A 55,220-nucleotide genomic window follows, 5' to 3' on the forward strand; every position below is an offset into this window, starting at 1 on the left:
GGGCGTGACCAGCGCCTCTGCGCCGCGTGGGGTCAATTGATAGACGCCGCGCGACACCCGTTCGAACCAGCCATAGTGATCGTCGGCCATGATCTGCGTTGCTTTGGCCACGCCGGTGGTCTTGCGGATGTCGCCACATTTCGATGGCCCATGGCTGTTCAGATATTCCGCCAGCCGGATCGCATCCTGACGATAGGCGGTGATCAGCGGCGAATTGCGCGCCGCGCCCCCAGATTTGGATCGCCCTCGCGCCGGGCAAATTCCCGCAGCAACCGGGTTTTGCGCGGCTTGTTCTGGCGCGGTTGATAGGGCGCGGGTCGATATGCACCTCGGTATGATCATCGCTGAGCCGGACCGTGATCAACCCCAGTCCCAGCCGACGGCACAATGCCTTGTTTTCCTTCAGGGCGCGTTGAAACCGTTTGCCGGTCAGACGCGGCACCGCGATATAGACCAAATCCGTAAGCGACTGGCGGGTGATCGCCTGATGAAACAGAAGTCAGGGCAAATCCGGTTTTCAACTCGACAATCACCGGGTCGTCATCGCCTTTGATTGCGACGACATCTGCTGCGCCGATCTCGGCCTTGACCTCATAGCCCTGTGCGACCAACAGCGCCTTCACGGCGGGATAGAGCGCGGTTTCCTTCACCTGTCAGGCCCTCACAGATCGGCCTGAAAATCTTCGATCAGATGGGTCACCACGGCGCGCATCTGTGCTTCGCGGTCTGCGCCTGCGGCCTCTGCGGCCGCGCGCACCGCGCGTTGGCGCATCGAAGACGTGCCGCGATCCAGGATCGTGCGCAGATGGGCGATTTCAGCGGTGCAATCCAGCGCCTCGGCATCCTCTGCCAAAAGCTCTATCAACTCGTCGATCAATTCGACCATTGGCACGATTTCGCCGCGTCCGAAGTCAATCAAACCTTCTTCGACGCCGTATCGCTGGGCCCGCCACCGGTTTTCCGCGATCAGAAACCGATCATAAATCCGCCAGCGTTGGTTGCGGGTGCGCAGACGCCAAAGCATCCGGGTCAGACATTGAATGGTGGCGGCAAGCGCCAGCGTGTCTTCCAGGCGCGGACAGACATCACAGATCCGGGTTTCCAGCGTTGGAAAGCTGTGGCTGGGGCGCAGATCCCACCAGATCTTGGTGCTGTCTTCGATCAGCCCCAAATCCACCAGCGCCTTGACCGAACGCTGGTACTCATCCCAGGAATTGAACTGTGGTGGCAATCCGGTGCGGGGCAGGTTGTCGAAGACGGAAATCCGGTAAGACGCCAGCCCGGTATCTTCGCCCTGCCAAAACGGCGAGGATGCGGAAAGCGCCAGCAGATGTGGCAGAAAATAACTGAGCTGCCCCAAAAGATCGGCGCGCAGGGCATCGTCGTTCAGCCCGACATGCACATGCATCCCACAGATCAGCATCCGCCGCACCCCCCCCAGATCCTGGCGCAATTGGTTGTACCGTTCGCGATCCGTGTGATGCAGGGTCTTCCAATCCGCAAAGGGATGGCAGGAGGCGGCAATCGGGGCGGCATTATATTTTGCCGCGCATGTGGTGATTGTCCGCCGCAGATGGCGCAGATCGGCGCGGGCCTCGGCCACATTGCGGCATACACCGGTGCCGATTTCGATTTGGCATTGCAGGTATTCCGGGCTGACCTGATCGGCCAGCGCGGCCTTGCATTCCGCCATCAGTGTATCTGGCACCTCGACCAACGCAAGACTGTCACAATCCACCAAAAGATATTCTTCTTCGATGCCAATGGTGAAATCCGGATCCGGCATGGCAGTCTCTTTCTTGTGGGTCGTGATGGTGTGGTTCGTGGTCTTGTGGTCCCGGGGGGCAATCAAAAAACCGGACGTCATGGATCATAGCGGCAAAAACGCGATTGCGGCAATGCATCAACCCACAGCGTCCGGGAAATTTACCTGCGCAGAAATTGCAGCGCGGGGTTATTCCACCACAAGCGTGGCTTTCATCGCCGGATGGAATTTGCAGTGATAGTCGAACGCACCGGCGGTGGTCATCTCAAGCGATGCGGTTTCACCTTTGCGGAGGGTGCCGGTGCCAAATGCGCCGTTGTCGGCGGTGGCGGTATGGGGGGCGCTGTCTTCGTTGGTGAACACCACCGTGTCACCGGCCGCCACGGTCAGGCTGGATGGCGAAAATGCGAACCCTTTGATGGAAACGTTATGTGTTGCGGCCTGGGCTGCGCCGGCCAAAGCCACGGGCACAGCTGCCAAACCCAAAAGGGCGGTACGTCTGGTAATCATATTCATTTCAATGCTCCAATAAAGTGCCGGTCAACGATGCACTGGCATTGAAATCCGCGCAAGCGGCGTTGTGAATGCGGTTTGGGGGCAGGGTAACCCGGATCTGTTTCAGGCGCGTTTGGGGTTGGCCCACCCGCCGGGCGGCTAGCCCTGATTGGTGCCGGTGTCCCTGGTTTCAAAGACCTGTGGGTCACAGCCGGAAAATTCCACGGCACTTTCCCAGTCCCGGAAAACCCCGGCGGTCACGCCGGGAAAACGATCTATCAGCGATGAAAACATCCGGGCCATGCCATACGGCAGATCCTGCGGGGCCCAAAACGCCATCTTCATGTCGGTGCATTGTTCGTAAAACGCCGATCGCATCGAAATCGCCTGCATCATCTGGGCAAAGTTCAGGTCGATTTCCGCTAGCTGCGACAGGTCGCACAGAATGTTCAAATCGGGCGTGTATTTCGGATTGCTATCAAATTCCTGACGCATCTTGTCGGACAGGCCAGATCGACCCGATTGAACAGCTCTATGGACACAACGCGCTCTTCTTCAAGTATCAAATAGCGAAACCCCACCGCGCTGCCCCCCATAAAAACCAAAAAATCGTTGATAGGTCAATTAACTTGATAAATCCCGTTTTCGGAAGCAAAAAACAACTCAGGGCCGCAGTTTACGCTGCGGCCCTGGATCACAATCTGGTGATGATCAACCTTGGGTTGGGATTAATCCATGGCTTTGAAATTGAATTCGCCACCGTCCTTGATCCCCGAGAACCAGCGCGCGGTAACGGTTTTGGTCTTGGTATAGAAGCGGAAGGCATCAGGACCATATTGGTTCAAATCGCCAAAGGCCGATTTTTTCCAGCCACCAAAGGTGTGATAGGACAGCGGCACCGGAATGGGGAAGTTGATGCCAACCATACCCACATTCACCCGGTGGGCAAAGTCGCGTGCGGTATCACCATCGGCGGTATAGATTGCGGTGCCATTGCCGTAATCATTGTCAATGACAAGGTTCAGCGCGTCCTCATAGCTATCGGCGCGCACCTGGGACAGAACCGGGCCAAAGATTTCTTCTTTGTAGATGTCCATATCCGGCGTCACATTGTCGAACAGCGACGGGCCACAGAAGAAGCCGTTTTCATATCCCTGAAGCTCGAAACCGCGACCGTCGATCACGAGGTTCGCACCCTGGTCCACGCCGCTGTTGATCAAACCTTCGATCCGCGCCTTGGACTGGGCGGTGATCACAGGGCCATAATCCACGTCGTCGCCCGCAGTATAGGGGCCAACCTTCAGCTTTTCGACCCGGGGCACCAGCTTTTCGATCAGCGCATCGGCGGTTTCCTTGCCCACGGGGACAGCAACCGAAATCGCCATGCAGCGTTCGCCGGCCGCACCATAGCCCGCACCAACCAATGCATCCGCAGCCTTGTCCAGATCGGCGTCCGGCATGATAATCATGTGGTTCTTGGCACCACCGAAACACTGGGCGCGTTTGCCATTGTTGGCGGCGCGGCCATAGATGTATTGGGCGATCGGTGTCGAGCCGACAAATCCAACAGCGGCGATTGTGTCGTTGTCGAGGATGGCATCGACAACCTCTTTGTCCCCGTTCACCACCTGCAACACGCCGTCGGGCAGACCGGCCTCTTTCAGCAGTTCCGCCAGCAGCAATGCGGTCGATGGCACGCGCTCGGACGGTTTCAGGATCATCGCATTGCCGCAGGCCAGCGCCGGCGCCATTTTCCACAGCGGGATCATCGCGGGAAAGTTGAACGGCGTAATACCGGCCACAACACCCAGCGGCTGACGCATGGAGTAAAGGTCAATGCCCGGACCGCCATTGTCGGTGAATTCACCTTTCAGCATGTTGGGCGCGCCCATGCAGACCTCGACAACCTCAAGCCCGCGTTGCACGTCGCCCTTGGCGTCGGGCAGGGTCTTGCCATGTTCACGGCTGACCAGTTCGGCCAGTTTGTCCATGTTTTCATTGATCAAGGCGCCGAACTTCATCATCACCCGCGCGCGACGCTGGGGGTTGGTGGCGCCCCATGCCTTTTGCGCTTCGGCCGCTTTGGCCACCGCATCGTCCAGTTCCGCTTTGCTCGACAGTTTGACCTGCGCCTGCACCTCGCCGGTGGCGGGGTTCATCACATCGGCGGTCCGTGTCGATGTGCTTTCGACAAAACTGCCGTTGATATAGTTCTTGATAACGTCCATCGGGGGCTCCTCGGGTTGAATTGCCCGCAGCATAGTCTTGCAAATTCGCCCAGAAAAGCGACAATGTTCCAAAAGCATTTTGCATTTTTGCAAAGGGGGCGCGGTGCAGTCTTGGGATGACATTCGGGTGTTTCTGGCGGTGGCGCGGCATGAAAGCCTCTCTGCGGCGGGGCGGGTGCTGCGGATTGATCCGGCCACGGTCGGGCGGCGTATCACCCGGCTGGAACAGGACATGGGCCAGCCGCTGTTTGGGAAATCGCCCCAGGGCTATGCGCTGACCGATGCGGGCCAGAGGCTTCTGCCGCATGCGGAACGGGCCGAGCAGGCCACGCAAGGGGCCGCCGAGGCGCTGGCGGGCGAGGCGGGTCGGCTTTCCGGTCAGATCCGCATTGGCGCGCCGGATGGCTGTGCCAATTTCCTGCTGCCGCGGGTCTGTGCCACAATTGCCCGCGACAACCCCGATCTGGAGATTCAGATCCTGTCACAGCCCCGGGTCGTGAACCTGTCCAAACGCGAAGCTGACCTCGCCATATCGGTCAGCCCGCCGACAGCGGGGCGATTGACGGTGCAAAAAATCGCGGACTATCAACTGCATGTCGCAGCGGCCGAGACCTATCTGGCGCAATGTCCACCGATCCAATCCCCCCAGGACCTGCGGGCCCATCGGGTGATCGGCTATATTTCGGACATGATTTTTGATCGCGAATTGGATTACCTGTCGGACATGGGGTTGGATCAGGTGCATCTGGCGTCGAACTCGGTTTCGGTCCAGCTCAATTGGCTGCGTCAGGGCGGCGGGCTTGGCATCGTGCATGATTTCGCGCTGCCCTATGCCCCGGAATTGCGCCGGGTTCTGGCATCAGAGATTTCCCTGTCCCGCGCGTTTTATCTGGTGCGACATGGCGATGACCGGCGGCTGGATCGGATGAACCGGTTTGCCGCGGCGCTGGTCGCCGGAATGCGTGCAGAAGTCGCGCGGCTGGAGGCACTTACACAATCGAATTGAAGGATTGCTTGACAGCAGAAGGACTTGCGGGAAAGCTGAAAGAAACGTGCAAGGCAAGGAGAGAAAAATGCTGGTGCAGCAAATCCTGCAATCAAAGGGTGGATTTTCGGTCGAAACCGTGCCGCCGGGAATGCTGATTTCGGAAGCGGTGGCTATCCTTGCAGAAAAACGCATCGGGACGGTGATCATTTCCAAAGACGATGGAAAATCCGCGGCGGGCATCCTGTCGGAACGTGACATCGTGCGCGAATTGTCCAAAAGCGGCGCGGGCTGTCTGGACCAAACGGTGGCCGATCACATGACAACAGAATTGCAGACCTGCACGCGTGATGAACAGGCCGACAGCGTTCTGTCCCGGATGACCGAGGGCCGTTTCCGCCACATGCCGGTGGTGGAAGACGGTGAATTGGTCGGGCTGATTTCGCTTGGGGACGTGGTCAAGGCCCGCCTGAGCGAGCTGGCCATGGAAAAAGACGCGCTGGAGGGAATGATCATGGGGCATTAAGCCCCATCCGCGCAACAATCTTTCGTCGCCGCTTGACAGCGGCAATGCTGTTGGGCAAGTGATCGGGGCAGACCCTTGATGACGCAAACCTCGGAATATTCTCATGCGCATAGGCCTTTATCCCGGCACTTTTGACCCGATCACCGTTGGCCACATTGATATCATTCGGCGGGCCAGTGTGCTGGTGGATCGTTTGGTGATCGGTGTGGCGATCAATCGCGACAAGGGGCCTTTGTTCGCGTTGGAAGAGCGTGTGGCGATGATCGAGGGCGAGACCAGAAAATTGTCGGAAACGATCGGAACCGAAATCGTTGTGCATCCGTTCGAGAATCTGTTGATTGACTGCGCCCGCGATGTGGGGGCCGGGATGATCATCCGCGGTCTGCGCGCCGTGGCAGATTTCGAATATGAATATCAAATGGTCGGCATGAACCGGGCATTGGATGATTCCGTCGAAACCGTGTTTCTGATGGCCGAAGCCCGGCATCAGGCGATTGCGTCAAAGCTGGTCAAGGAAATCGCCCGGCTGGGCGGCGATGTGTCGAAATTTGTCACCCCGGCAGTAAATGATGCCCTGCGCACCCGATTTGATTGACCTGCGGTGACGTGGACATCTTTTTGATTTCATTTTGAGACAAAACGAAAATGACGGTTCCCGCTGTAAGGGAGCAAAGAAAAAGCCCCGCAATCTGCGGGGCTTTATTGTTTCTTGGCGTTCTATATTGACGAAGCCGCGCCAGCTTAGATCAGCTTGCCCATCGCAACGGCGGTATCCGCCATCCGGTTCGAGAAGCCCCATTCGTTGTCATACCAGCTGAGGATACGCACCATTGTGCCGTCCATAACCTTGGTCTGGTCGCAGTGGAAGATCGACGAATGCGGATCGTGGTTGAAATCCGAGCTGACAAGCGGCTTGTCGGTATAACCCAGCACACCTTTGAGCGGGCCATCGGCAGCGGCGCGAATGGCGGCGTTGATTTCGTCAACCGTGGTCTCGCGCGCGGCTTCGAATGTCAGGTCCACAACCGATACATTCGGCGTCGGCACCCGGATTGCAACACCGTCAAGCTTGCCGTTCAATTCCGGCAGCACCAGACCCACGGCCTTGGCCGCACCGGTCGAGGTCGGAATCATCGACAAAGCGGCGGCACGGGCGCGATAGAGATCCTTGTGCATCGTGTCCAGCGTCGGCTGGTCACCGGTGTAGCTGTAAATCGTGGTCATGAAACCTTTGGTAATACCAATGGTGTCGTTCAGAACCTTGGCCACAGGCGACAGGCAGTTTGTGGTGCAAGAGGCATTCGACACAATCAGATCTTCGGCAGTCAACACATCGTGGTTCACACCGTAAACGATTGTCTTGTCAGCATCTTTCCCAGGAGCCGAGATCAAAACGCGGCTGGAGCCGTTTTCCAGATGGGCCTGGCATGCCTCTTTCGACGTGAAGATACCGGTGCATTCCAGCACCACATCGACGTCAGACCAAGGCAGATCAGCAGGGTTGCGTTCCGCTGTAACCTTGATCGGGCCACGACCGACATCAATCCAATCGTCACCGGTGGTGACTTCGACCGGGAACCGGCCATGCACACTATCGTATTGCAGCAAATGCGCGTTGGTTTCGACCGGACCAAGATCGTTGATCGCAATCACTTCAATGTCTGTGCGGCCCAATTCGATAATGCCGCGCAGCACGTTGCGACCGATACGGCCAAATCCGTTAATGGCAACTTTGACAGCCATGTCATTCTCCCATGGTTCGGGCGCAGAAAAAGACGACAACGGGTCGCCCTGCGATTCCGGTTTCCGTTAACGCTAACAAACGTATCTTGCCGCAAAAGTCAATTGCCGCCTCAGCGCCAGAAGCTGAGCCATTCCAACAGATCGAGAAATTTTTTCGCAAGGAAAAGCGAATGCTCTGTGCCGAACAGGTAAAAATCCGCGCCAATAGCCGCCAAAAGAAAAACTGCGAGGTAAAGGGCGATGGTGTTGGTCATGTCAGGCTCCGATTTGGCATGACCCTGCCGCAACCGGCCCGGCTGGGCAATGGCCAATCTGTGGTTGGTGAACGGCGGCGCAATGGGCGGCCGGTGCGGGCGCAACAGAAGGCGCGCGCACTGTCGCTGGGGATTGGGGCCCCAAGCGACAACAGGATCATCGACCCTCAGGTTTCAGCGCTTGGCTGGACCTCCGCGCTACATACAATTCCCGCAGGCAACGGATCACCCGACACTTTGATCACCGAAAAACGGCCCCAAAAGACGATCAAGCCTTTCATCTGACCTTAAATATCCCGGGGGGTTTGGGGGGCTGGCCCCCCATCTGTCCTGTGGTTTGGGGGGCTGGCCCCCCATTTATCCGGCGGTTTGGGAGCTGGCGCTATCTGGCCCGCGGTGGCGGCATCCCAAAAAAAATCGCCACGCGAAACCTGCGTGGCGACAATTCCGTCAAAAATCCCGGGATCACCTTAGTGCAGCAAACGCCCCATGGCGCCGGCCACATCCGCCATCCGCACCGAGAAACCCCATTCATTGTCATACCAGGCCAGAACCCGCACCGTGCGTCCGCCAATGACCTTGGTCTGATCCGGGGCAAAGATCGAACTTTGCGTGGTGTGGTTGAAATCAATCGACACTTTCGGCTCGGGATCATAGCCCAGAACAGCGCCCATATGCCCAGCTGCCGCTTCGCGCACGATTTCATTCACATCTTCCACCGTCACGTCTTTGCCGGCTTCGAAGGTCAAGTCCACGGCCGATACATTCGGCGTCGGCACGCGCATCGCGGTGCCGTCCAATTTGCCACGCAGGTTCGGCAAAACTTCTCCCAGCGCCTTGGCCGCACCGGTCGAGGTGGGGATGATCGCCATGGCGGCGGCACGTGCGCGATACAGGTCATTGTGACGGCGATCCAACGTGGGCTGATCGCCGGTGTAGCTGTGGATCGTGGTCATGATGCCGCGTTCAATGCCGATCGCCTCGTCCAGCACCTTGGCCAGCGGTGCCAGGCAATTGGTGGTGCAGGACCCGTTGGAAATGATCCGGTCTTCCGCCGTCATGTCACGGTGATTGACGCCATAGACCACCGTGCGCGCGACATTCTTGGCCGGGGCGGAAATCAGCACCGATTTCGCCCCCCGCGACAGATGCACATCCGCCTTCTTGCCATCGTTGAATTTGCCGGTGCATTCCAACACCACATCACAGCCGGACCAATCCAGTTCCTGCGGATCATATGTCGAAAACATCTCCATCGGGCCACGGCCCAGATCCATGGTATTGCCTTTGACGGTGACCTCGCCGGGGAACCGGCCATGGATGCTGTCGTAGCGCAGAAGATGGGCAGAGGTCTCAATCGGGCCGGTGGCGTTGATCTTCATGACCTGAACGTCATTGCGCGCGCTTTCGGCAATATGTGCCAGGGTGCAGCGGCCAATCCGGCCAAATCCGTTGATTCCGATTGTGACTGTCATCTGAAGTCTCCTGTTTGGCGTCGTGCGGGTGATACTGTGCGGGTGCAGCATCTCCAAGAGAAAGTTGAACATTTACAATATGATAGCGTTAACCGTTGCCCCGAAACGTCTGGTGGCGCTAACGCGTTTGCGCTATCGGTTGCTTGGTTGCGGTAACAGCGGCATGGCTTTTGTGTTTCGCGCCCTAGATCTTTGGACATGAAGAATCATTTTCCTGACTTAGCGGTGCTTTTGGGGCGCTTTCTGATCGCGTTGTTGTTCCTTGGCGGCGCGGTGCAAAAAGGCGGCAATCCGGATGCGGTCATTGGCTTGCTTGCTGCCTGGCATTGGCCGGGCTGGCTCGTCTGGCTGGCGTTGTTGTTCAACGCGCTGGCGGGGCTGGCGCTGATCCTCGGGGTCTGGGTGCGCTGCGTGGCGCTGTTGCTGGCCGGATATTGCGCGGTGACGTCCTTGTTTCACTTTCTGCCGGATGACCCATGGCAGATGACGATCTTTGTGAAAAACTGGGCCATTGCCGGTGGCTGTCTTGTGCTGGCGGCGCATGGGGCCGGGCGCTGGGCCTTGCAGCGCGACAACTGATCTCTACAGTTCGGATCAAACAGACGGAGGGTCGAAGATGAGTGGATTGCTGGCGCTGCTGGATGATGTGGCGGCGATTGCCAAGGTGGCGGCGGCCTCGGTCGACGATATCGCCGCGCAGGCGGCCAAGGCCGGGGCCAAGGCCGCGGGCGCAGTGATCGACGATGCGGCGGTGACGCCGAAATATGTGCATGGCTTTGAACCGGCGCGTGAGTTGCCGATTGTCTGGCGGATTGCGCGCGGCTCGCTGATCAACAAATTGGTGTTTCTGCTGCCCGTTGGCCTGGCAATGGCAGAGTTCGCACCCTGGCTGATTGCACCGTTGCTGATGCTGGGCGGGGCCTACCTCTGTTTTGAGGGCGCGGAAAAGGTCGCACATGTTCTTGTGCCGCATGGTTCGGATCATGCCGGGCCGGAATCCGGTGATCCGGCCCATCTGGAAGAAGAAAAAGTGCGCGGCGCCATCAAAACTGATTTCATCCTCTCGGCTGAGATCATGACAATTGCCCTGGCCGCCATCCCGCAAAGCAGCTTTTGGATCGAAGCGGCCACCTTGGCCACGGTCGCGGTAGGCATCACCCTGGCGGTCTATGGTGCGGTGGCGTTGATCGTAAAGGCCGATGACCTTGGGCTGTGGATGGCGGCGCGCGGGCGGCTGCGGGCGACGCGGCTCATGGGGCGCGGGATCGTTGCGGCGATGCCGGGGTTTCTGTCAGCTTTGATGGTGGTCGGCACGGCGGCCATGCTGTGGGTCGGCGGGTCGATCATCGTCCATGGCGCCGCGGAAATGGGCTGGCACGCACCGGAACATCTGATTCATGATTGGGCGGTGGCGCTGGCGCAATTCGGGCCAGCGACCTGGCAGGGCGCGATGGAATGGCTGGGCACGGCGGCGATTGATGGTCTGTTGGGGCTGGCGCTTGGGATCTTGTTGATGCCGGTTGTCACCAAAATGATTATGCCGCTTTGGACCTCTGTTCGCAAAAAGGGCTGACCATTTTCCGGCCAGCCCTTCTTCTGTTCACAAATATCCCGGGGGTTTGGGGGCAGAGCCCCCATCTATCCTGCGGTTTGGGGCAGAGCGCCCATCGTTCTTGCGGTTTGTGGGGGCAGAGCGCCCCCATCGCTTACCCCAGAAGCTCTTTGACCTTGGCCACAGCCGCCGCCGCTGTGATGCCGAAATGCTCGAACAATTCACCAGCCGGGGCTGACGCGCCAAAGCCGGGCATGCCGATAAAGCCTGCCTTGGCTTCGCGGCCACGTTCGCCCAACAGCCAACGATCCCAGCCACCTTCGCGCACTGCGGCTTCGATGCCGACACGCACGGGGCCGCCGGGCAGAACCCGCTTGCGATAGGCTTCGTCCTGTGCGGCAAACAACTCCATACAAGGCATGGAGACCACGCGCACGCCGATCCCCTCGGCTTGCAGGATCTCGCGTGCCTCCATCGCCAGCGCCACTTCCGACCCGGTTGCGATCAGGATCGCCTCGCGCTTGCCTTCGGCATCGGCCAGAACATAGCCACCCTGGGCCACCATGTTCTTGGTCTTGTGCTCGGTCCGCAGCGTCGGCAGGCCCTGACGGGTCAGCGACAATACAGAGGGGGTCGCTTCTTGGGTCAATGCCACTTCCCAGGCCTCTGCGGTTTCCACCGTGTCGGCGGGGCGGATCACCAATGTGTTCGGCGTGGCGCGCGAAATGGCCAGATGTTCCACCGGCTGGTGGGTTGGGCCGTCTTCGCCAAGCCCGATGCTGTCATGGGTCATGACATAGACAACCGGCTGTTTCATCAACGCCGACAGGCGCATCGCAGGGCGGGCATAGTCGGTGAAACACATGAACGTGCCGCCATAGGGGCGCACGCCGCCATGCAGCGCCATGCCGTTCATCGCCGAGGCCATACCATGTTCGCGGATGCCCCAATAGACATAACGCCCACCGCGGCTGTCGACGTCAAACACGCCCATATCCCCGGATTTGGTGTTGTTCGATCCGGTCAAATCAGCAGAGCCGCCCACGGTTTCGGGCATGAGCGGGTTGATCAGCTCCAGCACCATTTCCGACGATTTGCGCGTCGCATATTTGGGTTTCTCGTCGCTGATCTGCTTCTTGAACGCCTTGATGGTCGCCGAAAGCTTGTTGGGCGCTTCACCGGCCAGCTGGCGGGTGAATTCCTTTTGCTTGTTGCCGGGCGCGGCGGCAAAACGGGCCTCCCATGCCGCGCGCGTGTCGCTGCCGCGGCTGCCGATGGCCTCCCATGCGGATTTGATGGCGGCGGGCACTTCAAACGGGCCGGTAGTCCAACCATAGACCGCCTTCGCGGCGGCCATTTGATCCGCATCGGTCAAGGCGCCGTGACCCTTGGAGGTATCCTGGGCAGCGTGTCCCAGCGCGATATGGGTCTTGCAGGCAATCATCGACGGTTGTGCCGACTTTTTCGCGGCTGTGATGGCTGCGTCGATCTCATCCGGGTTGTGACCGTCGATTTCCTGAACATGCCAGCCAGCGGCGGTGAAGCGCGCCACCTGATCTGTGCGGTCCGACAGCGACACCTTGCCATCAATGGTGATGTCATTGTTGTCCCAAAGCACGATCAGTTTCGACAGTTCGTGCCGTCCGGCGATGCCGATGGCCTCGTGGCTGACACCTTCCATCAGGCAGCCGTCGCCCGCGATCACATAGGTGTGGTGATCCACGATCTTGGCGCCAAAGCGCGCGCGCTGGATTTCTTCGGCCATGGCGAAACCGACGGAATTGGCGATCCCCTGACCCAGCGGGCCAGTGGTGGTTTCGATGGCGGCGGCCAGGAAGTTTTCCGGGTGGCCGGCGGTCAGCGCGCCTTTTTGGCGGAAATTCTTGATCTGATCGAGGGTGATTTCGGCATCACCAACCAGATAGAGCAGGGAATACAGCAACATCGAACCGTGGCCGGCGGACAGGATAAACCGGTCGCGATCTGGCCAGGTCGGGTTGGCCGCATCAAATTTCATGTGTTTTTCAAACAGCACGGTTGCGACGTCTGCCATGCCGATCGGCATCCCCGAGTGGCCCGAATTTGCGGCATGGACCGCATCCAATGTCAGGGCCCGGATGGCCGCAGCTTTTGACCAGTGATCTGGGTGAGCAGATTTCAGCGCTTCGATGTCCAAGGCGGTTTTCCTTATTAAATGCCATTGGCGTTTGCATAGCACCCCGGCAAAAGAGTTCAAGGCGGGGTGAACAGCGCCGTGTAAGTGCTTGATGTCAATGGGGGGCGCATTTTTCCACAGGGTTGGGTAAACTCGCCGGAAAGGACCGCGAAAAGCGATTCGCAGCAATTTGGGGCAGGCGCCGCGACATCGGACGCGACAACAGGACAGAAAGGCAGAGCATATGGCCGATATTGAGGAGTTGCAGGGCAGGATTACCGCGGCACTTGAACGGATCTCAAAAGGGTTGGATCAGCTTCACCCGGCGCCGGAAACAGACATTGATCCGGCCGAGGTCGCCGAGTTGCGCGCGAAACTGGCAGCAGCGGAAACCGCGGTTGCAGATGAAAAGCTGGCCGGACAGCAGCGCGAAGAACGGATCAAGGCATTGCACAGCAAGCTGGAAGATGCGGAGGCCACGATGAAGGCCCGGCTTGATGCGCAATCCGAAGCCACAGCCCAGGTTGATCTGGAACTGCAGCGACTGCGCCGCGCCAATGAGCAATTGCGCGAAAACAATCGCGCGTTGCGCGATGCCAATGGTGCGGGGCTGACCGATCCGCATTTGATCAACACCTCGATGATTGCCGAGCTGGAGGCATTGAATGCCGACCGCGCCGCCGAAACGGCCGAAGCTGCCGCGATCGAGGCCGCGTTGAAACAGCTTTTGCCGGGGGAAACGCTTGTCCCGAGTGAGCCGCAGGCATCCGGTGAAACAGCCATGGCAGATGACGCCGCAGGGGAGGATCAGTAATGCCCGAAGTGACCATTGAGATTGGCGGTCGGACCTTTGATGTGGCCTGTCAGGCGGGTGAGGAACATTTCCTTCAGGCCGCAGCGTCGATGCTGAACACCGAGGCACGGGTGCTGTCGGATCAGATCGGACGTTTGCCAGAGGCACGCATGTTGCTGATGGCGGGTTTGATGCTGGCGGACAAAACCGCCGGGTTGGAAGATCAGGTGCGCGGCTTGCAGGATCAGCTTTCGGAAATGACCGCGGACCGCGATGCGCTGCGGGATCAACCGGCGCCGGAACGTGAACGGGTCGAGGTGCCAGTGGTGCCCGCAGTTGTGACCGAAACCCTGGCTGAACTGGCGGCACGGGCGGAATCGCTGGCCAGCGAAGTCGAAGAAAAGGCAGGCTAGAACAAGCCCGGTAAAAATAGATACGGTAGAAATAGATACGCGAGAAACAGATACGGGGTGGCTGCGCACCACCCCGTGATTGCGATCTGCGGCGGCTTAGCCGTTTGCTTCGCGGATCTTTTCAGCGGCGTCTTTGTCAAATGTCACGCCGTTGGTTTCGAACATGGTGTCCAGCTCGCCCGAAAGCGTCATTTCAGTGATGATGTCACAGCCGCCGACAAACTCGCCTTTGACATACAGCTGGGGAATGGTCGGCCAGTCAGAGAAATCCTTGATCCCCTGACGGATGCCATCATCGGCCAGGACATTCACGTCCTTGAAATCGACCCCCATGTAATTCAGCACACCCGCCACACGGCTGGAAAATCCGCATTGCGGCATTTCCTTGGTGCCCTTCATGAACAGCACCACGTCATTGGCTGCAACGGTGTCCTGGATTTGGTCTTTGACGTCGGTCATTTGCTTTTTCCCTTCGGAATGAAACGTTTGGCGTATTCCTGTGGATCGCGGGGCACTTTGGTTGTGTGGCTTTGGCCACCCAGACCCGAGGAATATTGTGTATGAAGAACATGGTAACCCGAGCCGGGTTCGCTGCCGCGCGTTTTGCCCTGGTCCGCCCGGATCGCGCGACGGGCCAACAACACTGTTACCCCGAAAATCGCCACCCCCAGCAGGGTCAAAAGCACCGCATCCATGGCGCTAGCCCGGTGCGCGCGTGGTCAGCGCCAGCGCGTGCAATTCACCACTGTCGAGCTTGGCCCGGATGGCGGCGTTCACGGCGCGTTGCTGTTGCACGCGGTTCATGCCGCGAAAGCTCTCGTCGATCACCTCGGCGGCAAAATGCTGGCCATCATCGCCCTGAACGATGATTTTGGCATCGGGAAAGGCATGACGGATCAGGCTTTCGATTTCGGTCGCATCAATTGGCATATGGTGGTCCCTTGGAGTTTGGACAGAATTTAAGGTTGGGGCGGCGGGATGGCAAGTGGCCAGTGTTCACGGGCGCAGGAGCGTTGCGATGCCCCGGGTGGCAATCTTGTCGAGGTCTTCTGCGTAACGCTCTGACATGGCGCGCAATTCCGCGTCGTTCCACGGTTGAAACGGCGGATTTTCAGGGCCTTTGGGAAAGCGCGCCAGCGCATCTGCGGTCGTCTCTTTGGTTACCTGGCCTTGGCGGGCCAGAAATTCCAGCGCTGCGGCGGAAAAGCCGGGATTGGCGGCGCTGTCCTGCATTGTCACCTTGGCCGCGGCCGCGCCGATGCAATGGGTCAGGACAGCGGGCACCACGGCGGGATAATCCTCATACCGCCAAAGGAAAAGCGGTGTATCCCCAATGGCTTGTCGCAATCTCTTGACCAGTTTCCACCAGCTGAGCTGTGTCACGTCGGTCTGGCCCAGATAGTTGCGGAATGGGCGGAAAGCATGGCCTTTCATGTTTTCTTGCCAGGCCGAGACAAGGAAACTGTCGGGGCTGCGGATGGCCATGCCAACGCGGATGTCGTGGTCGGGAAACAATTGCAGCACACGTTTCAGACGGCCGGGCGCGAATTTGTAGAATTGATTGTCATCCAGCCCCATGTCCGGGGCCAAAGTCGGGCTGACAATGTTTTCGTTCATCAAAACGATGTCCGTTGCATCGCCCGCCTGTTTTGCCAAAAAGCCATCTGCCGCAAGCGCCAGAAGTGCGGGATCGGCGCGGCCCCGCAGCAGGTTGGACAGCGGCAGGATATCCGCGCCGATTGGCATCGGGCCGATCACGCCAACCCCCTCGGGGGCCAGCGCCGCACGATTGGCCACCAACGAACGTTGCAGATGGGTCGAGGCGGTCTTGTGCGCGCCAATCAGAAAGGTAAGCCGCCGCGCCATGCACTTATGCGAACAGGGTGGGCAATGTGGCGCGCGACAGGGCGCGCAAATCCGCAACCGGGGCCGAAGAGGCGCCGATGGTGATCTCGCTGCCGGTGAAACGCCCGACACTGGTCAATGTCACCTCGGCCTTGCCCGCAGCAATCATCAGCGCTTCGGCCTTGTCGAAACTACAGGCGATAAGGTAACGCGCCTGATCTTCGCCAAACAGCCGCGGCGTGTCGGTGACATCCAGCGTCAGGCCGACATCGCCAGCCTCGGCCAGATCATAGGCGGCCAGCACCATGCCGCCGTCGGAAATATCGGTGCAGGCGTCAATCCAGTCGCGATTGTCACGGATGAAATCCCCGGCGCGGCGCTCGGCGTCAAGATCAACATGCGGCGCATCGCCATCGGTGCGGTTAAACACCTCGGCCAGAAGGGCGGAACGGCCCAGATGGCCCTCGGCCTCGCCCAGCATCAAGAGCACATGCCCCTCGCGCGCGGTGCCGCAAATGGCCTGGTCCGCGTCTTCGATCAGACCCACCGCGCCAATGGTGGGGGTTGGCAGGATGCCGGTGCCGTCGGTTTCATTGTAAAGCGATACGTTGCCCGACACGATGGGCATGTCGAGTGCCTTGACCGCTTCGCCGATGCCCTTGATCGCGCCCACGAACTGGCCCATGATTTCGGGTTTCTCGGGGTTGCCAAAGTTCATGTTGTCGGTGGTGGCCAATGGTTTGGCCCCGACAGCGGTGAGATTGCGATAGGCTTCTGCCACCGCTTGCTTGCCGCCCTCAAACGGGTTGGCGAACACATAGCGCGGCGTCACGTCAGAGGTGAAGGCCAGCGCCTTGGGCGTGCCATGCACCCGGATGATACCAGCGCCAAGACCAGGAACGCGGATCGTGTCGGCCATCACCTGGCTGTCGTATTGTTCGAACACCCAGTTGCGGGCAGAATAGTTGGGCGAGGCAAGCAGCGCCTTCAGCCCGTCGATGCCATCAATTTCCGGCACATCGGCCAGCGCTTCGGCGGGCGGGGTTTCCACCCAGGGACGGTCATATTCCGGCGCGGTGGAGGCCAGTTGCGACAGCGGCAGATCGGCCTTGGTCTCGCCATTGTGTACGATCAGGAAACGATCCTCGGCAATGGTTTCGCCGACAATGGCAAAATCGAGATCCCATTTGTCAAAGACCGCCTTGGCCACTGCTTCCTTTTCCGGGCGCAGCACCATCAACATGCGTTCCTGGCTTTCCGACAGCATCATTTCATAGGCGGTCATGTTCTCTTCGCGCACTGGCACCAATTCAAGGTCAAGCCGGATGCCCAATTGCCCCTTATCGCCCATTTCAACGGCGGAACAGGTGAGGCCCGCCGCGCCCATGTCCTGAATGGAAATCACAGCGCCGGTTTGCATCAGCTCCAGCGTCGCCTCCATCAGGCGTTTTTCGGTGAAGGGATCGCCGACCTGTACGGTGGGGCGCTTTTCCTCGATCGTGTCGTCAAATTCGGCGCTGGCCATGGTGGCGCCGCCGACGCCATCACGACCGGTTTTGGCACCGAGGTAGACAACCGGCATACCGACGCCGGAGGCGGCGGAATAGAAAATCGCATCGGTGTCGGCCAGACCGGCGGCAAAGGCGTTCACAAGGCAGTTGCCGTTATACGCCGGATCAAAACGCAGCTCGCCGCCGACGGTGGGCACGCCGAAACAATTGCCGTAACCGCCCACGCCCTCGACCACGCCATTGACCAATTGTTTGGTCTTGGGGTGGGACACCTCGCCAAAGCTGAGAGAGTTCATTGCCGCAATCGGGCGGGCACCCATGGTGAACACATCGCGCAGGATACCACCGACGCCGGTGGCCGCGCCTTGGTAGGGTTCGATATAGGACGGGTGGTTGTGGCTTTCCATCTTGAAGACCACACATTGACCATCGCCGATATCGACGATCCCGGCGTTTTCCCCCGGGCCACAGATAACCTGTGGTCCTTCGGTCGGCAGGGTGCGCAGCCATTTCTTGGACGACTTGTAAGAACAATGCTCGTTCCACATGGCCGAAAAGATGCCAAGCTCGGTAAAGCTGGGGGTGCGGCCGATGATGTCGAGAATGCGGTCGTATTCGTCCGGCTTCAGCCCATGTGATGCAATCAATTCGGGGGTGATGGCTGGCTCTTGCATAGACGTTTGATCCCTGGGGCTGCGGTTTGGCCGGTGTTTACGCCATGGGCGTGCGCGGGGCAATGCGGGTTTCACCGCGCGATTTTGTCTCGGGCAGATTTGTTGGCCCATGCTGGGCAAGGGCAGCCCGGTCAAAACGGTTCCAGGCGGGCGATCAGACGGGCGTCCGGTTGGTGTATCGGTCACCGGGGCCGGGTCGTGAAAATGGGGGACTGTCGGCAATATGCGCAGTGTCGCGGCGTTACGCAGACCTGCCAATGAATTGAGCGCAAAAAAAGGCCGAGCACTAAGCTCGGCCGAAGTCCAACAGGGAGGTATGAAATTGTCCAAGCTTGCGCCGTTCAATTTCATAAAGCGGAAATAATGGGCGAGGTGCGAACGATCAAGACTTTTCATGTCGCGCATGCAGCATAGTTGATATGCGTTGCACGCATACCTCATTCATGAAGTGCCAAAATGATGAACATTCGCCCCGATCACGGGGGCGGCGGCAGGCCTATCCGCGCATCTGGCGGCGATGGGCGATAATCTCTTCCTGAACAAAGTCACGAAAGGCCGCGATCCGGCGCGATTGTCGCAATTCTTCGGGATAGGCAAGGAAAACAGGGATTTCGCTGCTTTCTTCGTCGTCCAGAACACGGACGACCGATGGGAAATCTTCGATGACATAATGCGGCAACACGCCGATCCCCAGGTCGTTGAGCACGGCCTGAAGCACACCAAAGTAATTGTTCACGGTCAAGGTCGAGCGCACATCGTTGGTCAGCAGCATCTGAACAAAGCTTTGACCGGCACCAACCTGGGTGGAATGGTGCGCTGGCAGATCAATCTGTGGCTGGCCAGATCATCAAGCGACTTTGGTGTTCCGTATTTCGCCAGATAGGCGGGGGTCGCATAAAGCCGCATCCAGACGCTCATCAAGCGTTTGCGCACCAGATCGGCCTGGCTTGGTTCCTTCATGCGGATGGCGACATCGGCCTCGCGCATGGGCAGATCCAGCACCCGTTCTTCCAGCATCAGGTCGATGTTGAGATCGGGGTATTTTTCATAAAGCTTCGCCAGACGCGGCGCCAACCAAAGCGAGCCAAAGCCGGTGGTCGTGGTCACCCGCAGGCTGCCAAACACCTCTTCTTCGCTGTCACGGATCCGCGCAGAGGCGGCATCCAGCCGTTTTGCCATCGACGACGTCGCGTCGAACAACAATTCACCCTGCTCCGTTAGAATCAATCCGCGGGCATGGCGGTGGAACAGCGTCGTGTTCAGGCTTTCCTCAAGCGCGCGAATTTGACGCGACACCGCAGATTGCGACAGATGAAGTACATCCCCCGCATGCGTCAGGCTGCCGGCGTCCGCCACGGCGTGAAAGATTTTGAGTTTATCCCAATCCATACCAATAACTTTCGTGTTGGTTGCGGCATAGTAATGCAAGAAATGTCTGTAAAGCATTGATGTGGCGCTAACATGGGAAAATTCCATAAATTTCCCTCGTAAGGTCAGTTATTATGACCTATTATCGCACTATATCAATGCACAGCCAGCCACCTTGGGAGGGGTCCATGAGCGAGCAGAGAATTTCCCTGAATGATAAATTCGACCTGACGAAATCGCCGGTGTTGTTGAACGGCACCCAGGCTTTGGTGCGGTTGATGCTGGCCCAAAAGGCGCGGGATGTGGCGGCAGGGCATTCGACGGCGGGCTATGTCACCGGCTATCGCGGCTCGCCTCTGGGGGCGGTGGATCTGCAAATGACCAAGGCCGCCAAATGGCTGGCCGGGTCGGATGTGACGTTTAACCCCGGCCTGAACGAAGATCTGGCCGCCACCGCGCTTTGGGGCGCACAACAGGCGGAATTGCGGGGCGAAGGCAAGTTCGACGGTGTGTTCGGCATGTGGTACGGCAAGGGCCCCGGCGTGGACCGGTCCGGCGACGTGATGCGCCACGCCAATATGGCGGGCACATCGGCGCTTGGCGGGGTGCTGATGGCGATGGGCGACGATCATACCGGCGAAAGCTCGACCGTGCTGCACCAATCGGAATGGGCGCTTGTGGATGCCTATATGCCAGTGGTCAGCCCGGCGGGCGTGCAGGAAATCCTTGACTACGGTCTCTATGGCTTTGCTCTTTCGCGATTTTCCGGGCTTTGGGTTGGTCTGAAAACCATGAAGGATACAATCGAAACCACGGCCGTGGTCGATGGCGATCCCCATCGGTTGAATTTCGTTCTGCCAAAATTCGATATGCCCGAGGGCGGGTTGAACATCCGGTTGGGGGACACCCCCCATGCCCAGGAAACCCGGATGATTGACTACAAACGCTTTGCCGCCGAGGCATTTTCCCACGCCAACAAGATGGACAAACGCGTCTGGGGCAAGCCGGGGGCCAAGATCGGTTTTGTGGCTGCGGGCAAGAACTGGCTTGATCTGCAACATGCGCTGGCGCTGCTTAATGTGACCGAGGCCGAGGCCGAGCGGCTGGGCATCACGACCTATAAGGTCGGCCAGACCTTTCCGCTGGATATGCAGGGGTTCCATGATTGGGCGGAAGACCTCGATCTGGTTGTGATCGTTGAAGAAAAACGCAAACTGATCGAAGTGCAGGTCAAAGAAGCGATCTTTGACGACCGTCAGGGGCGCCGGGTGTATGGCTGGTACAAGGGCGGCGCTGGCGGGATGCATCGCGACGAGTTGTTTCCGACGCGCGGCGCGCTTGACCCGATCTGGATCGCCGAGAAACTGGGCAATATCCTGATCGAAGAAGGGCGCGGCACCGACGGCATTCGCGCCGGTCTGGCCGCGTTGAACGAGGCGCGCGCCGGTGACAATGCCAGCGAAATCGCGTCGCGACTGCCGTATTATTGCGCGGGCTGTCCGCATAACTCGTCCACCAAGGTGCCGGAAGGGTCGCGCGCCTATGCCGGGATTGGTTGTCACTATATGGTGCAATGGATGGACCGCGAAACCACCGGGTTCACCCATATGGGCGCCGAAGGGGCGAACTGGATCGGCGAGGCGCCGTTTTCCAAGACCGGCCATGTGTTCCAGAACCTCGGCGACGGGACGTACAACCACTCGGGCTCGCTTGCGATCCGGGCGGCTTTGGCGGCCGGGACCAATATCACCTATAAAATCCTTTATAACGACGCGGTTGCCATGACCGGCGGCCAGCCGAATGAAGGCGAGTTGTCGCCCTATCGTATCGTGAACGAGATCAAGGCGATGGGGGTGAAGGATATCTTTGTCGTCTATGACGAAAAAGAAGATGTTGACCTGAAGAAGTTCCCGCAAGGCATTGAAATAAAAGAACGTGCCGACATGGAATTGGTGCAGAAACAATGCCGCGAGATCAAGGGCGTGTCGGCCATCGTCTATATCCAGACCTGTGCCGCCGAAAAACGTCGTCGCCGCAAGCGCGGGCAATTCCCCGACCCGGACAAACGGGTGTTCATCAACAAAGACATCTGTGAGGGCTGTGGTGATTGCGGGGTGCAATCAAACTGTGTTGCCATCGTGCCGGAAGAGACCGAATTGGGCCGCAAGCGGGCGGTGGATCAATCGGCCTGTAACAAGGATTTCTCTTGTCTCAAAGGGTTTTGCCCGTCGTTCGTGACGGTCGAGGGCGCAACCGTGAAAAAGGGCGCGACCCAGGAATTGGACCTGCCGGATCTGCCTGAACCGGTCCTGCCGGCGATTGACGGTACGTTCAATGTGGTGATCACCGGTGTCGGCGGCACCGGCGTTGTGACCATTGGCGCGGTAATGGCGCAAGCGGCGCAGCTGGACGGCAAAGGCGCCGGCATGATGGAAATGGCCGGTCTGGCGCAAAAGGGCGGCGCGGTGCATATCCATTGCCGTTTGGCCAACAAACCCGGTGATATTTCCGCCATTCGCGTCGCAACCGGCGAAATGGACACGCTGATCGGTGGTGATTTGGTGGTTTCTGCCGGGGCCAAGACCATCGGCCTGATGCGCACCGGGCGCACCGGCGGTGTGGTCAACAGCCACGAAATCATCACTGGGGATTTCACCCGAAATACCGAATTTTCCATTCCTTCCGACAGGTTGCAGCTTGCACTTGAGGCCCGGCTGAAAGACCGCGTGACGCTGTTCGATGCATCGGAACTGGCGCGGGCGGTGATGGGGATTCGATTTATTCCAACATGATCCTGTTCGGCGCGACCTGGCAAAAGGGGTTTGTGCCGCTGACCGAAGGGGCCATCATGACCGCAATCGAAATGAACGGTCAGGCAGTCGAACGCAACAAACGTGCCTTTGCCATTGGCCGTTGGGCGGCGCTGCACCCGGAAGAGGCCGACAAGCTGGGCCAGCCGAATGTGGTGGCCTTGCCGAAATCGCTGGAGGAAAAAATCGCGTTCCGCGCCGACCATCTTGTGGCTTATCAGGGCAAGGGGTTGGCCAGACGCTATACCAAACGTCTGGACGGGATCAGCGATCCGGAGCTGCGCGAAGCGGTGGCAATGGGGTATCATAAGCTTCTGTCTTACAAGGACGAATACGAAGTTGCGCGGTTGATGCGTGACAGTCGCGACAAGGCCCGGGGCACGTTTGAGGGCGACTTCAAGATGACCTTCCATCTGGCGCCCCCAATCCTGAGCCGGATGGGATCGGATGGTCGCCCGGTGAAGCGGATGTTTGGCGAATGGCTTCTGGGCCCGATGAAGGTTTTGGCGCGGATGAAACGCCTGCGCGGCACGCCGCTGGATATTTTCGGCTATTCGGAAGAACGCCGGATGGAGCGGTCCCTGATCAAGCAATACGAGCGCGATTTGGACGAGGTGCTGGCGAAGCTAGACGCCAATACGCGTGATGCGATCATCGCGCTTGCCCGGCTGCCGCTTGATATTCGTGGTTTTGGCCCGGTCAAACAAAAGAACGAAGCCAAGGCCGCCAAACAGCGCGAAGCATTGCTGGCGGTGATCCGCAGCGGCGGGCCGGAAATGAAACGTGCGGCAGAGTAACGTCGCAATTTACTTGGAAGCTGGCCAAAAAGCGATGTAAGTAAGGAGAAAACCAAAAAAGGGTCATGCCATGCCGAGCAAGCGGCAGGTCGCCAGTGACATCTCTTATGCCTATTCCGCGCAAACACGCGGCGGTCGGGCCATGATCCGATTGATGGAGAATGCCACCGGGCGACTGGGCCTGATCAAACGCGCCGACGGCTATGAAAAGGCCGTCGCGCAAGGCCAGAATTTTTGGCAGGTTATCGTAGAGCGTTACGGTCTGGGGCTGGATGTTGTTCAAGGGTCATTGGACAATATCCCCCAGAATGGACCGTTGATCGTGATTGCCAATCATCCCTATGGTATTCTGGATGGTTTGATGTTGGGCCATATCCTGTCGGTGGCGCGCGGCGATTTTCGCATTCTGGCGCACAAGATTTTCCGCAAGGCCGAAGAGCTGGACCGGATTATCCTGCCGGTGGACTTTTCCGAGACCAAAGATGCGGTCATGACCAATATCGAAACCCGCAAGACCGCGATGTCCTATTTGGCGGGGGGCGGCGCGATTGGCATCTTTCCCGGTGGAACGGTGTCGACGGCGACCAAACCGTTCAGCCAGGGCCGATGGATCCCGGTTGGCGCACCTTTACTGCGCGGTTGATTGCCAAATCCGATGCGGCGGTGGTGCCGATCTATTTTGACGGCCATACCTCGCGGTTGTTTCAATTGGCCAGTCATATGCACAATACGTTGCGGATGGGGTTGTTGATTCAGGAATTCCGCCGCCGTGTGAATACGCCGGTGCGGGTGTCCATCGGCACCCCGATTGATCGTGCGGAATTGAATGCGCGGGCCAAAGATGGCCGTGCCATGATGGATTATCTGCGTCAGGCCACGTATGAACTGTCGCCAACACCCTATGAATCCTATGAATACGGGTTCGAGTTTGAGGAGCGGCACAGGTCGTAAACGCGCATGGCAGTTGGAATTTTTGACAGTGGACTGGGTGGTTTGACAGTATGGGAGGTGCTGGCGAACCGCCTGCCTGATGTGCCGTTTACCTATTATGCCGACAGCGCGCATGCGCCTTATGGCGTGCGCACCGCCGATGATATTCACGATCTGACCAAGGCTGCGGTGACGGCTCTTTGGGACAGTGGCTGTGATCTGGTGATCCTGGCCTGCAACACCGCCAGCGCGGCATCGTTGCGCCGCATGCAAGAGGCCGGTGTGCCGCATGGCAAACGCGTTCTGGGTGTTTTTGTGCCGATGATCGAGGCCCTGACCGAGCGGCAATGGGGCGATCAATCGCCCCCGCGTCAGGTGTCGTTGCAACATGTGGCGCTGTTTGCCACCCCGGCCACCGTGTCCAGCAGGGCGTTCCAGCGCGAACTGGCGTTTCGTGCCATTGGCGTCGATGTCGAGGCCCAGGCCTGTGGCGGCGTGGTGGATGCCATCGAAGAGGGTGATCTGATCCTGGCCGAGGCGCTGGTCCGCAGCCATGTTGATGCCCTGAAACGCAAGATGCCGACCCCCCAGGCGGCGGTGTTGGGCTGTACCCATTATCCGCTGCTGGAAGAGGTGTTTCAGGACGCGCTTGGCCCGGATGTCATGGTGTTCAGTCAGGCCAATATCGTGGCGGAAAGCCTGGCAGATTACCTGACACGCCATCCGCATATGATCGGCGGCGGTGCGGCCACGCAATTCCTGACCACCGGCGATCCGGCCAAGGTCAGCCAGGGGGCGACCCGGTTCCTGCGACGAAAGATAGATTTCCTCAAAGCCTGAATTCAGCCACATGCGTGATTTGCCCCTAGGAAGTGGGGGATTGGCACGATATGTCCTCAATCCCGAGCGGGAGACCCAAAATGACCAAGAAAATCGCCATTATCGGCGCGTCCGGCTATACTGGTGCCGAACTGGCCCGGATTATTGCCACCCATCCAGAGTTGGAAATTGCCGCATTGGCCGCCGACCGTAAGGCCGGAATGAAAATGGCGGATGTGTTCCCACATCTGCGCCACATGGCGTTGCCCGATCTGGTCACCATTGGCGAGATTGATTTTTCGACCATCGACCTCTGTTTTTGCGCCTTGCCGCACAAGACCAGCCAGGAAGTGATCCGCGACCTGCCGAAAAGCTTGAAGATCGTTGATCTGTCAGCGGATTTCCGGCTGCGCGATCCGGCGGATTATGAAAAATGGTACGGCAATCCCCATGCCGCCCTGGATCAACAGGATGAGGCGGTTTACGGCCTGACCGAGTTTTATCGCGACCAGATTGCAACTGCGCGGCTGGTTGCCGGCACGGGCTGTAACGCCGCAACCGGGCAATTTGCCCTGCGGCCGCTGATTGCGGCCGGGGTTATTGGGCTGGATGACATCATCCTTGATATGAAATGCGCGGTGTCGGGCGCGGGCCGCAGCCTGAAGGAAAACCTGCTGCATGCCGAATTGAGCGAGGGCTACAATGCCTATGCCGTCGGTGGCACGCATCGGCATCTGGGTGAATTTGATCAGGAATTCAGCGCCTTGGCGGGCAGGGAGGTCAAGGTGCAATTCACCCCGCATCTGATGCCGGCCAACCGCGGTATCCTTGCCACCACCTATGTCAGTGGCGATGCGGCGCAGGTGCACGACACTTTTGTGCAGGCCTATGCCGATGAACCCTTCCTTGAGGTGCTGCCCTTTGGTCAAACCCCCAGCACCCATAATGTGCGCGGTTCGAACTTTGTCCACGTCGGTGTGACCGGGGATCGGATTGCCGGGCGGGCGATCGTTATTGTCGCACTCGACAATTTGACCAAGGGTTCCTCTGGACAAGCCATTCAAAACGCCAATCTTATGTTGGGGATCGAGGAAACCGCCGGGCTGATGATGGCGCCGCTGTTTCCGTAACAGACGCGAGGCGACATGAAGAACCTGAAGAAGCAACGCCGTATTCAGATCGTTGCGGTTGCCGCCGTGGCACTGGCGCTGGCCACCGGGCTTATCGGTTATGCGATGAAGGACGGCATCAATTTCTTTCGCTCGCCAACCCAGGTGGTCGAAGACCCGCCGCGCGAATCAGAAGTGTTCCGCATCGGCGGTCTGGTCGAAGAAGGCTCTATCAGCATGGGCGGCGACAATCGCGTACAGTTCCGTGTGACCGATGGAAATGCGATTGTCCCGGTCAGCTATCAGGGATTTTGCCGGATCTCTTTGCCGAAAATCAGGGCATGGTCGGCACCGGAAACTACATCAACGGTGTCTTTGAAGCCTCTGAAATTCTTGCAAAACATGATGAAAAATACATGCCGCGCGAAGTGGTGGATGCCCTGAAGGAACAAGGCGTCTATCAAGAGCCCGAAGGATAATCCCGGTTCGACCACCGAACGCCCAGATGAGCCGCCATTAACCGAAACGTCGCCAGATTTGCCGTGAACAACAGGCAAGTGAGGCGAAGATGCTGCAACATTCTGTCCGGCAAATTGCCGATGAAATTGTCGCCCGCGAAGGCGGCTATGTGAATGATCCCGACGATCCCGGTGGCGCGACAAATCATGGTGTGACCATCCATACCATGCGCCGGTTGGGGCTGGATCTGGACGGCGATGGCGACGTCGATGTGCAGGACGTGCAAAAACTTGGCCGCGATCAGGCGGTGGATATCTTTGTCCGCCATTACTTTATCCGGCCCGGTATTTCGCAACTGCCGACCAGCATTCAGGCCAGTGTGTTTGACATGTATGTCAACGCCGGCGCCAATGCGGTGAAAATCCTGCAACGGCTGTTGCGTGACATGGGCCATGACGTGGCGGTGGACGGCGCGATTGGACCCCAGACCGCTGCAGCGGCTGCGCAGGCCGAATTGAACGGCGCGCGTTACTTTGCGGATGCCTATGGGATTGCGCGGCGCAACTATTACTTTCGCCTCGCGGATCAGCGCCCCAACAGCCGCAAATTCGCCCGCACGCGCGCCGGGGGCAAAGGCGGCTGGATCAAACGGGCCGAGGAATTTGTCTCGCCACGGTATCACCTCAGTCAGACTGAATTTGAACGGCGGGTGGCGGCATGGCATTGATGGAACGGCTTTTGTCACTGGTGTTTGGCGGCGGGCGCAACGTGTTGGCCGAAACGGTCGAGGTGTTTCGCGAAAATGCCGAAAATGGCGCAGATCGCCAATCCGCGCTGCACACCGCCACTTTGGAACAATTCGGCAAGGAGTTCCGCGTCGTGCGCCGGGGCTGGTTCGATCGGCTGATGGATGCAGTCAATCGCTTGCCACGTCCGGCGCTGGCCTTGGGGACGCTGGGGCTTTTCGTGTCGGCGATGGTCGATCCGATCTGGTTTGCGGCGCGGATGCAGGGGATTGCGCTGGTGCCGGAACCGCTTTGGTGGCTTCTGGGCGCCATTGTCAGCTTCTACTTCGGGGCCCGCCATCAGGCCAAGGGCCAGGAATTCCGGCGCGAGTTGGCGCAAACCGTATCCCGGGTGCCGGATGTGGTGGAAAACCTGCGCCAGCTGGAAGATATGGCCGAGCCCGGAACTATCGACAATGCCACGCCGCGGGATAGCAATCCAGCGCTGGAAGACTGGCGCCGCGCCGCAGCGTAACGCTGCGTTTTCTCTGGTCAGTCCCCGGCCTTTGCGCCAGTCTCGCCTCCGAATCCGGGACAAAGGGGCGCAGGCCATGAAGTACGATACAATCACGCTGGAGATCGCCGATGACATTGCGGTTCTGACATTGAACAGACCCGATGTGAAAAACGCGCTCAACACCCAAATGCGGGCTGAAATCCTCGATGCGGTACGCGCCTGCAGCGACAAGGCACGTGCATTGGTGATGACGGGCGCGGGCACATCGTTCTGTTCCGGTCAGGACCTTGGCGACGCGCGTTCTGCGGCGGCGATGGACCTGGAGCGGGTGCTGCGCGACGAATATGTGCCCATGCTGCGGGCGATCTACGATTGCCCGATCCCGACCATCAGCGCCGTTAACGGTGCGGCGGCGGGTGCAGGGGCCAATCTGGCACTGGCGGCGGATGTGGTGATTGCCTCCGAAAGCGCGTTTTTCCTTCAGGCCTTTACCCGTATCGGTCTGATCCCTGATGCTGGCGGCACCTATTGGCTGCCTCGGCAAATGGGCACGGCCAAGGCCATGGGCGCGGCTTTGTTCGCGGACAAGATCACCGCCACGCAGGCCAGCGACTGGGGCATGATCTGGGAGGCTGTTGCAGACGACGCCTTTGCCGATCATTGGCGGGCCCGCGCATTGCATCTGGCCAAAGGTCCGGGTGCCGCCTATGCCCATCTGAAACAGGCGATCCGGGGCTCGTTTGACAATACTCTGGACGAACAATTGCTGCTCGAAGCGCGCCTGCAAGGCAAATGCGGCAAGACCCGCGACTTCAAGGAAGGCGTGTTGGCCTTTATGGAAAAACGCCCGGCGGAATACGAAGGCCGCTGAGTGCGCTCTGGGCTATCAGCTTCATCTGACTAAAAATATCCCGGGGGTCCGGGGGCAGCGCCCCCGGGTTCCGTGACGTCAGGCGCGACGGCGGCGTCCACCGCTGCGCCCGCTACGGCCACGGCCTTCCTGACCGGCTTTCACCGGCAGTTTGTTGGCCGCAATCCAGGCCCCGCCATGGGCATCATTGTCGGTCAGAAGATTGGCGGCGCGGATCGCCTCCATCTCGCTGCCGGGACGGGCCTGCATCGACCCCAGCCCAAACAACGTCACAAAGGTCTCGTCGTCGATTTCCGCAGGCAGGATGATGCCGGCAGCTTCGACTTCGGCCTTTTTCGCTGCAATCCTGGCTTGTGTCACGGGCATCGCCACCGGGTTCATGATCGCACTGGTCATGCCGGCGCCCATGGCCATCGGCAGAAACGCATTGTTGATGCCGTGGCGGTTGGGCAGCCCAAAAGAGATGTTTGACGCGCCACAGGTGGTGTTCACGCCCAGCTCATCGCGCAAACGACGCACCAGGGTGAAAACCTGTTTGCCTGCGGTTGCCATGGCCCCAATCGGCATCACCAGCGGGTCGACCACGATGTCATGGGCCGGAATGCCGAAATCGGCGGCGCGTTCGACGATCTTCTTGGCCACGGCAAAACGCACATCCGGGTCTTCGGAAATCCCGGTGTCGTCATTGGAAATGGCCACCACGGGCACATTGTATTTCTTCACCAGCGGCAGCACGAATTCCAGCCGCTCTTCTTCGCCGGTTACGGAATTCAGCAGCGGGCGGCCTTCGCAGACCTTCAATCCGGCCTCAAGCGCCGCAGGCACAGAGCTGTCGATGCAGAGCGGCACGTCAACCAGCCCCTGAACCATTTCCAGGATCTTGGTCATCAGCGGCGGTTCGGTTTCATTCGGATTCGGGTTGGAGTTGTAGACAACGCCGGCATTGATATCGAGGATATTTGCCCCGGCGGCGACCTGTGCCAGCGCGTCTTTTTCCACGGTTGAAAAATCGCCCGCTTCAAGCTCTGCTGCCAGTTTCTTGCGTCCGGTCGGGTTGATACGCTCGCCGATCACACAGAACGGTTCGTCAAATCCGATGACGGCGGTTTTGGTTTTTGACTCGACAATCGTGCGGGTCATATCAATGCTCCTGTAAGGCGCGCCAGAATGGCCGGCAGCGCGGGATCGGTGAAATCTTGCAAGGTCTCGAAGGCGCCAGCCTGGCGCAGGGTCTCGTCGTCCAGCGCGGAGCGGATGCCGACGCTATAAGCGCCAGAGGCCCGCGCCGCACGCATCCCCGATGGGCTGTCCTCGAATGCGATGGCACTGCTGGGCGAAACGCCAAGTTGCCGCATCGCTTCGATATAGGGGTAGGGGTCGGGTTTGCCGCGCGGGCATTCCTCGCCAATCACGATCACGTCGAAGTATTGGCGCAGGCCAATTGCATCCAGCATCGCCTCGGCGTTCAGCCGCATGGCGTTGGTCACGATCGCCCGTGGCCAGTCATTTGCAACCGCCTCTTTCACCAATGCGGTCACACCGGGCATCGCCGGATAGGGGCGCGGCAGACGGTCGCGAAACTGGGCCTCTTTCCAGTCGCTCAATCCCTGTGGGTCCGGTTCATCCGGCAGAAAATCCGCGTAGATGTCGACGTTCAGCCGCCCATGCATATCGCGCATATAGCCTTCGTCGGTCAGATCCATGCCGCGCGACGCCCAAAGTTCCTTGTAGACCTGAATATGGATTGGGTCGGAATTCAACATCGTCCCATCAAGATCGAAAAGCAGCGTCGGCATGTTATTCCTCAGTCCCCGGTCACGGGTTTGCTGGCGTTGCCGCCATGGTTCGTGGCCCATTCAGAACTTGCCGTGATCCCGCCCAGCGGGAAAAAATGCAAGGCCTCGACGTTAAAGTCGGGATGGGCCGCCTTGTGATTGGCGAGGTCGGTGATCACATCCATCGGCGCATAAGGCAAGAGCAGCTTGGTCACATCCATCGCCCGTTTCTGCAAAACCTTCAACGACGGTCCCACGCCACAGGCAATGGCGAATTTGATCAGGGTCTGCAATTTGGCTGGACCGGCCACACCGACATGGATCGGCAGGGTGATACCGGCGGCGCGCACCCCATCGGCCCAGGCAATGATCGGCGCCGCTTCAAATGCAAATTGCGTCACCAGCGCCATATCGGCATCGGTGGTTTCGCTGAATTTGTTTTTCCAACGCAGGGCGGCTTCGACATTGGCGTTAGAGCCGTCAAGGTCGATGTCGCGGTTGCCTTCGGGGTGGCCCGCCACATGCAGCCGTTTGAACCCGGCGCGGTCAAACAATCCGGTTTCCAGAAGCTGCATGGAATTGTCGAAATCCCCCTGCGGCTCCTTCACGCCACCGGCCAGCAAGAGCGCCTGGTTCACACCAGCCTCGCCCTGATACATGGCGATCCAGTTTTCCAACGTGGCGCGGTCCCGAATGATGCGGGCGGGGAAATGCGGCATGACCGTAAAGCCATCATTGGCCAAACGGCGGGCGGTGGCCACCATGTCGTCGATGGGGGTGCCGTCGATATGGGCGATATAGACGCGGGTGCCCGGCGCCAGGAGGTCGCGGAAATCGCTGATCTTTTGCGCGGTGCGCGGCATGACCTCGATCGAATAGCCATCAATGAAATCGGCAACCACCGGCGAAGAGGTGGCGATCATCGGTGTGTCACGCCGTTTGAAGTTCAACAAAGCCATTGCGGCCCCCCTTATGGTGCGCAGGGTACTGCGTCTGCGCGACAGCCGGGTCTCAGGCCCAGCCATCATTGGCAATCAGGGTCTTTATCCGATCCTGATCATATTCACCGTCCAGTCGCGCGGCCTCGGCCTTTGCGACATCTGCGGCGTCTCCGTCGACCGGGTAAGGGGGGGCTTTGCGCCATTCGGCCAGATAGGCATCGGTGTCGGCGGCGCCGACCTTCATTGCGGCACGGTCAATGGCCTGTTCGAAACGTTCGGGCAGCGGCACCTTGGCGGCGCGGCGGCCTTTGCCAACGATGACCTGGGCCGGAATGTCCCGCCAGTAAACCACTGTCACATCAGCCATTTGATTCCCCTTTTCCGATAATCCCTGAATAAGTCAGGGGGGATTTGCGCCACGTTCCAATTTCGACCGAACACCGCTGATCCGCGACCTCGGTTTGGCCCAATGGACGATTTCGCATGGATAGGCGGTTGCGATCCGCGAAGGAACCCAAGGCGCAGCTCATAATATTCATGCAGAACATGAGTGTGGCTCATGTCGGGTGGTAAAAGGGTCTGTGCGATCTGTCACAAAGAATTAAGGCCAGACCCAGATGGCCGCTTGCACGCCAGCAGGGTCGTGCCTATCCTCAAAGGCAACACGATACTCGGAGGGCGTTACAATGGCGTCCAGGCGTCCCAAAGGTGCGGGCGCTTTCCCGAAACCGGTAGAGAGCCCCGCGCCACGACCGCCCGCTCCGGACGCGCTTTATGCTGCGCTGGATTTGGGCACGAACAGTTGCCGCATGTTGATTGCCCAGCCAAAGGGCAGTCAGTTCCATGTGGTCGATAGTTTCTCCAAATCCGTGCAACTCGGGTCTGGGCTGGAACGATCCGGACGGTTGAGCCGCGCCTCTATCGGGCGCACGGTTCAGGCGATGCGAATCTGCGGCCAGAAGCTGCGGCGGCATAAGGTGCAGAACATGCGTCTTGTGGCGACAGAGGCCTGTCGCCGCGCCAAAAACGCCCGCGATCTGGTGAAATATGTCCAACGCGAAACCGGGCTTCAGCTTGAGATTATTGAACCGGAAGAAGAAGCGCGGCTAGCCGTGATTTCCTGTGCGCCGCTGGTCAGCACCAAGACCGATCAATTGCTGGTGGTGGATATTGGCGGCGGTTCGACCGAATTGGTGTGGATTGATTTGTCGGCGGTGCCCAATCAGGACCGACCGCGCGCGATCATGCGGCTGCACACCGGGTTTCAGAATGCCGGCAGCCCGTTTCCGGTGGCGCGGGTGGTGGATTGGATTTCCGTGCCGCTTGGCGTTGCCACCCTGCGCGACCAATTCAACGATGTCGAAGACGATGCGGCGCGCTATGCGTTGATGTCGTGGTTCTTTGAGGAAAACCTCGCTGATTTTGCGCCGTACAAGGATGTGCAGGCGCGGGAGGGTTTTCAGATTGTCGGCACCTCTGGCACTGTGACCACGGTGGCCGCCAGCCATTTGGGGTTGAAGCGCTATGACCGGACCAAGGTGGATGGTCTGCGGATGAGTTCGGATCAGATCGACAAGGTGATCAACCAATATCTGGAGTTGGGCCCGGAGGGGCGGCGCAAAGATCCGCGGATCGGGCAGGATCGTCAGGCGCTGATCATGTCAGGGGCGGCGATTTTGCAGGCGTTGTTGCGGTCCTGGCCGACGGATCGGCTGTCGGTGGCGGATCGGGGTTTGCGTGAGGGGCTGCTTTATGCGCAGATGTCGGCGCATGGGGTGTTGGAAGACGGGCCGTATTGAGATTTCCACCGCAGTTTGATACTGCGCCGCTTTGACAATGAGCGCTCTGCGCGCTTTAGGAGCCCTTCGGGCGGAGTTTGGGGGCGTTGCCCCCGTCGCGCAAGCGCGACTCCCCCAGGATATTTTTGAACAGAAGAAGCATCGAGGGCGACGTAATGGCCAAGAAACCCACAGGAAAGTCGCCCACGGGCAAGAATACATCCGGGCGCGGGCAGCGTGATTTGACGGTCAAGGTCAAGACCGCGCGCGGGCGCACCCTGTCTTCGACCCGTTGGTTGCAACGGCAATTGAACGATCCTTATGTCAAACGCGCCCAGACCGAGGGATACCGGGGGCGTGCGGCGTTCAAGATCCTTGAGCTGGACGAGAAATATCGGTTTTTGGTGCCGGGCGCCCGGGTTGTCGATCTGGGCTGTGCGCCGGGGGGATGGTGTCAGGTGGCGGTGAAGCGCATCAATGCGCTTGGCGAACGCTCAGGCAAGGCGGTTGGCACGATCCTCGGGATTGATTTGCAGGAGATCGAGCCGATTGCCGGGGCGGAATTGCATGTGCTCGATTTTCTGGATGAGGGTGCGGATGATCAGGTCAAGGCCTGGTTGGGCGGCAAGGCGGATGTGGTGATGTCCGACATGGCGGCGTCGTCGTCCGGGCACAAACAGACCGACCATTTGCGCATCATGCATCTGTGTGAAACTGCGGCCTATTTCGCATTTGACGTGCTGGACGAGGGCGGCACATTTGTGGCCAAGGTTCTGGCTGGCGGTGCCGAGGGCGATTTGCAGAAGCTGTTGAAGCAGAATTTCACCAAGGTGGTGAATGTGAAACCGCCCAGTTCGCGCGCGGATTCCAGCGAAAAATTTGTTGTCGCCACCGGATTTCGGGGCGGCACAGGGACATCTGACATTTAGCGGTGACATCCGACATCCAGAGGATTTGTCAAAGCTTGAACGAGAAAGGCCTGCCGGGTGTGAGAGCGGGGCCGGCCTTTGGCTGTGGAGAAACGCGCAGTTGGCTGTGGAGAAACGCGCAGGCGGATCAGTCTTCTTCTGGTGCCAGGATGACACGGAAGATCACACAATCCAATGCGGCCATCACCGCGAGACCAAGCAGAACGATCATCAAAATTCCCTCGTTTGACAGTGAGGGTAGGTTAGATTTTCGCCGCATTCCTGACAAGGTTTACGCCGAATTGTGGCGAAATTTCAGCATCTTGTCCTCTGATCTTTGCGTGACGGGAAAAGGTTGGCCATAAGGCGTCTGATTGCCGCGAAATTGGAAACAGCCGGTGGATGGAATGTGGCGGAAACGTGGCGACGGCGATTGTCGCCACGTTTGATTCAGCCCTTGAGCGCCTTGTTGAGGTTTTCGTCGATCTTTTCCAGGAACCCCATGGTGGTCAGCCATTTTTGATCCGGTCCGACAAGAAGCGCCAGATCCTTGGTCATATGGCCGCTTTCCACTGTGTCGATGATCACCCGTTCCAATGTTTCGGCAAAGGCGCGCAATGCGACGTTTTCGTCCAGCTTCGCGCGGTGTTTCAACGCGCCGGTCCAGGCATAGATCGAGGCAATGGAATTGGTTGACGTGCTTTCGCCTGCCTGGTGTTGGCGATAGTGGCGGGTGACGGTGCCATGGGCGGCCTCGGCCTCGACGATCTTGCCATCGGGGGTCATCAGCTGCGAGGTCATCAGGCCAAGCGAGCCATAGCCCTGGGCCACGGTATCGGATTGCACGTCGCCGTCATAGTTCTTGCAGGCCCAGACAAAGCCGCCGTTCCATTTCAGCGCACAGGCCACCATGTCGTCGATCAGCCGGTGTTCGTACCAGATGCCCTTTTCCTTGAATTTGGCTTCGAACTCCTCTTCGAAGACCTGCTGGAACAGATCCTTGAACCGACCGTCATAGGCCTTGAGGATGGTGTTTTTGGTCGACAGATACACCGGCCAACCGAGGTTGAGGCCGTAGTTGAGCGAGGCGCGGGCGAAATCAATGATCGACGCATCGAGGTTGTACATGCCCATGGCGACGCCGGCGCCGGGGGCGTCGAACATTTCCTCTTCGATCACGGTGCCGTCGGCGCCTTCGAATTTGATCGTCAGCTTGCCGGGGCCGGGATAGCGGAAGTTCGTCGCCTTGTACTGATCACCAAAGGCATGGCGCCCGACCACGATCGGCCGGGTCCAGCCGGGCACAAGCCGGGGCACGTTGCGGCAGATGATCGGCGCGCGGAACACCACGCCACCCAGAATGTTGCGGATGGTGCCATTGGGCGAGGGGTACATGCGTTTGAGGCCAAATTCCTCGACCCGCTGTTCGTCCGGGGTGATGGTGGCGCATTTCACGCCGACGCCGACCTCCTGGATCTTGTGAGCGGCGTCGAATGTGATCTGGTCATCGGTGCGGTCGCGCTCTTCGATGCCCAGATCATAATAGAGCAGATCCACATCAAGGTAGGGGGTGATCAGTTTCTTTTTGATGAAGTCCCACATGATGCGGGTCATCTCGTCACCGTCGAGTTCGACGATGGGATTGTCTACTTTGATCTTGGTCATCGGGGCCTCATTGAGTTGGGTCACGGAATTCGGCGTCTTGGGTCATTGCTAGCGCATAACCCACCCTCAGCGAAACATTGTATACTGATGTATGCCGTTTTTCCGCACCTAGGCGGCCGCATCTTTCGCTTGAGTGTCGCGCATTTCAGCACGCCGCAGGAAGACCATCAAAATTGTGCCAATCGAGGCAAAGACCAACACCCCCAAGATCAGCGGCGTTGGCGTGCCGTCAAAGGCAAGCCCGACCGGCACCGCCAGCGCCACCGAAATCACCGTCGACACCGCACCAATGACGCTTGCGGCCAGCCCGGCGATATGACCCACCGGTTCCATCGCCAGCGCATTCAGATTGCCCAGACACATACCGGTCTGAAAAAACACGCCGATTTGCCAGATGACAAAGATTGAAAAATGCAGTGTTTCGCCCAGCGGCATTTGCATCAGGATCACCGCCACCGATGACAGGCCGACCTGAACCAACAGGGTCAGGGTCACCAGAAACCGCATGCCCAGTTTCAGCACCAAAGCGGAGTTCAGGAAACCGGATGTCCCGGCGACCAATGCGATGAAGCCGAACCACAGGTGAAAGGTCGCCCCGTGGTCAAAGGCCTGATCAAACACCTGTTGCGTGCTGGACAGGACCGAAAACAACATCGCCGCGACAAAGGATTGCGCCGCGATGCCAATGACCACGGCACGGTTGGTCATGATTTCGGCTGTGCCGCGCTTCAGGGCGCCAAGGGTCAAGGGCCTGCGGTGCTCGACCGGCAGCGGTTCCGGCAAGCGCAGGTGCATCCAAAGTGTCGATGCAAGGCAGAACACGACAAACATCAAGAAAACGGCGCGCCAGCCTGCCCAGGAAATCAAGAGCGCCCCGATGGTCGGTGCAAAGGCCGGGATCAGGGTGAAGATGATCATCACAAAGGACATCAAACGCGCCATTTCACGGCCCGCATAGAGATCGCGGACAATCGCCAGCGTGACAATCCGCGGGCCTGCGGCCCCAAGCCCCTGGATCACACGGGCATAGATCGCCATTTCCAGCGTCTGTGCCTGCCAGGCCAACAGCGCCCCAAGGATATAGATTGCCCCCCCGGCCACAATCACCGGCTTGCGTCCGAACCGATCGGACAAAGGCCCGGCAAACAGCGTGCCGATCCCCATGCCAAAGATGAAAGAGGTCACAATCAACTGGGCACGGTTGGGATTGTCGGGACTCAGCTCTGCGGCGATCTGCGCCATGGCGGGCAACATGGCGTCGACGGCCAGCGCAATTGTTGCCACCAGAATTGCCATCATGGCGACAAATTCAACTTGGGAAATGCGTTGACCGGGCATGCACACACCTATGTGACGCGCCGCTTCTGCGGGCGTGTGGGGGGTGGTGTGGGGCTATTTCAGGCAGAGCAGCGGGTCAAGGAATAGATGATTGTGCGAAAATGCACCATTAATCGCGCTATGCGTGAAACTATCGGCGCGATTCGGCCTTGCCGCTTGGGGTGTCGGTGTTGGCGGGCGTGTTGTTTTTATGGCCAAGCTGCGCCATCAGCCACTCTGTATGTTCATTGCGTTTGCGCAGGGCAAACTGGCCAAATTGCTGAATTGTTACCGCAAAAACCCCGAGACCGAGGAAAATGAATACAGTTGTTCCTATTTTTCCCAGCGCCGTGGCGGGCACCAGGCTGCCGTAGCCGACGGTCGACAGGGTCACCACGGTGAAGAAATAGGAATCCAACCACGACCAGCCTTCGGCAAACCGAAAAAACACCGTGCCGGCCACCACCAATCCGGCCAGGGTGACCACCAGTGTCAAAATGCGCAGCGGATGCATCTGGTTTCGGCTCCTGGCGTTAGCTGGATTGGCCCTTCAATTCTGCAATCACCTGGGCCCAAAGCTCGGGCGGTTGGGCGCCGGGCACCGCATGTTTGCCATCAACAACAAAGGTCGGCACGCTGTTGACGCCCATTTCGCGCGCCGCCTTGTCGCGGTCCTGAATGTCCTGAATATCGCTGTCACTTTGCAACAGGCGCATCACAACCGAAGCATCCATTCCCAACCCGTCTGAAATATCGCCCAGGGTGTCATGGTCGCCAATGTCGCGGCCATCGACGAAATAGGCCTTGAACAAGGCCGAAACCATCGCAGTTTGCCGACCTTCGATCCCCGCCCAATGGATCAGCCGATGCGCATCGACGGTGTTCGGCGTGGTCTGGATCGCATCCAGATTGATGACCAGACCGGCCTTTTCCGCATGTTGCTGAACTGGCAGATAGGCTTGAACCGCGCCGTCCTTGCCGCCGAATTTACCTTCCAGATAGGCGCGGCGATCCATGCCGCCCCGGGGCATGTCGGGGTTCAGCTGAAAGGGATGCCATTCAATGGTAAAGGGATGATCCGGCGCCGATTCCAGCGCGCGATCAAGATAGGATTTGCCGATATAGCACCACGGGCAGATCGGATCAGAGATAATGTCGAGTTTGGTCATGCGGATCTGCCTTTGGCTGAATTTGCTGCGGTGTAACAGGGTGATGCGCCAAAGGCGAGAGGGGCCTGTCGTCGCGGTGCGGTCGATCGCGGATCAGGGCTGTTTTGGGGCGCTGAATCCCTGACGCAGGGCGCGCCGGGACAGTTTGCCGTTTGGACCGGTGGGCAATTGCGCCATGCGGCGGAACAGACGTGGTTGTTTGTACCGCGCCAGAACCGTTTCGGACCGGGCTTTCAGCGCCGCGTCAAGATCCCGGTCGGCAGTATAAAACGCCGCAATGACAAATGTGTCCGGCTTGATTTCGACATCTGTCACCGCAATCGCCTGTAGCCCCGGCAGGTCGTGCAATGCCTGTTCCACCTCTTGCGGGGACACCCGGAAACCGCCGGCGTTCATCATGTCATCCGCCCGACCAAGGTAGGCGATTTGACCGTCATCCGCCATTTGGCCAAGATCGCCGGTATGAAACCAGCCGTCAAACCGTTTGCGCGCGGTGGCTTCGGGGGCGTTCAGATATTCCAGCATCAGACCGGGGTCGCTGTCGGCGATACAGATTTCGCCCGGCGTGCCCAGCGGCAGGGTTTTGCCATCGCTGCGAATGGCAATGTGGCGGCCTGTCTGTGGGCGGCCCAACATGCCGGGGCGGGCGGGATTGGCGGGGCTGGACGAGATGAAGGTGGAACATTCCGACATGCCGTAGGCTTCGTAAATCTCGGTGTTGGTGGCGGCGTGCCATGCGCGGCGCAGACCCTCGGGCAGCTTTTCACCCGCCGCAAGCGCATGCCGCAGATCGGGCAATGCGGGCAAGGGCGCGGCCAGAAGTTTGCGGAACACCCCCGGTGCGGCGGCAAACAGGGTTGCGCGGTGCCGGGCCAGCAGATGTGGCAGTTGGTCAGGGGACAGCGACGCCATGGGAATAAGCGCCGTGGCCCCAGCCGCCCAAGGATCAAGCAACCCGGTGCCAAGCGTGAACGTCCAATTGAAGGCCCCGGCATGGCAAAGCCGATCGCTGGGCCGCAGGTCGTACCACCCCCGGACCATCATCTGGCGCGCCCAGACCGCGCGATGGGCATGTACCACCGCCCGCGGCGTGCCGGAGGTGCCAGAGGTAAAGACGATATAGGCCGGTCGATTGGCATCGCCGATGGCATATTCGGCGGGCGGCAGGGTGGTCATCTCCTGCAACTCGGTGACCGGGATCACCGGCACATCGCTTTCGGCGCAGGCCACCACGGGATCGCGCAGGATCAGCGCCGGGTTCAGGATTTCGATGATCTTGGCGGTTTCGTGTTCGGACAATTGTGCCGCCGTGGGCACCGGCACCAAACCGGCGCAGATACACCCCAGATAAGCCAGCGGAAAATCCGGCGTATTGCCCAGCCGCAGCAACACCCGGTCGTCGGCTGTCAGCCCCTTTGCCAACAGCCCCGTCGCAATGCCGCGCACGGCATTTTCAAGGCGCGCAAAGCTCCAACTTTGTGTGCCATCGGGCGCCACCAGCACCAAGGCATCCTTGTCAGGGGTGCGCGCCGCATGGCGCAACACAAATTGCGCAAGATTGAAATCCGCCGGGCAGGGTGGCGGCGGGCCTTGATTGAACAGGCTGATTTTGGCGGCATCGGGCATAGCGGTGTTCCGGGACATAAGGCCAACAGACATGGGCGTAGGCACTGCAAGGCCCAGTTGCAAGACCATGCAGCTCTGCTTATAGGATGGTTATGACCAAGTCCGAAAATGCAAAATTGATCCGTATCGCCCGGGACAAGAGCGAGGACCCGGTGCATACCGAGCCGCTTGACCTTGGTGAACGGGTCCGTGAATTGCGCAAGGGCCATGGTTGGACGCTGGAACAGGCGGCAACCAAGGCCGGGCTGGCACGGTCGACCCTGTCGAAGATCGAAAACGGTCAGATGTCACCGACCTATGACGCGTTGAAAAAGCTGGCCTTGGGGCTGGGAATTTCGATCCCGCAATTGTTCACGGCGCCCCAGAATGAGCGGGTCAATGGCCGGATGTCGGTCACCCGCTCTGGCGAAGGTGCCGCACAGGCGACAATCACCTACGAACATGAACTTCTGGCCGAGGGGCTGACCAAAAAGCAGATGTTGCCCTATCGCGCGCGGATCAGGGCCCGCTCGATGGAGGAATTCGACGGTTGGATTCGCCATGATGGCGAGGAATTTCTGTATGTCCTCACCGGGGTTATCAAGCTTTTTACCGAGTTTTATGAGCCGATCGAAATGCGCCGGGGCGACAGCGCCTATTACGACGCAACCATGGGCCATAACGTGATCTCAACCAGTCAGGATGATGCAACCATCCTCTGGGTGACATCGCTGACCTGATCCAACCCGTACAACACCCGAAATGCGGCCGCTAATGTGCGTCCATTTCCGTGGCTTGCCGTGCAAGGCTTTGGATATAGATCCAATCCTTCAGCTCTTCTTCGGCCTCCAGATCCGTCAGGTCGTGTTGACGCGCCAGATGTTCGGCCATCGCTTCGGGCGGGATGGGGGGCGATGACAGCGCCGTTTCGTCGATATGCGGGAACCGGCGTTTCAGGTGCCGCAAAGCCCGCCCCCAATCACGTGTCATGTCCGTCCAGTTCATATTGTATTCCTCCGCATTCAGGCGTCCCATTTCGCCCCGACATTCACCTTCCAGGGCAAGTGTCACAAAAAGCTTAAAATGCTTTGGCCGGTTCTGTCAGCAAAATAATGTGAAGAGGTCGCGAAGACGCGAAAACACCGCCGAAACGGCGGTGTCACGTTGTTGATGTGATGGGGTCCGTCACGCCGCCGGGGAACACAGGTTCCTCGGGGCGCGAACTGGAAAATCAAAGCAAGGCGGCGCGCGCCGCGATCTTGGCGGCCTTGACCGGCAGTTTTGTCGCCTTGCGCACCGGGCTGCAGGCGGTGACCAATCCAATCACCGCGCAGAGCGCAATCAGGCGCTTCACAACATGCCCTTGACGCTTCGGGCACCATCACTGATGTCGCGGCCGACGCCCTCGACCGTGTTGCAGGCGGCCAATGTTGTCAGGGCCGCCATCAATGTCACCAGACAAAACGCACGCATGTTCACTCCTCTTCGTACCACCAGACATCCGGTTGCCAGCCGATCCAGTCGCCGTACATCGGAATGTGGTCGGGGTATTTCAACTCTTTCGCATGTGCAACACGCGAGATGTTGAATTGATAGATCGGGATCACGTATCGCCCGGTGGTCAGCACCCGGTCCAGCGCCCGCACCGCCGCAACGAAATCTTCGCGGCTTTCGGAATTGACCAGCTTGTCGATCATCGCTTCGGCCGCGGGCGAGGCCATGCCCATCCAGTTCTTGGTGCCCGGCTCGGTCACACCGTCCGCCCCCCAATAGAGCCGCTGTTCATTGCCGGGGCTGAGCGAGACACCAACCCGGTAATAGGTCATGCCGAAATTGTAATTGTTGGTGCGTTCCTTGTATTGCGCGTTGTCGACGGTGGTGACCGTCGGAAAAATGCCAAGCCGTTCAAGAGCTTGGGTGTAAAGGTCGATGATCGACTGGTTTTCCGACGACCCCTGGCTCAACAGGATTTCAAAGGTGAAGGCGGTGCCATTGGCATCCTTCATCTGGCCGTCCTGTACGGTCCAGCCGGCCTGTTCAAAAAGGTCCATCGCGGCTGCAATGTTCTTGCGATTGCGAGCAGAGCCATCAGCGACGGGCAGGGCATAGCCCTCAAGCGCGCCGGGCAAAAGATCATCGGCATAGGGTTCAAGAAAGTCGCGCACCCGTCCGCTGGCGGGGCCGTCCTGCATGCCCAATACCGAATTCGAGAAGTAGGAGGTGATGCGCGGTTGTTCGCCACCGGTCAGGGTTTCGTTGATGAATTCAAAGTTGAAGGCATGGATCAAGGCATCACGCACCCGCCAATCCTTGAACTGATCCAAACGCGTGTTCATCACGAAACCGGTGATCCCGCTGGCGCGGCGATGCGGAATGATGGATTTCACCACGTCGCCGCGGGTCACGGCAGGAAAGTCATATTGGCTGTCCCATTTCCCGGCATTGAATTCGCGGTTGGTATTCACCTCTCCGGCTTTGAAAGCCTCAAACGCGACGGTGCTGTCGCCATAAAACTCCATTCGAATCTCGTCGAGCACATTGGTGCCCCGGCGGAATGGCACATCCTTGCCCCAATAATCGGGATTGCGTTTCAACGACAGGAAACGACCCGGTTCAAAATCGGAAATCACATAAGGCGCGCTGGTGATCGGGATGTCATCCAGACCGGAATTGGCAAAATCCTTGCCGTCCCATTGCGCCTTTTTCAAAATCGGACGCATGCCGACCAATAGCGCAAGTTCACGGTCATCGGTATTGAAGGTAAAGCGTACTTTGCCCGGGCCGGTCTGTTCCATACGGTCGATTTTCGACCACAACCCGTGATACCGCGGATGGCCAATCGTGCCGAGCGTTTCATAAGACCACATCACGTCTTCCACCGTGACCGGGCTGCCATCGGAAAATTCGGCGGCGGGATTGAGCGTGAATTCCGCCCATTGCCAATTCGGTCCGACCTCTATCGATTCGGCCAAAACCCCGTAAAGCGTGAATGGCTCATCCCAACTGCGGCCCATCAAACTTTCATAAGCGATGAAACGTAATTGCCACGGTGCGGTGCCTTTGGGGACCTGTGGATTGAGGCTGTCGAAGCCACCGGTTTCACCCGTCACGATCCGCCCGCCGGTGGGGGCATCCGGGTTGGCATAGGGCAGGTGCGCAAAATCTTGGGGTAGGGCGGGATCGCCATACATAGCTATGCCATGCTGCGGTTCGGCCGATGCAAATCCCATGGTTGCAATCAGCGCCAAACTGGCGCCCAAAGTTGCAATTGGGTGGAAAAAAATTGGACGCATTTGGGCAACAATCTCCTGAATGCCTTGTATCATTGGATTTGGAGCGTAGCGGTGGATTTCTGCCTTTTCAAACTTTTAGCTTGGATGCGGGCGCAAGATTGCTTATAAAGGGGGCACTGCTCGATAGGTTTCTTGCCTGTATGAAACCTGCCTCAATAACTTAACCCCGGCTTCGTGCCGGGGTTTTTTTGTGCATATAGCCTGCCGTTCCCCGGATGACCCGAAACCTTATTGTGATCAGCGCGCGGCATGGGGTCTTGGCCTTTTGCAGTTGCAGCGATTAGGCTGCAGTGCAAAATCGGCAAGCACGAAGGAGCTATCATGTCGCTCAAAGGCAAAACCGCAGTTATCACAGGATCGAATTCCGGGATTGGTCTCGGCGTCGCCCAGGAGTTGGCGCGTGCGGGGGCGGATGTGGTTCTGAATTCATTCACCGACCGGGACGAGGATCACGCCCTGGCCGCCGAAATTGCCAAGGAGTTTGGCGTCACGGCGCGTTACATTCAGGCCGACATGTCAAAGGGCGACGAATGCCGTGCCTTGATTGAAAAGGCGGGGGTCTGCGATATTCTGGTGAACAACGCCGGCATCCAGCATGTGGCGCCGATTGATGAATTTCCGGTGGCGAAATGGGATGCGATCATTGCGATCAACATGTCGTCGGCGTTTCACACCATGGCAGCGGCGCTGCCGGGGATGCGGGCGCGGGGTTGGGGCCGGGTGGTCAATGTCGCCAGTGCACATGGATTGACGGCCTCACCGTTCAAATCGGCCTATGTCGCGGCCAAACACGGCGTTGTCGGCATGACCAAGACCGTCGCGTTGGAAACCGCGCAAGAGCCGATCACCGCAAATGCGATTTGTCCCGGTTACGTGCTGACACCCCTGGTCGAGGCACAGATCCCGGACACGATGAAAGAATATGACATGAGCCGCGAAGACGTGATCAAGAATGTCATGCTGACGCGCCAACCCTCGAAAGAGTTCGCCACGGTCGAACAGATCGGCGGCACGGCGGTGTTCCTGTGTTCCGACGCTGCGGCACAGATCACCGGCACGACCATCAGCGTCGATGGCGGCTGGACCGCGCTTTAAACTCTGTTCGGCGGAGGCAGGAACCAGAGGGGGGCTAGCCCCCCGACCTGCGGTCGCCCCCCAGCGTATTTTAAAAAGAGAAGAAGGACTGGCGCCTTGCCTGAGACTGTACGGATCAATCTGGCCCTGCAGGGCGGCGGGGCGCATGGTGCCTTTACCTGGGGCGCCTTGGATCGGCTGTTGGCCGAAGACTGGATCGAGATTGGCGGTATTTCCGGCACCTCGGCCGGGGCGTTGAATGCTGCGGCCCTGAAATCGGGTTGGGTGGCCGGGGGGCGCGAAGGTGCGCGCCTGGCGCTGACAGAGCTATGGGGCAAGGTCAGCGGGCTGGGCGATATGCGCATCCCCGCCTGGATGGAGGGCTTTGTGCCAGCGCCCCTCATTGCCGCGCGTGCGTTGGAAATGTCGCCGATGTTTGTCATGGCGGACACGATGAGCCGTGTGATGTCGCCCTATGCCTATGGCCCGTTTTACCGCAATCCGCTGGATGACATTGTGCGCGGGTTTGACTTTGGCCGGGTGTGTGACACCAACCATGGGCCGGAGCTCTTTATCTGTGCGACGCGGGTGCGCGATGGCAAGGTGCAGGTGTTTTCCGGCGAGACGCTTTCGCCACAGGTGATTTTGGCCTCGGCCTGTTTGCCGACGCTGTTTCAGGCGGTGGACATCACCGACGCCGATGGCACGACAGAGGCCTATTGGGACGGTGGCTATACCGGCAATCCGGCCTTGTTTCCGCTGTTTGATCAGCGGTTGCCAGATGACATTGTCATCATCAACATCAACCCGCTGGAGCGCGACACAGTGCCAAAGTCGGCACAGGACATTCAGAACCGCATCAATGAAATCAGTTTCAATTCGTCGCTGTTGCGCGAATTGCGGGCCATCGACTTTGTCCAGCGGCTGATATCGCAGGGCAAGGTGCAAGAAGGCAGCATGAAAATCCCCGTCTTCATATGGTGGCGGATGACGGGTTGATGAATGATCTGAACGTGGCAACGAAAACCGTGCCGCTGCCTTCGGTAATTGGCCAGCTACATACAGCGGGCGCGGCGGCGGTCGAGACGTTTCTGGCCGAGTTCGGCGATGATCTGGGGCGGCGTCAGACACTGACACTGCGGGATATGTTTGCCTGACACGGGGTGCTGGTTACCTGACATCTGTTACCGGTCTTACCGGTCACAGGTGGGGCAATTCCCGGCGGGTCAATGTTTCGGCGGCTTGGTGGGATCCTGGCCGTTGGGATAGACCAGACCGGCGGAAATCACCAATTTGGCCGCCTGTTCCACCGTCATATCCAATTCGATCACGTCTTCCTCTGGGAAAAACAACAAAAACCCAGAGGTGGGGTTCGGTGTGGTGGGGACAAAGACCGACATCAATTTGCCGGATGTTTCCGCCCGCACCGCTATTTCGCCCTTGGCGGTGGTCGACACAAAGCCGATCGCCCAGACGCCTTTGCGCGGATATTGGATCAGACAGGCCTTTTCGAACGAACGGTCTTCTTGGTTGAATACCGTTTCGGCGATCTGTTTCACGCCGGAATAGATCGAGCGTACCACCGGCACGCGGTCGACCAAACTCTCGGCGAAACGGACCATGGACCGGCCGATCAACCCCTTGGCAATCCAACCGACCAACAGGGTGAACAGCAAGAAGACAATGACGCCGACGCCGCGCACGTTCACCCGGATCCAATTCGGATCGGTCGGGCCCTCATTTCCCAGGAATCGGTTCAGAAGCTGCTCTGGCTGATAGGAATTCGGCACAAACGGCCACACCACGCCATCAACCCAGCCGATCACCGTCCAGATCAACCAAACGGTCAGCCCGACCGGCGCAATCACCACAATCCCGGTCAGGAAAGAGGCGCGCAGGCTGGCAACCCATCCGGTGCGTGGCCGAGGGGCCGGGTCTTCGTCAAAGGGTGTGGTCATCGCGGCGTCAATTCCCTGGGCGGCGCAGGCCTTTGTGGCTGGGTCCGACCGCTAAGCTAGGTAGTTCCATGGCCAACCTCAATGGGTTGGCATGGCTTTCATACGAGCAACCCGTGAATTAGCTCTGTTGGCTGCTTAGTTCGCAGGCGATTTCGGCGGCAAGGCGGGCATTGTTGCGCACAAGCGCGATATTTGCGGTCAGCGACCGGCCATCGCTCAGCTCGAAAATCCGTTGCAGCAGATAGGGCGTGACATCCTTGCCCGCGATGCCATGTGTTTCGGCGTCTTGCAGGGCACGCTGGATGAAGGGATCAATCTCGCTGCGCGGGATCTCTGCCTCTGCGGGAATCGGATTGGCGACCAATTGCCCGCCCGTCAGCCCCAGCGCCCGCCGCATAAGATGTGCGCGTGCAATGGTGGCGGCATCCTCCATCCGCAAGGGGGCGCGATAGGCCGAGGTCGCCGACCAGAACGCCGGAAAGGCATCCTGACCATAGGCAATGACCGGCACGCCCAGGGTTTCCAGCACTTCCAGCGTTTTGGACAGATCTAGGATCGCCTTGGCGCCGGCGGCCACAACGGTGACCGGGGTGCGCGACATTTCCTGCAGGTCGGCAGAGATGTCGAAGCTTTGCTCTGCGCCACGGTGGACACCGCCGATGCCGCCGGTGGCAAAGACATCGATGCCGGCCAAAGCCGCGCCGATCATTGTCGCCGCCACCGTCGTGGCGCCGGTGCCGCCGGTCGCCAGACAGGCCGCCATATCGGCGCGCGACAGTTTTGCCGCGCCTTTGGTCTGGGCCAGGGCGGTCAATTGCGCATCATCAAGACCAATGCACAGCGTGCCGTCCATCACGGCGATGGTTGCAGGCACCGCACCGTTGTCGCGGATCACATCCTCGACCCCGCGCGCCATCTCGAGGTTTTGCGGAAACGGCATGCCGTGGGTGATGATCGTGCTTTCCAACGCGACCAGGGGTTTGCCAATCTCGCGGGCCTCGGCCACTTCGGGGGAATAGCGGATGTCAATCATGTGGGGTCTCTCCGGATACATAACGGGCAGCAGCGGTCAGCGCCCGGTCAAGCGCGTCGGCGCGGGGCAGGCCGCTGGCCTCGGCCGCCATATGGGCGGCCATGAAAGTGTCGCCCGCACCGGTGACACGGGTCACCAGAACCTGCGGGGGGCGATGGGTGAATGCGCCCTGTGCATCAATGTCGGCGCAGGGGCCACCGCCATCGGTGACCAAGGCACGTTTCGCGCCACGCGCCACCAGACCGGCGGCGGCGGATTCCGCATCGCCAAATTCGGTCTGGCACAGGATGCCGGCCTCTTCGCGATTGACGTACAGCACAGCACCGGGGCGGGTGACAAAGGGCATCAGCCGCTCGGCCTTGCCCGGGGACGCCGGTGCCACCCGCAGATCTGCTGCGGCAAAGACCGGGTCGCGGGAAATCTTGCCCAACAGGTGCTCTGTCAAATTGCCATCCAGCGCGATCAAACCGGAATAGGGCGCCGCGGCGCTGCCAAGACGGCCATCAACCAGCGGGCGCAGGATCTTGTCATCTGCGGCCTCAAGCGAATGGGCATCCGCAATCGCGGCAATCAGCCCGTTCGCGCCTTCGACGGCCATATAACGGTCGGTCGGCAAATCATCAGAGCGATAGATCCATTGGCAATCCAATCCCAAATCGCCACATTCCGCGATCAACACGTCGCCCAGGACATCCCGGCCCACGGCGCTCAGCAACGCGGGGCGCATTCCGAAACGCGCCAGCGTCATTGCAATGTTCAGCGCAACACCGCCGGGGATCTGACTGATCCGGCCGGGCACATCCGATCCAACACGCATGACCGAGGCAGACCGCCCGATCACATCCCAAAGCACAGAGCCAATACAAAGAACGTTCACCATGCGGCCCTTTTGGCGTGAAACTTTTTTGCCTGCAAGCCGTAGCTTGTAGTTGTAACCGAGGCGTATCATGGCAAGCTGCGCCCACATCCAACGCGAGGGAGACGCGGAATGATCCGTCTAATGGCAACAGTAATGACGTTTATGGCTGGGCTGGTCGCCGGGGCGACCCAGGCACATGAGGTCATGCCCACCATTGCCGACCTGAGCATATCAGATGGGGCGGCAGTGTTGGAATTGCGCCTGAATGCCGAGGCATTTGCCGCCGGTGTCGATCTGGACGGGCTGGAGGATACGGATACCACCGATCGTTCTGCGGCATATGATGCGTTGCGCGCATTGCCGCCCGAAGAAATGGCCACACGCATGGCACCGGTCGCTGCGCGTATCGCGCGCGAAATTCAGCTGTTGAATGGCGATGCATCTGTGGTCTTGACGGTAGAGGATCTGGCAATCGGGGAATTGGGCAATGTGGACTTTGCCCGCGAAAGCAGCCTGACATTGCGCGGCGCGCTGGACGCGCCTCAGGCGGCACTTGTTCTGAATTGGCCAGAGGGCTATGGCACGCTGGTCTTGCGTCAAATCGGACCGGAAGATCCCTATACCGGCATTATCGAAGGTGGCGGCACAAGCGGTGCGATCCATCCCGCCGGGGGCGATGCCAAATCGGGATTTGGGGTTTTTGCCGAATATATTCCGGTGGGTTTCGATCATATCCTGCCAAAAGGGCTGGATCATATCCTGTTTGTTCTGGGGCTGTTTTTCCTGACAACCCAGCTTGGCCCATTGTTGTGGCAGATCACGGCCTTTACCGCCGCTCATACGGTAACTTTGGCGCTGGGGGCGCTGGGGATTGTGTCGGTGCCGGGCTATATCGTCGAACCGATTATCGCCGCATCCATCGTTTATGTCGCTGTCGAGAATATACTTTCCCCGAAAATGCACGCCTGGCGTCCGGTGGTCGTCTTCTGTTTCGGGCTTTTGCATGGTCTGGGGTTTGCCAGCGTTCTGGGCGAATTCGGATTGCCCGAGGGGCAGTTCATTCCGGCGCTGCTGGGCTTTAATGTCGGGGTCGAACTGGGCCAGTTGACGGTGATTGCGCTGGCCTTCCTGGCGGTGGGGCTGTGGTTCGGGCGCAAGTCGTTCTATCGGCCCTATATTGCGGTCCCGGCCTCTGTCGTGATCGCCATGGTCGGGGCATATTGGTGTGTTGAGCGGGTGATCTGAGCCTGTCAGACCCCCAGCACAATGGAATTGGCCGCCCCTCAGGCGGCCAGTTCAACCCAGACCGGAACGTGGTCCGATGGTTTTTCCCGACCGCGAATGGCGCTGTCGATCTGGCAATCGACCAGCATATCGGCGCAATCCGGTGTCAGCAGGAAATGGTCAATGCGAATGCCGTTATTGCGCTGCCAGGCACCGGCCTGATAGTCCCAGAACGAATAATGCTCGGGCTGGCTATTGCGGGCACGGAACGCTTCTGTGAATCCCAAATTGACGATCCGACGGAAAGCCGCGCGGCTTTCAGGTCGAAAAAGCGCATCCTCTGTCCATTGCTGGGGGCTGGCTGCATCTTCTGATTGCGGAATGATGTTGAAGTCACCCGTAATAAGTGCGGGCATTTCAGTGCACATCAGCTGCCCTGCACGATGGTGCAGGCGTTCCATCCAGGCCAGTTTATAGTCGTATTTCGGACCCGGCACCGGGTTGCCATTCGGAAGATACAGCCCGCATAGCCGAATGGCCTGGCTGTCGCCCATAACGGTGGCCTCGATCCAGCGGGCCTGTTCGTCACTGTCGTCGCCGGGCAGGCCGCGAGTGACGTCTTCCAGTGGTAAACGCGATAGAATCGCGACGCCGTTGAAACTTTTTTGCCCATGGGTTTCAACGATATACCCCATATCCTCAAAGTGTTCGCGCGGAAATGCATCATCAATTGATTTGATTTCCTGTAGAATGGCCACATCCGGCGCGGCTTCTTTCAGCCAATCGGTCAAGGCGCCAATGCGCGCTTTAATGCCATTAATGTTGAATGTCGCAATCTTCATAGCGTCCTCCATTGGCACCGACGTAGCCTTAGGAATGGGGCGGGGACAAGCGAAAATATTTACCAAACGATTGGTCGATTCGGGCCGGTTTCTGGATTCAACCCGCTTTTTTCGGGGATTGAATGCCGCGCAATATATTTGTGCGAAGTATGTTTTCGTTTTTATTCACAGGTAACTGCATACCATATCTTGTGTGGATAACTGACTTATCCACAAGCTATAGTTGAAATTAATATTGAAATGCCCGGTTAAGAGGAGAATTCTGATTGCGGTACTGATGCCGATAACCAGGAGAAAATCATGCTGGCACTTGTTCAAGAAACAGTTAACGAAACCCAAACCGAAGAGCTGGTCATCGAGACCACAGAGATCGCAACAGGCGATCACGTCGACACAATGATGTGCTGCTCGGTTGACGATGGCACCGACATGTTTGGCGGTGACCAGGTCCAAGCGATGATGTGCTGCTCGTAAGAGCGCCATCGTCCTAACGCCCGGGCCGGGCGCATTTCAGACATTCCGGAGGACCAAGTGATGTCGAACGTTGTCTATTTGAATGTGCCCGGCCCCAAGGAACGCGGAGCGGCGCGCACTGGCGCGCTGGTCCGCGCCTTTGCCCGCCACCGGCGTGGCCCCGAAGATGTGTTCTGGCTGAAGGAAAACGCCGAACTTCTGAACATCCTCGAAAATACCGGCCAGGACCTGCCCGAAATGTGGATGGAACCCTATGCGGCGTTCTATGCAAACGCGGGCGAGAAATTGGCCTTTTTCCCACAATATTACCGGTTCATTCTGTCCCTGACGCTCGACCTCGAGGCGTTGGGAATGGCGGGTGATCAGGCCAAATCGCTTTGTGCCTGGGCTGTTCGCCAGGATCTTGCGGGGTATGAAACCTCGGATATTCAGCGTCTGGAGGCATTTCGCCTGATGCAGCGACGCGGATTTGATCCATTACAGGACAAAGGTGCCGCAGAAGCGCGTCTACGTGACTTTATTTCGCGTCCAGAACGCTTTGCATTGCCCAATAAGAAGGCTGCTTTTGAGCTGACGCATATCGTATTCTACCTGTCAGAATACGGTCGGAAATCGCCAGAGCTCGGCCAGAACGAATTGCGCGCATTGGAAAATGCAGGAATTTTGGCGTTTTTGGACGGAAACCTTGATCTTCTTGCTGAGGTTTGTGTCGCAATGCGCTATGCAGGGCACAACCCTTCCGGTATCTGGGAAGATTGGGTCGCGCAAAAGATGAACGAGATCGAGGTGACAGACATGGGTGAGGGCACCCCCCAACAGATCCCGATGGCCGATTGCTATCACGAGTTTCTGACGTCTTCCTGGCTGGCCGGGACGCGCGACGAAACGCTGTTTGCGCAGGTTCCGCCGCATGGCAAAACCGCCAGCCTTGGCTTTCAGCGTCCGAATGCCCGGCGCGGCGCGTTGCGGGAAATCTCGGTTCAACTTTACCGGATGGGGGACGAGCGGCGCGACGTTTGGGGCGCGATGCGCAACCGGATAGATGCCGCCCTTACCGATCCGGCCCGCCATCGCCTGGCACAGGCCGAAGCCTCGACCCGGCAATTTGATGCGTTTTTCGAAGATTTCGCCCGCGCCCGCAGGATCAGCGCATGAACCATGTCGCCTGGCGCATATCGCTACCGATGCTCAGCACCGTGCTGGTTGTGGCCTATACTTTGTTGATCACCTGTTCGGATGCGATCACAAAATACCTGGCGCAAAGCTACAAGGCACCACAATTGCTGTGCATTGTTGCGCTTTTGATTGTGGTGATGTCGCTGGGAAGTGGCCGGATTCAGGGCAACAAGGGTAGCCTGCGCACCTCTTGTCCCGGGGCAATGGCCTGGCGGGCGGGGCTGACGGTTCTGGCGACGGTCATGTTCTTTAACGCACTGGCCACATTGGTATTTGCCGAGGTTTTTGTCTTCATCGCGCTGGTGCCTTTGTTGTCGGCGATGATGTCGGGTCCGATCCTGGGCGAACATGTGCGATTGTCGGCCTGGATTGCGCTTGGCCTCGGGTTTGTTGGCGTGTTGTTCATGGTGGACATCAGCCTGTCGGGGATCAGTAAGGGCCATATCTGTGCCTTTGTCGGATCGGTCTCCGGTACGGCGTCGATTGTTCTGGCGCGGTATATTGGCCGCCGCGAGGACAATTCGCTTGCACAGGTGTTCTATCCCCAAGCGGCGGTCTTTTTGTCGATGCTGATTTTGGCACCATTTGGCTGGCAGCCGATGTCGCTGTTTGATCTGGCTTTGTCGGCGGCCTGTGCGGTGGTGTTGTTTTCTGCGCGGCTGCTCTTGGTGATCGCATTACGGCATTTGGCGGCCTATGTGGTGACACCGTTGATGAACCTTCAGTTCGTCTGGATGGTGTTGATTGGTCTGGTCTTTTTCAACGAGGTCCCGGCGTTCAGCACGTTTGTCGGGGCGGTGGTTGTGATGGTTTCCGGCCTCTATCTGGCGCTGGACAAGGACAGCGGCGCACGGTCGCTTGGCGCCACAGCGCCAGATCGCACAGCCGATGCACCGGACGCCCGCCTGCGGCTACGCACCCAAAGCTAGTCCGTGCATTCCAGCCGGTAAGCCCGGCTGGAGAGATTTGATTCAAATCGAAAACGACGTGCCGCAGCCGCAGGAGGCGGTGGCATTGGGGTTTTCGATCACGAACCGCGCCCCGATCAATTCTTCGCTGAAATCAATGACCGCCGAGGCCAAAAACGGCAGCGATACCGCGTCGACCACCACTTTTTCACCATTGCTTTCCAGCACCAGATCGTCGGTTTCGGCGCTGTCGAGACGAATATCGTACTGAAATCCCGAACATCCGCCGCCCTCGACAGCCACGCGAAGCGCCTTGCCCGCAGCGGCGGCACCAATTTCCGACAACCGTTCAAACGCACGTTCGGTCACTTTCGGCGGCAATTGCATCACATATCTCCGGTATTTAGGTGATTTCGCCAGCATTGGGCGGTTTTCACATGTCTCGGAGTACAATATAGAAACCCGGCACGCCATCAGCAAGGAGCCAGCGATGCATGCCCCATATGCATCCCGTCCGGATCAATCGCGCGGGAGGCTTGTTTCAGAATTCGAAAGCCATTTTCGTTCGTGTTTTCAACGGGATAGAGATCGAATTATTCATTCGAGCGCCTTTCGCAGATTGAAACACAAGACCCAGGTTTTTGTCGAACATGAGGGCGATTATTATCGCACCCGTCTGACCCATTCCATTGAGGTCGCTCAGGTGGCCCGCACCATTGCGGGCGCTTTGGGGCTTAACCAGGAGCTGACCGAGGCCGTGGCCCTGGCGCATGACCTTGGCCATACGCCATTTGGCCATACCGGCGAGGATGTGCTGGATGAACTGATGGCGCCTTATGGTGGCTTTGATCACAATGCCCAGGCGCTGCGCATCGTCACCTCGCTTGAACTGCATTACGCCGAATTTGACGGGTTGAACCTGACCTGGGAAACCCTTGAAGCGATTGCAAAACATAATGGTCCGGTCTTGGGCGAACTGCCTTGGGCTTTGACGGAATACAACCGATTCCACGATCTGGAATTGCACACACACGCCAGCGCCGAAGCCCAGGTTGCGGCCATTTCCGATGACGTCGCTTATAACAACCATGATCTGCATGACGGTCTGCGGGCCTGCCTGTTCAGCGAAGACGACATTTGCCATCTGCCGATTGTTGGACCGGCCTTTGCCGTGGTCGACCGCAAGTATCCGGGGCTGGAGAAAAATCGTAGACGCCACGAAGGGTTGCGCCGGGTTTTTGGTGTGATGGTCGAAGACGTGATAGACACATCGCGCCAGCTTTTGGACGAATGTGGCGCGACATCGGCCCAAGGGATCCGTGATTTGCCGACACCGGTTATCCGGTTTTCAGATGCGCTGTGGCAGGATTTGCAACTGATCCGCAGCTTTTTGTTTGAACGCATGTACCGCGCGCCGGACGTGATGAAAGTCCGCGAAGAGGTGGGCCAGGCGGTGCAGGATCTGTTTGCGATCTATATGAAGTCGCCGGAACATCTGCCATTGGCCTGGCAGGCGGCCCTGGCGGAAAACCCCGAAGATATGGTGCTGCGGGCGCGCTGCGTGTCGGATTACATCGCCGGCATGACCGACCGCTTTGCCCTGCAATCGCAACGCCAAATGGGCGCGATCCGGGATTAACTTCGTCACAAAAGCGACGGTTGTTTTGTCTAGCAAATTGAACGTAAATATTAGGTGATTATTTCTGTAGGTCATTTCGTGGTCAAATCTGCCCTTTTTCCCGGAAAGAATTGCCTCGTGATCGGGGCGGCGCACCCCATCGGGCGGGCGATGTGCCTGCGTCTGGTTGATCAGGGCGGATTTGTGATTGCCGTCGATTTTGACGAAGACGCGGTACAGGACCTGGCCAGCCTGCGGTCAGACCGGATTGCGCCGCTGGCGATGTCATTGGCGGATTGTGACGGGCTGGATCATCTGGCCGCGCATTGGGCGGATGACCCGTTGCATGTCTTGGTGATGGCGCAGGCCTTGAATGGCGCGGCGGATCTTGGCGCGACGTTGACGTCGATTGAACACACAACCAAAAGCCTGGCCTCGGCGCTTGCGGCTTCGGATGGTGCGGCATTGGTGCTGTTTGCCGTCCCGGACGAGGGCGGCAAGGCCAGTGGGCGCGCGGCGGCGGCGGCCCTGGCAACATTGACGGGCGATCTGGCGGCGACCGGTGTGCGGATCAATGCGCTGATGCTGCATTCCGCTGCCCTGCAAAGCGGGGCGTTCGATCAGATTTGCACCACGGCAATGATGATGGCCTTGCCCATGGCGCGTGCGGTCAGTGGCTCTGTGCTGCCGGTGGGGCGGCATGGCCTCAGGCTGAATGCATCGCCTGCGGAATGACCGGCCCCGAATGCTTGTTCCCGAATGACCGTTTCGGAATGACTGCTCC

At 59.0% G+C, this 55,220-nt stretch carries 54 protein-coding genes and 6 pseudogenes; 27 read left to right on the forward strand and 33 right to left on the reverse strand.

Going from position 1 to position 55,220, the window contains the following annotated elements:
* The 5 genes and pseudogenes from AC0L4F_RS05870 to AC0L4F_RS05890 all read right to left on the reverse strand — a co-directional run.
* A pseudogene (locus AC0L4F_RS05870) lies at nucleotides 1-650 on the reverse strand (DUF2161 domain-containing phosphodiesterase); the annotation flags it as partial.
* An 11-nt stretch (nucleotides 651-661) separates the two neighbouring features.
* Nucleotides 662-1,786, reverse strand: a complete 1,125-nt coding sequence (locus AC0L4F_RS05875; protein ID WP_244686396.1) for a carboxylate-amine ligase — start codon at nucleotides 1,784-1,786, stop codon at nucleotides 662-664.
* Between the two features lie 168 nt (nucleotides 1,787-1,954).
* Entirely contained in the window at nucleotides 1,955-2,281 is a 327-nt protein-coding gene (locus tag AC0L4F_RS05880; protein WP_244686398.1) for a cupredoxin domain-containing protein, read from the reverse strand.
* 138 nt (nucleotides 2,282-2,419) lie between these two features.
* A complete protein-coding gene (locus tag AC0L4F_RS05885; RefSeq protein WP_244686400.1) occupies nucleotides 2,420-2,755 on the reverse strand; it encodes a hypothetical protein in 336 nt (111 codons plus the stop codon).
* A gap of 233 nt (nucleotides 2,756-2,988) precedes the next feature.
* Complete coding sequence (locus AC0L4F_RS05890) at nucleotides 2,989-4,488, reverse strand: CoA-acylating methylmalonate-semialdehyde dehydrogenase (protein ID WP_244686402.1); 1,500 nt, start codon at nucleotides 4,486-4,488, stop codon at nucleotides 2,989-2,991.
* A gap of 103 nt (nucleotides 4,489-4,591) precedes the next feature.
* Here AC0L4F_RS05890 and AC0L4F_RS05895 point away from each other — a divergent pair, with 103 nt between their 5' ends.
* The 3 genes from AC0L4F_RS05895 (at nucleotide 4,592) to coaD (ending at nucleotide 6,594) form a co-directional block, all read left to right on the forward strand.
* Nucleotides 4,592-5,494, forward strand: a complete 903-nt coding sequence (locus tag AC0L4F_RS05895; protein ID WP_244686404.1) for a LysR family transcriptional regulator — start codon at nucleotides 4,592-4,594, stop codon at nucleotides 5,492-5,494.
* 67 nt (nucleotides 5,495-5,561) lie between these two features.
* Nucleotides 5,562-5,999 carry a CBS domain-containing protein gene (locus AC0L4F_RS05900; RefSeq protein WP_244686406.1) on the forward strand — a complete coding sequence of 146 codons (438 nt, stop codon included), beginning with the start codon at nucleotides 5,562-5,564 and terminating at the stop codon, nucleotides 5,997-5,999.
* Between the two features lie 103 nt (nucleotides 6,000-6,102).
* On the forward strand, nucleotides 6,103-6,594 hold the full coding sequence (coaD, locus tag AC0L4F_RS05905; RefSeq protein WP_244686409.1) for a pantetheine-phosphate adenylyltransferase: 492 nt from the start codon (nucleotides 6,103-6,105) through the stop codon (nucleotides 6,592-6,594).
* A 146-nt stretch (nucleotides 6,595-6,740) separates the two neighbouring features.
* Here the strand turns inward: coaD and gap (AC0L4F_RS05910) are convergent, their stop codons facing one another.
* Both gap (AC0L4F_RS05910) and AC0L4F_RS05915 read right to left on the reverse strand, forming a co-directional pair.
* A complete protein-coding gene (gap, locus tag AC0L4F_RS05910) occupies nucleotides 6,741-7,742 on the reverse strand; it encodes a type I glyceraldehyde-3-phosphate dehydrogenase (RefSeq protein WP_244686411.1) in 1,002 nt (333 codons plus the stop codon).
* Between the two features lie 110 nt (nucleotides 7,743-7,852).
* Nucleotides 7,853-7,996 carry a hypothetical protein gene (locus tag AC0L4F_RS05915; RefSeq protein WP_244686413.1) on the reverse strand — a complete coding sequence of 48 codons (144 nt, stop codon included), beginning with the start codon at nucleotides 7,994-7,996 and terminating at the stop codon, nucleotides 7,853-7,855.
* A gap of 18 nt (nucleotides 7,997-8,014) precedes the next feature.
* On the opposite strand from AC0L4F_RS05915, the gene AC0L4F_RS05920 reads away from it, so the two are divergent.
* A complete protein-coding gene (locus AC0L4F_RS05920) occupies nucleotides 8,015-8,281 on the forward strand; it encodes a hypothetical protein (RefSeq protein ID WP_244686415.1) in 267 nt (88 codons plus the stop codon).
* A 185-nt stretch (nucleotides 8,282-8,466) separates the two neighbouring features.
* Here the strand turns inward: AC0L4F_RS05920 and gap (AC0L4F_RS05925) are convergent, their stop codons facing one another.
* Nucleotides 8,467-9,471, reverse strand: a complete 1,005-nt coding sequence (gene gap, locus AC0L4F_RS05925) for a type I glyceraldehyde-3-phosphate dehydrogenase (protein ID WP_244686417.1) — start codon at nucleotides 9,469-9,471, stop codon at nucleotides 8,467-8,469.
* 198 nt (nucleotides 9,472-9,669) lie between these two features.
* Between gap (AC0L4F_RS05925) and AC0L4F_RS05930 the strand changes: the two genes are divergently transcribed.
* Entirely contained in the window at nucleotides 9,670-10,050 is a 381-nt protein-coding gene (locus AC0L4F_RS05930; RefSeq protein WP_244686419.1) for a DoxX family protein, read from the forward strand.
* A gap of 37 nt (nucleotides 10,051-10,087) precedes the next feature.
* Complete coding sequence (locus tag AC0L4F_RS05935) at nucleotides 10,088-11,044, forward strand: DUF808 domain-containing protein (RefSeq protein WP_244686421.1); 957 nt, start codon at nucleotides 10,088-10,090, stop codon at nucleotides 11,042-11,044.
* A gap of 133 nt (nucleotides 11,045-11,177) precedes the next feature.
* On the opposite strand, the gene tkt is transcribed toward AC0L4F_RS05935, so the two are convergent.
* Nucleotides 11,178-13,199: a transketolase gene (gene tkt, locus AC0L4F_RS05940; RefSeq protein WP_244686423.1), complete on the reverse strand. Its 2,022-nt coding sequence runs from the start codon at nucleotides 13,197-13,199 to the stop codon at nucleotides 11,178-11,180.
* A 223-nt stretch (nucleotides 13,200-13,422) separates the two neighbouring features.
* Between tkt and AC0L4F_RS05945 the strand changes: the two genes are divergently transcribed.
* Both AC0L4F_RS05945 and AC0L4F_RS05950 read left to right on the forward strand, forming a co-directional pair.
* Nucleotides 13,423-13,992 (forward strand): hypothetical protein, encoded by a 570-nt coding sequence (locus tag AC0L4F_RS05945; protein WP_244686425.1) that lies wholly within the window; start codon nucleotides 13,423-13,425, stop codon nucleotides 13,990-13,992.
* Complete coding sequence (locus AC0L4F_RS05950) at nucleotides 13,992-14,384, forward strand: cell division protein ZapA (protein ID WP_244686427.1); 393 nt, start codon at nucleotides 13,992-13,994, stop codon at nucleotides 14,382-14,384. Before AC0L4F_RS05945 ends, AC0L4F_RS05950 begins: the two co-directional genes overlap by 1 nt.
* Nucleotides 14,385-14,480: 96 nt before the next feature.
* Here the strand turns inward: AC0L4F_RS05950 and grxD are convergent, their stop codons facing one another.
* From grxD to AC0L4F_RS05980, 6 genes and pseudogenes are all read right to left on the reverse strand, one after another.
* Complete coding sequence (gene grxD / locus AC0L4F_RS05955) at nucleotides 14,481-14,843, reverse strand: Grx4 family monothiol glutaredoxin (protein WP_244686429.1); 363 nt, start codon at nucleotides 14,841-14,843, stop codon at nucleotides 14,481-14,483.
* On the reverse strand, nucleotides 14,840-15,079 hold the full coding sequence (locus AC0L4F_RS05960; protein WP_244686432.1) for a hypothetical protein: 240 nt from the start codon (nucleotides 15,077-15,079) through the stop codon (nucleotides 14,840-14,842). Before AC0L4F_RS05960 ends, grxD begins: the two co-directional genes overlap by 4 nt.
* Nucleotides 15,080-15,083: 4 nt before the next feature.
* Nucleotides 15,084-15,314 (reverse strand): BolA/IbaG family iron-sulfur metabolism protein, encoded by a 231-nt coding sequence (locus AC0L4F_RS05965; protein WP_244686434.1) that lies wholly within the window; start codon nucleotides 15,312-15,314, stop codon nucleotides 15,084-15,086.
* 66 nt (nucleotides 15,315-15,380) lie between these two features.
* Entirely contained in the window at nucleotides 15,381-16,250 is an 870-nt protein-coding gene (locus tag AC0L4F_RS05970) for a hypothetical protein (RefSeq protein ID WP_244686436.1), read from the reverse strand.
* A gap of 4 nt (nucleotides 16,251-16,254) precedes the next feature.
* Entirely contained in the window at nucleotides 16,255-18,414 is a 2,160-nt protein-coding gene (gene purL, locus AC0L4F_RS05975; protein ID WP_244686438.1) for a phosphoribosylformylglycinamidine synthase subunit PurL, read from the reverse strand.
* A gap of 496 nt (nucleotides 18,415-18,910) precedes the next feature.
* Nucleotides 18,911-19,803, reverse strand: a pseudogene (locus AC0L4F_RS05980) (LysR family transcriptional regulator).
* A 167-nt stretch (nucleotides 19,804-19,970) separates the two neighbouring features.
* Between AC0L4F_RS05980 and AC0L4F_RS05985 the strand changes: the two are divergent.
* The 8 genes and pseudogenes from AC0L4F_RS05985 (at nucleotide 19,971) to AC0L4F_RS06020 (ending at nucleotide 28,819) form a co-directional block, all read left to right on the forward strand.
* Nucleotides 19,971-23,389, forward strand: a pseudogene (locus AC0L4F_RS05985) (indolepyruvate ferredoxin oxidoreductase family protein).
* A 70-nt stretch (nucleotides 23,390-23,459) separates the two neighbouring features.
* Nucleotides 23,460-24,340 (forward strand): annotated as a pseudogene (locus tag AC0L4F_RS05990) (lysophospholipid acyltransferase family protein).
* 6 nt (nucleotides 24,341-24,346) lie between these two features.
* Nucleotides 24,347-25,159, forward strand: a complete 813-nt coding sequence (locus tag AC0L4F_RS05995; RefSeq protein WP_244686440.1) for a glutamate racemase — start codon at nucleotides 24,347-24,349, stop codon at nucleotides 25,157-25,159.
* An 80-nt stretch (nucleotides 25,160-25,239) separates the two neighbouring features.
* Nucleotides 25,240-26,268 (forward strand): N-acetyl-gamma-glutamyl-phosphate reductase, encoded by a 1,029-nt coding sequence (gene argC, locus AC0L4F_RS06000; protein ID WP_244686442.1) that lies wholly within the window; start codon nucleotides 25,240-25,242, stop codon nucleotides 26,266-26,268.
* Between the two features lie 15 nt (nucleotides 26,269-26,283).
* Nucleotides 26,284-26,726: pseudogene (ccmE, locus tag AC0L4F_RS06005) on the forward strand (cytochrome c maturation protein CcmE).
* An 89-nt stretch (nucleotides 26,727-26,815) separates the two neighbouring features.
* Complete coding sequence (locus AC0L4F_RS06010; RefSeq protein WP_244686444.1) at nucleotides 26,816-27,433, forward strand: holin-associated N-acetylmuramidase; 618 nt, start codon at nucleotides 26,816-26,818, stop codon at nucleotides 27,431-27,433.
* A complete protein-coding gene (locus AC0L4F_RS06015) occupies nucleotides 27,424-27,966 on the forward strand; it encodes a holin family protein (protein WP_244686446.1) in 543 nt (180 codons plus the stop codon). Before AC0L4F_RS06010 ends, AC0L4F_RS06015 begins: the two co-directional genes overlap by 10 nt.
* 76 nt (nucleotides 27,967-28,042) lie before the next feature.
* A complete protein-coding gene (locus AC0L4F_RS06020; protein WP_244686448.1) occupies nucleotides 28,043-28,819 on the forward strand; it encodes an enoyl-CoA hydratase-related protein in 777 nt (258 codons plus the stop codon).
* 78 nt (nucleotides 28,820-28,897) lie between these two features.
* Here the strand turns inward: AC0L4F_RS06020 and AC0L4F_RS06025 are convergent, their stop codons facing one another.
* The 4 genes from AC0L4F_RS06025 to AC0L4F_RS06040 are packed head-to-tail and all read right to left on the reverse strand — an operon-like array spanning nucleotide 28,898 to nucleotide 31,902.
* Nucleotides 28,898-29,959: a methyltetrahydrofolate cobalamin methyltransferase gene (locus AC0L4F_RS06025; RefSeq protein WP_244686450.1), complete on the reverse strand. Its 1,062-nt coding sequence runs from the start codon at nucleotides 29,957-29,959 to the stop codon at nucleotides 28,898-28,900.
* Nucleotides 29,956-30,615 (reverse strand): HAD family hydrolase, encoded by a 660-nt coding sequence (locus AC0L4F_RS06030; protein ID WP_244686452.1) that lies wholly within the window; start codon nucleotides 30,613-30,615, stop codon nucleotides 29,956-29,958. The genes AC0L4F_RS06025 and AC0L4F_RS06030 overlap by 4 nt, the downstream gene beginning before the upstream one ends.
* Before the next feature lie 8 nt (nucleotides 30,616-30,623).
* Entirely contained in the window at nucleotides 30,624-31,553 is a 930-nt protein-coding gene (locus AC0L4F_RS06035) for a methylenetetrahydrofolate reductase (protein ID WP_244686454.1), read from the reverse strand.
* A gap of 52 nt (nucleotides 31,554-31,605) precedes the next feature.
* On the reverse strand, nucleotides 31,606-31,902 hold the full coding sequence (locus tag AC0L4F_RS06040) for a virulence factor (protein WP_244686457.1): 297 nt from the start codon (nucleotides 31,900-31,902) through the stop codon (nucleotides 31,606-31,608).
* A gap of 319 nt (nucleotides 31,903-32,221) precedes the next feature.
* Between AC0L4F_RS06040 and AC0L4F_RS06045 the strand changes: the two genes are divergently transcribed.
* Entirely contained in the window at nucleotides 32,222-33,334 is a 1,113-nt protein-coding gene (locus AC0L4F_RS06045; RefSeq protein WP_244686459.1) for a Ppx/GppA phosphatase family protein, read from the forward strand.
* Between the two features lie 155 nt (nucleotides 33,335-33,489).
* On the forward strand, nucleotides 33,490-34,242 hold the full coding sequence (locus AC0L4F_RS06050; protein ID WP_244686461.1) for an RlmE family RNA methyltransferase: 753 nt from the start codon (nucleotides 33,490-33,492) through the stop codon (nucleotides 34,240-34,242).
* 429 nt (nucleotides 34,243-34,671) lie between these two features.
* Here the strand turns inward: AC0L4F_RS06050 and AC0L4F_RS06055 are convergent, their stop codons facing one another.
* From AC0L4F_RS06055 to AC0L4F_RS06075, 5 genes are all read right to left on the reverse strand, one after another.
* Nucleotides 34,672-35,886, reverse strand: coding sequence for an NADP-dependent isocitrate dehydrogenase (locus tag AC0L4F_RS06055; protein ID WP_244686463.1), 1,215 nt, complete (start codon nucleotides 35,884-35,886; stop codon nucleotides 34,672-34,674).
* Nucleotides 35,887-35,994: 108 nt separating this feature from the next.
* Nucleotides 35,995-37,224 carry a multidrug effflux MFS transporter gene (locus AC0L4F_RS06060; RefSeq protein WP_244686465.1) on the reverse strand — a complete coding sequence of 410 codons (1,230 nt, stop codon included), beginning with the start codon at nucleotides 37,222-37,224 and terminating at the stop codon, nucleotides 35,995-35,997.
* A 130-nt stretch (nucleotides 37,225-37,354) separates the two neighbouring features.
* A complete protein-coding gene (locus tag AC0L4F_RS06065; protein ID WP_244686467.1) occupies nucleotides 37,355-37,717 on the reverse strand; it encodes a potassium channel family protein in 363 nt (120 codons plus the stop codon).
* A 19-nt stretch (nucleotides 37,718-37,736) separates the two neighbouring features.
* On the reverse strand, nucleotides 37,737-38,372 hold the full coding sequence (locus AC0L4F_RS06070; RefSeq protein ID WP_244686469.1) for a DsbA family oxidoreductase: 636 nt from the start codon (nucleotides 38,370-38,372) through the stop codon (nucleotides 37,737-37,739).
* A 93-nt stretch (nucleotides 38,373-38,465) separates the two neighbouring features.
* The gene (locus AC0L4F_RS06075; protein WP_244686471.1) at nucleotides 38,466-39,998 is read right to left on the reverse strand and encodes a class I adenylate-forming enzyme family protein; all 1,533 of its coding nucleotides are present in this window, start codon (nucleotides 39,996-39,998) and stop codon (nucleotides 38,466-38,468) included.
* Between the two features lie 92 nt (nucleotides 39,999-40,090).
* On the opposite strand from AC0L4F_RS06075, the gene AC0L4F_RS06080 reads away from it, so the two are divergent.
* Nucleotides 40,091-40,717 (forward strand): helix-turn-helix domain-containing protein, encoded by a 627-nt coding sequence (locus AC0L4F_RS06080; RefSeq protein WP_244686473.1) that lies wholly within the window; start codon nucleotides 40,091-40,093, stop codon nucleotides 40,715-40,717.
* 31 nt (nucleotides 40,718-40,748) lie between these two features.
* On the opposite strand, the gene AC0L4F_RS06085 is transcribed toward AC0L4F_RS06080, so the two are convergent.
* The 4 genes from AC0L4F_RS06085 to AC0L4F_RS06100 all read right to left on the reverse strand — a co-directional run bounded on the left by AC0L4F_RS06085 (nucleotide 40,749) and on the right by AC0L4F_RS06100 (nucleotide 43,270).
* Nucleotides 40,749-40,982, reverse strand: coding sequence for a hypothetical protein (locus AC0L4F_RS06085; protein ID WP_244686475.1), 234 nt, complete (start codon nucleotides 40,980-40,982; stop codon nucleotides 40,749-40,751).
* 226 nt (nucleotides 40,983-41,208) lie between these two features.
* On the reverse strand, nucleotides 41,209-41,331 hold the full coding sequence (locus tag AC0L4F_RS06090; protein ID WP_280520507.1) for a hypothetical protein: 123 nt from the start codon (nucleotides 41,329-41,331) through the stop codon (nucleotides 41,209-41,211).
* Nucleotides 41,328-41,450, reverse strand: a complete 123-nt coding sequence (locus AC0L4F_RS06095) for an entericidin EcnA/B family protein (protein ID WP_244686477.1) — start codon at nucleotides 41,448-41,450, stop codon at nucleotides 41,328-41,330. Before AC0L4F_RS06095 ends, AC0L4F_RS06090 begins: the two co-directional genes overlap by 4 nt.
* A 2-nt stretch (nucleotides 41,451-41,452) precedes the next feature.
* Complete coding sequence (locus AC0L4F_RS06100) at nucleotides 41,453-43,270, reverse strand: extracellular solute-binding protein (RefSeq protein WP_473446095.1); 1,818 nt, start codon at nucleotides 43,268-43,270, stop codon at nucleotides 41,453-41,455.
* Between the two features lie 321 nt (nucleotides 43,271-43,591).
* On the opposite strand from AC0L4F_RS06100, the gene AC0L4F_RS06105 reads away from it, so the two are divergent.
* Both AC0L4F_RS06105 and AC0L4F_RS06110 read left to right on the forward strand, forming a co-directional pair.
* Nucleotides 43,592-44,365, forward strand: a complete 774-nt coding sequence (locus tag AC0L4F_RS06105; RefSeq protein WP_244686481.1) for a 3-hydroxybutyrate dehydrogenase — start codon at nucleotides 43,592-43,594, stop codon at nucleotides 44,363-44,365.
* Between the two features lie 96 nt (nucleotides 44,366-44,461).
* Nucleotides 44,462-45,501 (forward strand): annotated as a pseudogene (locus AC0L4F_RS06110) (patatin-like phospholipase family protein).
* Nucleotides 45,502-45,570: 69 nt separating this feature from the next.
* Here AC0L4F_RS06110 and AC0L4F_RS06115 read toward each other — a convergent pair.
* From AC0L4F_RS06115 to AC0L4F_RS06125, 3 genes are all read right to left on the reverse strand, one after another.
* Complete coding sequence (locus tag AC0L4F_RS06115) at nucleotides 45,571-46,302, reverse strand: DUF502 domain-containing protein (protein ID WP_244686483.1); 732 nt, start codon at nucleotides 46,300-46,302, stop codon at nucleotides 45,571-45,573.
* Nucleotides 46,303-46,420: 118 nt separating this feature from the next.
* Complete coding sequence (locus tag AC0L4F_RS06120) at nucleotides 46,421-47,335, reverse strand: pseudouridine-5'-phosphate glycosidase (protein ID WP_244686485.1); 915 nt, start codon at nucleotides 47,333-47,335, stop codon at nucleotides 46,421-46,423.
* The gene (locus tag AC0L4F_RS06125) at nucleotides 47,328-48,215 is read right to left on the reverse strand and encodes a PfkB family carbohydrate kinase (RefSeq protein ID WP_244686487.1); all 888 of its coding nucleotides are present in this window, start codon (nucleotides 48,213-48,215) and stop codon (nucleotides 47,328-47,330) included. Before AC0L4F_RS06125 ends, AC0L4F_RS06120 begins: the two co-directional genes overlap by 8 nt.
* A 108-nt stretch (nucleotides 48,216-48,323) precedes the next feature.
* Here AC0L4F_RS06125 and AC0L4F_RS06130 point away from each other — a divergent pair, with 108 nt between their 5' ends.
* Nucleotides 48,324-49,439, forward strand: coding sequence for a HupE/UreJ family protein (locus AC0L4F_RS06130; RefSeq protein ID WP_244686489.1), 1,116 nt, complete (start codon nucleotides 48,324-48,326; stop codon nucleotides 49,437-49,439).
* 38 nt (nucleotides 49,440-49,477) lie between these two features.
* Here the strand turns inward: AC0L4F_RS06130 and xth are convergent, their stop codons facing one another.
* Nucleotides 49,478-50,260, reverse strand: coding sequence for an exodeoxyribonuclease III (xth, locus tag AC0L4F_RS06135; RefSeq protein WP_244687666.1), 783 nt, complete (start codon nucleotides 50,258-50,260; stop codon nucleotides 49,478-49,480).
* 300 nt (nucleotides 50,261-50,560) lie between these two features.
* Here xth and AC0L4F_RS06140 point away from each other — a divergent pair, with 300 nt between their 5' ends.
* The 3 genes from AC0L4F_RS06140 to AC0L4F_RS06150 are packed head-to-tail and all read left to right on the forward strand — an operon-like array spanning nucleotide 50,561 to nucleotide 52,839.
* Nucleotides 50,561-50,734: a hypothetical protein gene (locus tag AC0L4F_RS06140; protein ID WP_244686491.1), complete on the forward strand. Its 174-nt coding sequence runs from the start codon at nucleotides 50,561-50,563 to the stop codon at nucleotides 50,732-50,734.
* A gap of 60 nt (nucleotides 50,735-50,794) precedes the next feature.
* Nucleotides 50,795-51,889 carry a DUF6902 family protein gene (locus tag AC0L4F_RS06145; RefSeq protein WP_244686493.1) on the forward strand — a complete coding sequence of 365 codons (1,095 nt, stop codon included), beginning with the start codon at nucleotides 50,795-50,797 and terminating at the stop codon, nucleotides 51,887-51,889.
* A complete protein-coding gene (locus AC0L4F_RS06150; RefSeq protein ID WP_244686495.1) occupies nucleotides 51,886-52,839 on the forward strand; it encodes a DMT family transporter in 954 nt (317 codons plus the stop codon). The genes AC0L4F_RS06145 and AC0L4F_RS06150 overlap by 4 nt, the downstream gene beginning before the upstream one ends.
* Before the next feature lie 42 nt (nucleotides 52,840-52,881).
* Here AC0L4F_RS06150 and AC0L4F_RS06155 read toward each other — a convergent pair whose 3' ends face one another.
* Entirely contained in the window at nucleotides 52,882-53,205 is a 324-nt protein-coding gene (locus AC0L4F_RS06155; protein ID WP_244686498.1) for a HesB/IscA family protein, read from the reverse strand.
* A gap of 103 nt (nucleotides 53,206-53,308) precedes the next feature.
* Here AC0L4F_RS06155 and AC0L4F_RS06160 point away from each other — a divergent pair, with 103 nt between their 5' ends.
* Both AC0L4F_RS06160 and AC0L4F_RS06165 read left to right on the forward strand, forming a co-directional pair.
* A complete protein-coding gene (locus AC0L4F_RS06160) occupies nucleotides 53,309-54,457 on the forward strand; it encodes a deoxyguanosinetriphosphate triphosphohydrolase (protein WP_244686500.1) in 1,149 nt (382 codons plus the stop codon).
* A 117-nt stretch (nucleotides 54,458-54,574) separates the two neighbouring features.
* Nucleotides 54,575-55,171: a hypothetical protein gene (locus tag AC0L4F_RS06165; RefSeq protein WP_244686502.1), complete on the forward strand. Its 597-nt coding sequence runs from the start codon at nucleotides 54,575-54,577 to the stop codon at nucleotides 55,169-55,171.
* The last annotated feature ends 49 nt before the right edge of the window (nucleotides 55,172-55,220 follow it).

Source organism: Marinovum sp. J2-8 (assembly GCF_055808435.1).

Coding starts and splice junctions, on each gene's coding strand:
- AC0L4F_RS05915 (WP_244686413.1), bottom strand. CDS start 7,996: ATGACCAACACCATCGCCCTTTACCTCGCAGTTTTTCTTTTGGCGGCT.
- AC0L4F_RS06070 (WP_244686469.1), bottom strand. CDS start 38,372: ATGACCAAACTCGACATTATCTCTGATCCGATCTGCCCGTGGTGCTAT.
- AC0L4F_RS05900 (WP_244686406.1), top strand. CDS start 5,562: ATGCTGGTGCAGCAAATCCTGCAATCAAAGGGTGGATTTTCGGTCGAA.
- AC0L4F_RS06100 (WP_473446095.1), bottom strand. CDS start 43,270: ATGCGTCCAATTTTTTTCCACCCAATTGCAACTTTGGGCGCCAGTTTG.
- AC0L4F_RS06020 (WP_244686448.1), top strand. CDS start 28,043: ATGAAGTACGATACAATCACGCTGGAGATCGCCGATGACATTGCGGTT.
- AC0L4F_RS06010 (WP_244686444.1), top strand. CDS start 26,816: ATGCTGCAACATTCTGTCCGGCAAATTGCCGATGAAATTGTCGCCCGC.
- AC0L4F_RS06075 (WP_244686471.1), bottom strand. CDS start 39,998: ATGCCCGATGCCGCCAAAATCAGCCTGTTCAATCAAGGCCCGCCGCCA.
- AC0L4F_RS06125 (WP_244686487.1), bottom strand. CDS start 48,215: ATGGTGAACGTTCTTTGTATTGGCTCTGTGCTTTGGGATGTGATCGGG.
- AC0L4F_RS06140 (WP_244686491.1), top strand. CDS start 50,561: ATGCTGGCACTTGTTCAAGAAACAGTTAACGAAACCCAAACCGAAGAG.
- AC0L4F_RS06150 (WP_244686495.1), top strand. CDS start 51,886: ATGAACCATGTCGCCTGGCGCATATCGCTACCGATGCTCAGCACCGTG.
- AC0L4F_RS06105 (WP_244686481.1), top strand. CDS start 43,592: ATGTCGCTCAAAGGCAAAACCGCAGTTATCACAGGATCGAATTCCGGG.
- AC0L4F_RS05920 (WP_244686415.1), top strand. CDS start 8,015: ATGACCCTGCCGCAACCGGCCCGGCTGGGCAATGGCCAATCTGTGGTT.
- AC0L4F_RS05885 (WP_244686400.1), bottom strand. CDS start 2,755: ATGCGTCAGGAATTTGATAGCAATCCGAAATACACGCCCGATTTGAAC.
- AC0L4F_RS06015 (WP_244686446.1), top strand. CDS start 27,424: ATGGCATTGATGGAACGGCTTTTGTCACTGGTGTTTGGCGGCGGGCGC.
- AC0L4F_RS06115 (WP_244686483.1), bottom strand. CDS start 46,302: ATGACCACACCCTTTGACGAAGACCCGGCCCCTCGGCCACGCACCGGA.
- AC0L4F_RS05935 (WP_244686421.1), top strand. CDS start 10,088: ATGAGTGGATTGCTGGCGCTGCTGGATGATGTGGCGGCGATTGCCAAG.
- AC0L4F_RS06040 (WP_244686457.1), bottom strand. CDS start 31,902: ATGGCTGATGTGACAGTGGTTTACTGGCGGGACATTCCGGCCCAGGTC.
- AC0L4F_RS06130 (WP_244686489.1), top strand. CDS start 48,324: ATGATCCGTCTAATGGCAACAGTAATGACGTTTATGGCTGGGCTGGTC.
- AC0L4F_RS05880 (WP_244686398.1), bottom strand. CDS start 2,281: ATGAATATGATTACCAGACGTACCGCCCTTTTGGGTTTGGCAGCTGTG.
- AC0L4F_RS05995 (WP_244686440.1), top strand. CDS start 24,347: ATGGCAGTTGGAATTTTTGACAGTGGACTGGGTGGTTTGACAGTATGG.
- AC0L4F_RS06035 (WP_244686454.1), bottom strand. CDS start 31,553: ATGGCTTTGTTGAACTTCAAACGGCGTGACACACCGATGATCGCCACC.
- AC0L4F_RS06155 (WP_244686498.1), bottom strand. CDS start 53,205: ATGCAATTGCCGCCGAAAGTGACCGAACGTGCGTTTGAACGGTTGTCG.
- AC0L4F_RS05875 (WP_244686396.1), bottom strand. CDS start 1,786: ATGCCGGATCCGGATTTCACCATTGGCATCGAAGAAGAATATCTTTTG.
- AC0L4F_RS05960 (WP_244686432.1), bottom strand. CDS start 15,079: ATGGATGCGGTGCTTTTGACCCTGCTGGGGGTGGCGATTTTCGGGGTA.
- AC0L4F_RS06045 (WP_244686459.1), top strand. CDS start 32,222: ATGGCGTCCAGGCGTCCCAAAGGTGCGGGCGCTTTCCCGAAACCGGTA.
- AC0L4F_RS06030 (WP_244686452.1), bottom strand. CDS start 30,615: ATGCCGACGCTGCTTTTCGATCTTGATGGGACGATGTTGAATTCCGAC.
- AC0L4F_RS06055 (WP_244686463.1), bottom strand. CDS start 35,886: ATGACCAAGATCAAAGTAGACAATCCCATCGTCGAACTCGACGGTGAC.
- argC (WP_244686442.1), top strand. CDS start 25,240: ATGACCAAGAAAATCGCCATTATCGGCGCGTCCGGCTATACTGGTGCC.
- grxD (WP_244686429.1), bottom strand. CDS start 14,843: ATGACCGACGTCAAAGACCAAATCCAGGACACCGTTGCAGCCAATGAC.
- AC0L4F_RS05970 (WP_244686436.1), bottom strand. CDS start 16,250: ATGGCGCGGCGGCTTACCTTTCTGATTGGCGCGCACAAGACCGCCTCG.
- AC0L4F_RS05965 (WP_244686434.1), bottom strand. CDS start 15,314: ATGCCAATTGATGCGACCGAAATCGAAAGCCTGATCCGTCATGCCTTT.
- AC0L4F_RS06145 (WP_244686493.1), top strand. CDS start 50,795: ATGTCGAACGTTGTCTATTTGAATGTGCCCGGCCCCAAGGAACGCGGA.
- AC0L4F_RS06095 (WP_244686477.1), bottom strand. CDS start 41,450: ATGCGTGCGTTTTGTCTGGTGACATTGATGGCGGCCCTGACAACATTG.
- AC0L4F_RS06050 (WP_244686461.1), top strand. CDS start 33,490: ATGGCCAAGAAACCCACAGGAAAGTCGCCCACGGGCAAGAATACATCC.
- AC0L4F_RS06085 (WP_244686475.1), bottom strand. CDS start 40,982: ATGAACTGGACGGACATGACACGTGATTGGGGGCGGGCTTTGCGGCAC.
- gap (WP_244686417.1), bottom strand. CDS start 9,471: ATGACAGTCACAATCGGAATCAACGGATTTGGCCGGATTGGCCGCTGC.
- AC0L4F_RS05945 (WP_244686425.1), top strand. CDS start 13,423: ATGGCCGATATTGAGGAGTTGCAGGGCAGGATTACCGCGGCACTTGAA.
- gap (WP_244686411.1), bottom strand. CDS start 7,742: ATGGCTGTCAAAGTTGCCATTAACGGATTTGGCCGTATCGGTCGCAAC.
- AC0L4F_RS06065 (WP_244686467.1), bottom strand. CDS start 37,717: ATGCATCCGCTGCGCATTTTGACACTGGTGGTCACCCTGGCCGGATTG.
- AC0L4F_RS06120 (WP_244686485.1), bottom strand. CDS start 47,335: ATGATTGACATCCGCTATTCCCCCGAAGTGGCCGAGGCCCGCGAGATT.
- AC0L4F_RS06060 (WP_244686465.1), bottom strand. CDS start 37,224: ATGCCCGGTCAACGCATTTCCCAAGTTGAATTTGTCGCCATGATGGCA.
- AC0L4F_RS06025 (WP_244686450.1), bottom strand. CDS start 29,959: ATGACCCGCACGATTGTCGAGTCAAAAACCAAAACCGCCGTCATCGGA.
- xth (WP_244687666.1), bottom strand. CDS start 50,260: ATGAAGATTGCGACATTCAACATTAATGGCATTAAAGCGCGCATTGGC.
- purL (WP_244686438.1), bottom strand. CDS start 18,414: ATGCAAGAGCCAGCCATCACCCCCGAATTGATTGCATCACATGGGCTG.
- AC0L4F_RS05930 (WP_244686419.1), top strand. CDS start 9,670: ATGAAGAATCATTTTCCTGACTTAGCGGTGCTTTTGGGGCGCTTTCTG.
- AC0L4F_RS05890 (WP_244686402.1), bottom strand. CDS start 4,488: ATGGACGTTATCAAGAACTATATCAACGGCAGTTTTGTCGAAAGCACA.
- AC0L4F_RS05950 (WP_244686427.1), top strand. CDS start 13,992: ATGCCCGAAGTGACCATTGAGATTGGCGGTCGGACCTTTGATGTGGCC.
- AC0L4F_RS06080 (WP_244686473.1), top strand. CDS start 40,091: ATGACCAAGTCCGAAAATGCAAAATTGATCCGTATCGCCCGGGACAAG.
- coaD (WP_244686409.1), top strand. CDS start 6,103: ATGCGCATAGGCCTTTATCCCGGCACTTTTGACCCGATCACCGTTGGC.
- AC0L4F_RS06160 (WP_244686500.1), top strand. CDS start 53,309: ATGCATGCCCCATATGCATCCCGTCCGGATCAATCGCGCGGGAGGCTT.